This window comes from Streptomyces sp. YJ-C3 (assembly GCF_053891275.1).
The window spans coordinates 8,948,770-9,005,273 of the sequence record NZ_CM132685.1; the positions used below are offsets into that span (position 1 = coordinate 8,948,770).

The window sequence follows — 56,504 nt, forward strand, 5'->3', positions numbered from 1 at the left end:
CCTCTTCGGCTTCGGCACGCAGTCGCTCAAGGGCCTGGCGAGCGACGCGCTGCACGGACACCGGGACGGCTGGTCACCGCTGTGGTCGCCGTACAGATTCTCGGACCATCCGCCGCAGCCGGGGCTGTGGGCGGTGGAGCCGCACCTCGGATTCCGCGGCACGGGCGCCAAGTTCGAGGAGCTCCTCGTGGTCACCGACTCCAAGGACCCCGAGGAGAGCGCCTTTTGGCTGGACGACGATCTGCCGCACGTGCGGCGCTGGGCGGAGGGCATCTGATGACGGACCTGACGAAGATCCACGGCGCGCGCGAGCGCTGGGTGCACACGGGCGGCATCGAGCTGTGCGTGGTCGAGCTGGGCGACGCGGCGCGGCCGACCGTCGTCCTCGTGCACGGCTACCCCGACTCCAAGGAGGTCTGGTCGGAGGTCGCCACCCGCCTAGCGGACCGCTTCCACGTGGTCCTCTACGACGTGCGCGGACACGGCCGTTCCACGGCGCCGGCCCCGCTGCGCGGCGGCTTCACCCTGGAGAAGCTGACCGACGACTTCGTGGCCGTCATCGACGCGGTGAGCCCGGACCGGCCCGTCCACCTGGTGGGGCACGACTGGGGTTCGGTGCAGTCGTGGGAGTTCGCCACGGTCGAGCGCACCGAGGGCCGCATCGCGTCCTTCACCTCGATGTCGGGTCCGTCGCTCGACCACTTCGGGCACTGGATCAAGCAGCGCATGAAGCGGCCCACGCCCCGCAAGGTGGGGCAGCTGCTGGGGCAGGGCGCCAAGTCCTGGTACGTGTACATGCTGCACACGCCCGTCCTCCCGGAGCTGGCCTGGCGCGGGCCGCTCGGCAAGCGCTGGCCGGGCATCCTGGAGCGCGTGGAGCGGGTCCCGGCGGGCGACTACCCGACGGCGTCGCTCCCCTCGGACGCGGCGCACGGCGCCTGGCTGTACCGGGACAACGTACGGGCGAGACTGCGCCGCCCGCGCGAGGACGCGTACGCGCACACGCCCGTGCAGCTCATCACGCCCCTCGGGGACGCCTTCCTGTCGCCGAAGCTCTACGACCAACTGGAGCAGTGGGCGCCCCAGTTGACCCGCCGCACGCTGCCCGCCAAGCACTGGGTGCCGCGCACCCGGCCGGACCAGCTCACGGCGTGGATCGGCGAGTTCGTCACCGCGAACGAGCAGCGGGAGGCGGGCGTGCCCGCACAGCGCAGGACGGCCGACGGCAAGCACGCGGACCGGTTCGGCGGCCAGCTCGTCCTCGTCACCGGCGCCGGCAGCGGCATCGGGCGGGCCACCGCGTTCGCGTTCGCCGAGGCCGGCGCGCGCGTGGTCGCCGTGGACCGCGACGCCGAGAGCGCGGCCCGTACCGCCGAGATGGCCCAGCTCATAGGCGCCCCCGAGGCATGGGCGGAGACCGTCGACGTCTCCGACGAGCAGGCCATGGAGAAGCTCGCCGAGAAGGTCGCCGCCGAGTACGGCACCGTCGACGTCCTGGTGAACAACGCGGGGATCGGTCTGTCGGGGTCCTTCTTCGACACGACCCCGGAGGACTGGAAGAAGGTCCTCGACGTGAACCTGTGGGGCGTCATCCACGGCTGCCGGCTGTTCGGCAGGCAGATGGCCGAGCGCGGACAGGGCGGCCACATCGTCAACACCGCGTCCGCGGCGGCGTATCAGCCCTCGAAGGCGCTGCCCGCCTACTCCACCTCCAAGGCCGCCGTCCTCATGCTCAGCGAGTGCCTGCGCGCCGAACTGGCCGGGCAGGGCATCGGGGTCTCCGCGATCTGCCCCGGCCTGGTCAACACGAACATCACGTCGACGGCCCGCTTCGCCGGGGTCGACGCGGACGAGGAGAAGCGCCGCCAGAAGAAGTCCTCGCGCCTGTACGGCCTGCGCAACTACCCGCCGGAGAAGGTCGCCGAGGCGATCCTGCGCGCCGTGGTCGACAACAAGGCGGTGGTCCCGGTCACCCCGGAGGCCCGCGGCGCCCATCTCATGTCCCGCTTCACGCCCAGGGCGCTGCGCGCGATCGCACGGATGGAGCCGCCGTTGTGAGCACCGCGGACCGTACGTACGGCCCCGAGGAGTCTTCGGGGCAGCACACGATCGCTGCGCGCCGCGTCTCCTTCGACTGGGAGTCGACGCCGCTGCACTGGATACCGGACGAGCCGACCGCCACCCACGTCATCAACGTGCTGCATCTGCTGCTGCCCGCGGGGGAGCGGTGGTTCGTGAAGGTGTTCAAGGAGGCGCTGCCGCTGGTCGACGATCCCGAACTCCTCAAGGACGTGAAGGGGTTCATGGGTCAGGAGGCCACGCACAGCGTGCAGCACGCGTACGTCCTCGACCACCTGGCCGTCCAGCGGCTGCAGACCGCCGACTACACGAAGTACGTCGACTTCCTCTTCGAGAAGCTGCTCGGTGGGACACCTCCTCCGGGGATGCCGATACCGGCGCAGGAGTGGCTGCGCCTCCGCCTGTCGGTGATCGCGGCGATCGAGCAGTTCACGGCGGTGCTCGGCGACTGGGTGCTGTCTGCCGACGCCCTCGACCGGGCGGACTGCGACGCGGTCATGCTCGACCTGCTGCGCTGGCACGGTGCGGAGGAGGTCGAGCACCGCGCGGTCGCCTTCGACATGTACCAGCACTGCGGCGGCCGGGGGCTGCGCCGCTACGCCCGCCGGACAGCGGGTATGGCGGTCACCGCGCCCGTGATGCTGTACCTGTGGGCGTGGGGCGCGGCCTATCTCGTCCGGCACGACCCGCAGCTCGCCGGGCGGCTGCGCTACTCACTGGCCGAGCACAACAAGGCCGTGCGCAAGGGGCTGCTGCCGAGCTGGCGGGAGCTGGGTGCGGCCGTACCCCGTTATCTGCGCCGGTCGTACCATCCCTCGCAGGAGGGTTCGCTGCGCAAGGCCGTCGAGTATCTGGCGGCCTCGCCCGCGGCCCGGGCCGCGGCCGGTGCGATCGGCCGCTCGGCCGTGGCGTGACCGGCCGGTGCACGACCGGACCGGCCCGTCCGCAGGGACGTACGACCGAAGGGCGTGGGGTGTGACGGAGCAGTCGGTCGCCGAGTACCGGATCGAGGACCTGGCCCACCACAGCGGAGCCACGGTCCGCACGATCCGTGCCTACCAGGACCGTGGGCTGCTGCCCCGGCCCGAGCGCCGCGGCCGGGCCAATGTGTACACGGCCGCGCACCTGTCCCGGCTGCGCCAGATCGCCGACCTGCTCGACCGCGGCTACACCCTGGCCTCCATCAAGGAGCTCCTGGAGGCCTGGGACGCGGGCCGGGGCCTCGGCGGGGTGCTCGGCCTGGTCGCCGAGGTGGACGGACCGTGGACGGACGAGCGGGCGGGCCGTATCACGCGGGCGGAGCTGGACGAGCGGTTCGGTGGCCGTCCCGACGAGGCCGCCGTGCAGGACGCGATCGAGCTCGGTGTGCTGGAGCGGGTTCCGGGACGGGACGACGAGTTCCTCGTACCCAGCCCCCAAGAGCTCGCTGTGGCCGTGGAGTTGTACGCGGCGGGCGTTCCGCTGTCCGCGATCTCGGGCCATCTGCGGGAGTTGAGGGGACAGATCGAGCATATTGCGGCTCGTTTCCTGGAGTTCACCACCGAGCACGTCTTCGCGCGCTACCTCGGCCCTTATCCGCCGACCGACGCGGAAGCCGCCGAAGCCGCCTCGCTCGTGCGCCGTCTGCGCCCGCTCGCCCAGCAGTCGGTCGATGCCGAACTGGCGCGCGCCATGCGTCTGTTCGCCACCAAGCACCTCCACCGGCACCTCGCGGAGGGTCCGGTCGCATCACCGGCGGACGAACCGCAATCCGTCTCCCTGCCCGCCGGGACAATGCGCGCCGTACGCGGGCTTGTTGGGCCTGAGGGCGTGTCCGCCTTCATCGCCGCGGCGGCTGAACGAGAGGTACAAGCAAGGACATTGGACGCACTGACGTCAAAACACCGCAAGTAGAACTTTGTTGATCAAAAGCCTCCTTTCGCGCGGGAGTTGTCCACAGAATCGCCAATTCCCCTGTGGATAAATGGACTTGGCTGTGGATCAAACATGCGAGCGCAAACTCGTGGAAGAAATCCGCGTGCACGGCGGACAGGCCCCCGGGCACCCTGACGCCATGAAGGAACGCATGAATGAACAGCGGACCGTGAAGGTCTCGAAGTACCTCTCGAAGCATCTGCGACATCAACCGGACCGCATCGGGCTGACGCTCGACGAGGCAGGCTGGGTGGAGATCGACACGCTGCTCGCCGCGGCCGCCGCGCACGGCTTCCGGGTCAGCCGGGCCGAACTGGACCAGGCGGTCGCGGAGAACGACAAGCGGCGCTTCACCGTCGACGGCACCCGCATCCGCGCCAACCAGGGCCACACGATCGACGTCGACCTGGGGCTGGCGCCGGAGCGGCCACCGGCGTACCTGTACCACGGCACCGTCGCCCGCTTCCTCGACGCGATCCGCGCCGAGGGCCTCCGCCCCATGAGCCGGCACGACGTGCACCTGTCCGCGGACCGCGAGACCGCCACCCGGGTGGGCGCCCGCCGCGGCCGTCCGATCGTGCTGTCGGTGGACGCGGGCGCGATGCACCGCGACGGCCACACGTTCCGGGTGAGTGCCAACGGCGTCTGGCTCACCACCGCCGTTCCCCCGGGCTACCTGCGCTTCCCCGGCTGAGACCGGCCGACCGGGCAGGACAGCACCGCCACGGCCCACGGGCCCGGTGGCGACACCGCACCTGCCGACCGCCCCGAGCACCGGCGGAGCCGCCCGCATACGCTCACTGACATGACCGACAAGGCCCGCACGCCCCAGCCCCCGCTCCGCCTGAGCACCGTGATCCTGCCCTACCGCCGCTGGCACGAGGGCGCCCGCGAGGCGTGGCTGCGCGCCGAGGAGCTGGGCTTCCACACCGCGTACACGTACGACCACCTGTCCTGGCGCGTGCCGTTCCGCGACGGGCCGTGGTTCGGCGCGATCCCCACGCTCACCGCCGCGGCGGGCGTCACCGAGCGGATGCGGCTGGGCACCCTGGTGACCTCACCGAACTTCCGGCACCCGGTCACCCTCGCCAAGGAACTGATCTCGCTCGACGACATCTCGGGCGGCCGGGTCACGCTCGGCATCGGCGCCGGCGGCACCGGCTTCGACGCGAGTGCCCTCGGCCGCGGCGACCAGGAGCCGTGGACGCCCCGGGAACGGGCCGACCGGTTCGCCGAGTTCGTCCCCCTGCTCGACCGGCTGCTCACCGAGGACACGGTCTCGTACGACGGCACCTTCTACTCGGCGGGCGGCGCGCAGAACATCCCGGGTTGTGTGCAGCGGCCCCGGCTGCCCTTCGCGGTGGCCGCGACCGGGCCGCGCGGCCTCAAGCTCGCCGCGCGCCACGGTCAGGCGTGGGTCACCACCGGCGACCCGAAGCTGTACGAGACGGGCACCCCGGAGGAGTCGATTCAAGCCATTCGCGGTCAGGTCGAGAAGCTGACCGCCGCATGCGCCGCCATCGGCCGCGACGTGGCCGAACTCGACAAGATCCTGCTCTCCGGATTCACCCCGGACCGCGGCCGTCCCCTGGAGTCCGTCGACGCCTTCGTGGACTTCGCGGGCAGGCACCGGGAGCTGGGCTTCACCGAGATCGTGGTGCACTGGCCGATCCCCGACACCGGCTTCGCGGCCGACCAGAAGGCCTTCGAGGCCATCGCCACGGAGGCCCTCGCCCAACTCGGCTGAAACACGTGGTGTGACAGCGGGCGCCAGGCGGGGCGCATGCGCCAGGACCGTACTCATCTGCGCGCCCCGCCGCACGCCCGTGCGCGCATATGCGCGACCATAGGGCGGTGACCTCACCGACCCCTGGGCCCTGGACCCCGGCCCCCTCCGCCCCCGCGCCCCGGCTGATCGCCACGGACCTCGACGGCACGCTGCTGCACGACGACAAGACCGTTTCCCCGCGGACGGTCGCCGCGCTGGCCGCGGCCGAGGAGGCCGGCATCGAGGTCTTCTTCGTGACGGGCCGCCCGGCCCGCTGGATGGACGTCGTCAGCGACCATCTGCACGGTCACGGCCTGGCGATCTGCGGCAACGGCGCCGCCGTCGTGGACCTGCACGGCGGCCCCGGCAACCACCGCTTCGTGAAGATCCGGGAGCTGGCCGTCCCGGCCGCGCTCGACGTCGTCGCCGTCCTGCGCGCGGCCGCCCCCGGCACGTCGTTCGCGGTCGAGCGGACCGGCGGCCTGCACCACGAGCCGACGTACCCGCCGCTGCACCTCGAACCCGGCGAGAGCGTGGCGGCCGCCGAGAAGCTGCTCACCGCGGACTTCGAGGGGTCCGTCGTCGCGGACCAGCCGGTCCTGAAGCTCCTCGCCTACCACCCGGAACTCGGCCCCGACGCGTTCCTGGCCCTGGCCCGGACCGCGGTCGGCGACCTCGCGGCCATCACCCGCTCCAGCCCGAGCGCCCTCCTGGAGATCAGCGGACGGGACGTCTCCAAGGCCAGCACGCTCGAACTGTGCTGCGCCGAGCGCGGCATCTCCCCCGCCGAGGTCGTCGCCTTCGGGGACATGCCCAACGACATGGAGATGCTCGCCTGGGCGGGCACTTCCTACGCGATGGGCAACGCGCACCCGGACCTGCTGACCGCGGCGACCGGCCGGACGGCGACCAACAACGAGGACGGTGTGGCCCGCGTCATCGAGGACATCCTGGCCGCCCGCTGAGCCCTACAGCCGCACGCCCCGCTCGGCGAACCACTTCACCGGGTCCACCCCGGACCCCAGATACGGCGTGAGCCGCACCTCGAAGTGCAGGTGCGGCCCCGTCGAGTTGCCGGTGGTCCCCGACTGCCCGAGCCACTGTCCCGCGCGCACCTTCTCGCCCTGGTCGACGGTGACGGCCGCGAGATGCGCGTACTGCGTGTAGTAGCCGCCCGGGTGCCGCACGACGACCTCGATGCCGAAGCCGCCGCCGCAGGACACGCTGACCACCCGCCCGGCGCCGGCCGCCCGCACGGGCGTGCCGATGTCGACGGCGAAGTCCTGTCCGGTGTGCCGGTGCGCCCAGCGCTCGCCCGCGCTGTCGAAGCCCGCGGACAGCGTGTACGTCTCCACGGGAGGCATCCACGCGCGCGTGGTGCGGAATTCCGGCTGTGCGAGGCGGACGGCGCCACGGCACTGCCCCGCCGTCACCGACCGGTCGGCCTCGCCCTGCAGCGCCCACTGCGCCTGTTCCAGCTTGCCCGCGATGCTCTTCTTCAGTTGTGCGAGGCGGACGTTGCGCGCCTGTAGGGAGTGCCATTGGGCGGCCGCCTCGCGCTGCCCCTCCGCGAGCTTCTTCTCGGCGCGGCGGCTCTTGTCCACGGCGTTGTTCAGGGCCAGGTCGGCCTGCCATACCGCCCGTTGACCGTGCATCAGCTCTTCGGGATTGGCGGAGAGCAGCATCTGGGCCGTGATCGGGATGTCGCCGCCGCTGCGGTACTGGGCGCGGGCGATGCGGCCGAGATCGTCGTGCAGCACGGCGATCTCACGCCGCTCCCGCACGAGCAGCCGCTCCATCTTCTGCGCCTTGCTCTTCTGTACGGCGGCGGCTCTGCGCCCCGCTTCGTAGTGCTGCGTCGCCGCTGACGCCTCCTCAAAGAGGCGCGCCACTTCGGTGCTTGCTTCCGGGCCGTCCGCCCCCTGGGACAGCGTGGGCGGGCCGCCGAGTGCGACAAGTGCGCACAGCAGCGCCGGGACGACGAGGGAACGGCGAGGTCGTTGGCGCATGTCTCGGATCGTTGCCCGCTGCGCGGCCGCCCTCCTGCGGGACTCGTACGGCCGGGGGAACGCTTGCCCCGTACGGCGCAGAAACGTACCGCCGAATCAGGTACGCCGGGCGCCGCCGGTCAGTACGGCGCCTGCCAGACCACCGTCGTGCCGCCCTCGTCGTCCCCGAGGCCGGGGCCGTACCAGCTGTCGCCGCCGAGCGACTCGGCCCGCCTCTTGAGGTTCTTCAGGCCGCTGCGCCGCCCGCCCTCCGGGATGCCCACGCCGTCGTCGGCGACCGTCAGACGGACGCCCTGCTGCCCGTCGGGCAGGATCACGGTCGCGTCCACGACGACATCGATCCTCGCGGCGTGCGCGTGCCGGAACGCGTTCGAGAGGGCCTCCCGCAGGGCCGCGATGAGGTTCTTGCCGGTGAGTTCGCCGACGACCGTGTCGACCGGCCCCAGGAAGCGGTGCGAGGGCTTGAAGCCGAGCGGCACGGCGGCCATGTTGATCTCCCGCAGCACGCGTGTGCGCAGGCCCGACGGTGCCTCCGTGGGCCCCTGCTGGAGCGCGAAGATGGCGGTGCGGATCTCCTGGATGGTGACGTCCAGCTCGTCGACGGACTTGCCGATGCCCGCCTGCACCTCGGGCACCACGGAGCGGCGCTGGGCGGTCTCCAGCATCATCCCGGTGGCGAAGAGCCGCTGGATGACGAGGTCGTGCAGGTCGCGCGCGATGCGGTCGCGGTCCTCGAAGACGGCCAGCCGCTCCCGGTCGCGCTGCGCCTCGGCCATCATCAGCGCGAGCGCGGCCTGCGACGCGAACTGCGTGGCGAGGGTCCGCTCCACCTCGGTGAAAGGACGCCCCCCTCGCGCGCGGGGCGTCACGAGCGTCCCCAGGACGCGTCCGTCGCTCTGGAGGGGCAGCATCATGGCCGGGCCGTAGCCGCGCGCGAGGTCGGTCATCACGCGCGGGTCGGTGGCCGCGTCCTCCACGAACACGACCTCGCCGCCCAGGAGATCGGAGATGATCTCGCTCTCCGGCGGAATGATCACGCCGAGTGCGGCGGAGGGCTCCTCCGAGGCGACGGCGACGATCTCCATACCGCCCTCCTGGGCCGGCAGCAGCACTATGCCGGCCGCCGATTCCGAGAGCTGGCGGGCCTGTTCGGCGACCACTTGGAGCGCGTCCTCGGCGTCGCCGCCCGAGAGCAGCGCGGTGGTCACGGCCACGGACCCGTCGATCCACCGCTCCCGCTGTTTGGCCGCTTCGTAGAGGCGCGCGTTGCCGATCGCGATGCCGGCCTCCGTGGCGAGCACCCGGACCATGTTCAGGTCGTAGTCGTTGAAGTCCCCACCGTCGTGCTTCTCCGTGAGATAGAGGTTTCCGAAGATCTCTCCCTGTACGCGGATGGGAACGCCGAGAAACGTCCGCATCGGGGGATGGTGCGCGGGAAAGCCGCACGAGCGCGGGTCGGCCGCGAGGTCCGCCAGGCGCACCGGCACGGGGTCCTGGATGAGCGCGCCGAGCAGCCCCTTGTGCCCGTCGGGCAGCCGTCCGATACGCCGCGCGGTCTCCTCGTCGACGCCGTAGTAGACGAAGTCCGAGAGCCCCTCGCCGTCCTCGGTGATCACCCCGATCGCCGCGTACTTGGCGTCGGCGAGCTCGGCGGCGGTCTCGCAGATCCGGTCGAGCGTGGAGTGCAGCTCCAGGCCGGTGCCCACGGAGCGCATCGCTTCCAGGAGCTGCGGCACCCGCGCGGTCAGCTCGGTCGACAGCCCCTGGAGGCTGCGGGTGGCCTGGGTCGCCGCCTCCACGGCGTTCTGGGTGGGCTCGGCCGGGGAGGAAGCGGCGGGATCCGTGGGTGCTGCCATGCCCTTGAGACTAGTTAGTCCTATTTAGCGAGGAAAGTCGGGGTTCTCGCTGCCGGGCGCCGGAGATCACCGGGGCGCCCCCGATCCGATCAGCAGCTCCGCAGCGCCCTCCCGGTCCCGCAGTTCCCGCAGCGGCCCGTCGACAGCGGTCAGCTCGGCGTACGAGCCGCGCTGCGCGACCCGCCCGCCGTCGAGCACGATCACCTCGTCGACGGCGTCCAGACCGGCGAGCCGGTGCGTGATCAGCACCGTCGTCCGCCCCTGGGTCGCGTCCAGCAGATCCGCGGTGAGCGCGTCGGCCGTCTCCAGGTCGAGGTGCTCGGCGGGCTCGTCCAGGACCAGGACGGGGAAGTCGGCGAGCAGCGCGCGGGCCAGCGCGAGCCGCTGCCGCTGACCGCCGGACAGCCGCGCGGCGTGCTCGCCCACCAGGGTGTCGAGCCCGCCGGGCAGCGCGTCCGCCCACTCCAGGAGACGTACGCGGCCGAGCGCGGCCCGCAGTTCGTCCTCGGTGGCGTCCTTCTTCGCGAGCAGCAGGTTCTCCCGGACGGTGCTGTCGAAGAGGTGCGCGTCCTGGGCGCACAGCCCGACCATGCGCCGTACGGCGTCGCCGTCGAGGGCACACGCGTCGGTCCCGCCGAGCGTGTACGTCCCCGCGTCCGCGTCGAGGAAGCGCAGCAGCACCTGGGCGAGCGTGGTCTTGCCCGACCCCGAGGGGCCGACGACGGCGATCCTGCGGCCGCGCTCCAGGGTCAGGCCGACGCCGGCGAGCGCGTCCCGCGCCTGGCCCTCGTACCGGGCGGTGAGGCCCCGGACGACGAGCGGGAAGGGGGTCTGCGGCGCCTGCGCGGGCCGCTCGGGCTCCCGTACGGGTTCGGGGGCGTCCAGGACCTCGTACACGCGCTCGGCGCTCTTGTGGACCCGTTGCCGGTACTGAACGGCGAGCGGCAGACCGAGCACCGCCTCGAACGCGGCGAGCGGCGTCAGCACGACCACCGCGAGCGCGACCCCGTCGAGCTGCCCGGCGCGTACGCCCTGCACGCCGACGAGCGCGGCGGCGGCCACGGTCAGGCCGGTGATCAGCGCGCTGAGCCCGTCGCCGAGCGCGGTCGCGGTGGCGGCGCGCGACGCGATCCGGGTCAGCACGGAGTCGGCGTCCTTCGCCTCCTTCGTGCGCCGGGGAAGCGCGCCGGCGACGGTCAGTTCCGCGGTCCCGGTGAGCAGCTCGGCCACCCGGGTCGCGAGCACCCCGCGCGCGGGAGCCAGTTTCCGTTCCGCGCGGCGGGCCACGGCCCCGGACAGCAGCGGCACCCCGACCCCGGCGAGCAGCAGGCCGACGGCGAGCACGGCGCCGGCCGCGGGCAACATCCACGCGGTGAACGCCACCGAACCCGCGCCCACGAGGCCCGCGACGGACGCGGGCAGCAGCCAGCGCAGCCAGTAGTCCTGGAGGGCGTCCACGTCGGCGACGAGCCGGGAGAGGAGGTCGCCGCGCCTTGTCGTGCGCAGCCCGGCGGGCGCCAGCCGCTCCAGGCGCCGGTAGACGGCGACCCGGGTGTCGGCCAGCATCCGCAGCACGGCGTCGTGCGAGACGAGCCGCTCCGCGTAGCGGAAGCAGGCCCGGCCGATGCCGAACGCGCGCGTGGCCGTCACCGCGACCATCAGGTACAGCACCGGCGGCTGCTGCGAGGCCCGCGAGATCAGCCAGCCGCTGGTCGCCATCAGGCCGACGGAGCTGCCGAGCGCGAGCGCCCCGAGCAGCAGCGCGAGCGCGAGCCGCGAGCGGCGCGGACGGGCGGCCGCGCGCAGCCGGGTCAGCACGTGGCGCCGGTCCTCGGGGGCCGCCTGAGCAGCCCGGGCCGGCTCGGCCGAGGCGGCTCCGGCCTGCGCCGGGACGGGGAGGGACGCGGCGGCACGTGCCCGCCCCGGCTGTCCCGCCCGCGGCACGTCGATCCGCACCACCCGGTCGGCCAGGGCCAACAGCGCCGGGCGGTGCACGACCAGCAGCACGGTCCGGCCCACGGCGAGCCTGCGCACCGCTTCGACGATGCCCGCCTCGGTCTCACCGTCGAGCGCGGCCGTCGGTTCGTCGAGCAGCACGACGGGCCGGTCCGCGAGGAACGCCCGCGCCAGCGCGAGGCGCTGCCGCTGCCCGGCCGAGAGCCCGGCCCCGTCCTCGCCCAGCGCGGTGCGCACGCCGCCGGGCAGCGCCTCGACGAACTCCAGGGCCCCGGCCTCCCGCAGCGCGGCCAGCACCGCCGCGTCGTCGGCGTCCGGCCGGGCGAGCCGTACGTTGTCCGCGATCGACCCGGCGTACAGCTGCGGCCGCTGCGGAACCCACGCCACGCGCGCGTGCCAGGCCTCCCGCGACATCTCGGCGAGATCGGCGCCACCGACCAGAACCCGGCCACTACAGGGACGTACGAAACCCAACAGGGCACTGAGCAGCGTCGACTTGCCCGCGCCGCTCGGCCCCACGAGGGCCACGGTCTCCCCTTCGGCGACTTCGAAGGAGACATCGGAGACCGCGTTGTCGACGCGCTCTTCGTAGCGGACACACACGCCGTCGAACCTGATACCGCCGTCGGAAGGGACCGTCCCCGTGCCGGACGGGGGCAGCGGCGTCTCCAGGACGTCGAAGATCTCCTCCGCGGCGGCGAGTCCCTCGGCCGCCGCGTGGAACTGCGCCCCGACCTGCCGCAGCGGCAGATACGCCTCGGGCGCGAGCACGAGGATCACCAGACCCACGTACAGGTCCATGTCCCCGTGCACGAGCCGCATGCCGATGGTCACGGCGACCAGCGCGACCGACAGGGTCGCGAGCAGCTCCAGCGCGAACGACGACAGGAAGGCGATCCGCAGGGTGCGCATCGTCGCCCTGCGGTACTCGCCGGTGATCTTGCGGATGGAGTCGGCCTGCGCCTTGGCGCGGCCGAACACCTTCAGGGTCGGCAGGCCCGCGACCACGTCCAGGAAGTGCCCCGACAGCCGCGACAGCAGCCGCCACTGACGGTCCATCCGGGACTGGGTGGCCCAGCCGATGAGGATCATGAAGATCGGGATGAGGGGCAGCGTGCCGACGATGATCGCCGCCGACACCCAGTCCTCGGTGACGACGCGGGCGAGCACCGCCACCGGGACCACCACCGCGAGCCCCAACTGCGGCAGATAGCGCGAGAAGTAGTCGTCCAGCGCGTCCACGCCCCGCGTCGCGAGCGCCACCAGCGAACCGGTGCGCTGCCCGCTCAGCCAGCCCGGACCGAGCTGCGAGGCCCGCTCCAGAAGCCGCCCGCGCAGCTCCGACTTGACCGCCGCGCTCGCCCGGTGCGCGGCCAGTTCGGTCAGCCAGGACACCAGAGCGCGCCCGGCCGCGACCGCCGCCAGCAGCAGCAGCGGCGTCCGCAGCGAGGAGACCCCGAATCCGTGCTGGAAGGCGCCCACCACCACCTCGGCGATGAGCATCGCCTGAGCGATGACCAGGCCCGCCCCGGCGGCGCCGAGGACGACCACCGCGATCAGGAAGAGACGGGTGGCCCGGGCGTACCGGAGCAGACGCTGGTCGATCGGTTTCACGTGAAACACACCCTCGTGTAGGTGGGTTCGGGGTCAGTGCGCGGCGTCGGCGATGTGCTTGGTGCCGATCCGCTTGCGGAACACCCAGTAGGTCCACGACTGGTAGAGCAGCACGATCGGCGTCGCGATCCCGGCACACCACGTCATGATCTTCAGGGTGTAGGGGCTCGACGAGGCATTGGTGACCGTGAGGTTCCAGTCGGAGTTGAGCGACGACGGCATGACGTTCGGGAACAGCGTCAGGAAGAGCATCGCGACGGCCGCCGCGATCGTGACGCCGGACAGTGCGAACGACCAGCCCTCACGGCCGATCTGGTTGGCGCCGAGGGCACCGACCAGCGCGACCACGGCCACGATCATCGCGACGAGCGAACTGCCGTCGCCCTTGTCGACCTGGGTCCAGATCAGGAAGACGAGTGCCAGCACCGCGGTGATCAGCCCGAGCGTGCGCGCCAGCGTCCGTGCCCGCCCCCGGATGTCGCCCTCCGTCTTCAGTGCGGTGAACACCGCGCCGTGGAAGGTGAACAGCGTCAGGGTGACCAGGCCGCCCAGGATCGCGTACGGGTTGAGCAGGTCCCAGAAGTTGCCGACGTACTCGAAGTCCTTGTCGATCTTCACGCCGCGCACGATGTTGCCGAAGGCCACACCCCACAGCAGCGCCGGGATCAGCGAGGTCCAGAAGATCGCGTGCTCCCAGTTGGTCTGCCACTTCTCCTCGGGCCGCTTCGCCCGGTACTCGAAGGCCACACCGCGGACGATGAGGCAGACCAGGATGATCAGCAGCGGCAGGTAGAAGCCGGAGAACAGCGTCGCGTACCACTCGGGGAAGGCCGCGAAGGTCGCGCCGCCGGCGGTCAGCAGCCACACCTCGTTGCCGTCCCAGACGGGCCCGATCGTGTTGATCAGGACCCGCTTCTCGGTGCGGTCACGGGCCAGCAGCTTGGTGAGGATGCCGACCCCGAAGTCGAATCCCTCCAGGAAGAAGTAGCCGATCCAGAGGACCGCGATGAGTACGAACCAGACGTCGTGAAGTTCCATGACTCGTCAGCTCCCTGGGCCTCAGTAGGAGAAGGCCATCGGCTTGTCGGCGTCACGGTCTCCGCCGATCTTGGTGGGCGGGTTGAGGTCGTCCTCGGTCAGCTCCGGCGGGCCGGCCTTGATGTACTTCACGAGGAGCTTGACCTCGATGACGGCGAGGACGGCGTACAGCAGGGTGAAGACGATCATCGAGGTGAGGACCTCGCCCTGCGAGACACCGGGGGAGACCGCGTTGCGGGTCTGCAGGACGCCGTAGACGACCCACGGCTGACGGCCCATCTCGGTGAAGATCCAGCCCCAGGAGTTGGCGATCAGCGGGAACCCGAGGGTCCACAGGGCCACGATCCAGTAGAGCTTGGTGAACTTCGGGCTGAGGGCCTTGTTCTTGAAGAGGACGAGGTTCGGCACTTCGTCCTCACCCACCCTCATGGCCTGCGGCAGCATGAACTTCTTGCGGGTGAGCCAGAGTCCGACCAGGCCGATGGCGAAGGACGCCATCCCGAAGCCGATCATCCAGCGGAAGGCCCAGAAGGTGACGGGGATGATCGGGCGGTAGTCGCCGGGCCCGTACTTCTCCTGCTCGGCCTTGTTGGTGTCGTTGATGCCGGGGACGTACGAGTTGAAGTCGTCGTCGGCGAGGAACGACAGTATCCCGGGGATGGAGAGCTCGACGGTGTTGTGGCCCTTGCTCACGTCTCCGTAGGCGAAGATCGAGAACGGCGCCGAGTCCTGCCCGTCCCACAGCGCCTCGGCCGCCGCCATCTTCATGGGCTGCTGCTTGAACATGACCTTGCCGAGCAGGTCACCGCTGACCGCGGTGAGCAGACCGGCGATGACGACCGTGACCAGGCCGAGCCGCAGCGAGGTCTTCATCGTGGCGATGTGCTTCTTGCGCGCCAGGTGGAACGCCGCGATGCCGACCATGAACGCGCCGCCGGTCAGGAACGAGGCGGTCAGCGTGTGGAACGCCTGGGTGAGCGCCGTGTTCTGCGTCAGCACGGCCCAGAAGTCGGTGAGCTCGGCCCGCCCGTTCGCCTTGTTGTACTTGTAGCCGACCGGGTGCTGCATCCACGAGTTGGCCGCCAGGATGAAGTAGGCGGAGAGGATCGTGCCGATCGACACCATCCAGATGCAGGCCAGATGGATCTTCTTCGGCAGCTTGTCCCAGCCGAAGATCCACAGACCGATGAACGTGGACTCGAAGAAGAAGGCGATCAGCGCTTCGAAGGCCAGCGGCGCACCGAAGATGTCACCGACGAAGCGGGAGTAGTCCGACCAGTTCATGCCGAACTGGAACTCCTGCACGATGCCGGTGACGACACCCATCGCGATATTGATCAGGAAGAGCTTCCCCCAGAACTTCGTGGCCCTGAGGTACTTCTCGTTCTCCGTCCGCACCCAGGCGGTCTGCAGCCCGGCGGTCAGTGCCGCGAGCGAGATCGTCAGGGGGACGAACAGGAAGTGGTAGACGGTCGTGATGCCGAACTGCCATCGCGCCAGGGTCTCCGGCGCCAGAGCCAGGTCCACTGCGTCTCTCCTTACATCGCTGTGGTCACAGCGGCAGTTTGCCCCTTTAATCCCACAAATCCCGGGAGGAACCGGGACACGCTTGTGAACGCGTTCACATTCACAAGCATTATGTCGTACTGGCTGTCGGGATCCGAAGGGGGGTCCCCTTACTGCGAGCAACGCCACAGGGGTGGGCGGCGAGGGGTTCCGAAGTTCTTCAACATATTGTTGAATTCGCGGCATGCAGCCCACGCCCGAACAGCCTCGGACCCGCATCCGCATCTCCTGGCCGGCCGGACACATCACGGCGACGGTCGAGGACACCCCGACAACACAGGCCCTGCTCACGGCACTTCCGCTCGCCGCCACGGCGAACACCTGGGGCGAGGAGGTGTACTTCGACACGGGCGTCAGCGTCCCGCGCGAGGCCGACGCCCGACAGGTCGTGGAGCCGGGCACGGTCGCTTTCTGGACGGACGGCGACGCCCTCGCCCTCCCCTACGGCCCCACGCCGATCTCGCGCGGCGACGAGTGCCGCCTCGCGAGCCCGTGCAATCTGCTCGGCCGGCTCGACGGGGATCCGCGGACGCTGGCCACGGTGCGCGGCGGCGACCCGATCCGCGTCGAGCTGGTCTGATCAGCCTCCGTCAGAGCCGGTCGAGGCCGATCGGCGCAGAAGGCGTCACAGCTCCTTGCGGAACGCCTCCGCGGCCTGCAGGAAGATGTCGTTCGCCTCGGTCTCGCCGACCGTGACCCGCACGCCCTCACCGGCGAACGGCCGCACGACGACCCCGGCCCGCTCGCACGCGGCCGCGAAGTCGACGGTCCGGTCCCCCAGACGCAGCCACACGAAGTTGGCCTGCGTCTCGGGCACCGTCCAGCCCTGCGCCCGCAGCGTCCCGACGACCCGGGTGCGCTCGGAGACCAGCGAGCCGACACGGCCCAGCAGTTCGTCCTCCGCGCGCAGCGAGGCGACCGCCGCGTCCTGCGCGAGCTGGCTGACGCCGAACGGCACCGCCGTCTTGCGCAGCGCCGCCGCCACCGGCTCGTGGGCGATGGCGAAGCCGACCCGCAGCCCCGCGAGCCCGTAGGCCTTCGAGAAGGTCCGCAGCACCGCCACGTTCGGCCGGTCCCGGTAGATCTCCACGCCGTCCGGCACCTCGGCGTCACGGATGAACTCCCGGTACGCCTCGTCGAGCACCACCAGCACGTCGGAGGGCACCCGGTCGAGGAACCGTTCCAGCTCGGCCCGGCGGATGGCCTTGCCCGTGGGGTTGTTGGGGTTGCACACGAAGATGAGGCGCGTGCGCTCGGTGATCGCGTCGGCCATGGCGTCGAGGTCGTGGTCCTCGCCCGGCGTGAGCGGCACCTTCACGGACGTCGCGCCGCTGATCTGCGTGATGATCGGGTACGCCTCGAAGGACCGCCACGCGTAGATGACCTCGTCCCCCGGACCGCTGGTCGCCTGGAGCAGCTGCTGCGCGACGCCGACCGAGCCCGTGCCGGTGGCCAGGTGCTCGACCGGCACCCCGAAGCGGTCGGCCAGCTCGGCCATCAGGCCCGTGCACGCCATGTCCGGGTAGCGGTTGAAGGTCCCGGCCGCGGCGATCGCCTGCTCCATGACGCCGGGCAGCGGGGGATAGGGGTTCTCGTTGGAGGACAGCTTGTACGCCACCGGGCCCCCGGCAGCCGCCGGCCTGCCCGGCTTGTAGGTGGGGATCCCCGCCAGCTCCGCGCGCAGCTTGGGGTTCGTCTCGCTCACCGCAGTCCTCCTTGTGGCCACCGTTCCAATACTGCTCACCTTAAGAGGATTCGCCGCCCGCCCCAATGGGCCGGTCCCTTCCGTCCCGCACGAGGGCATCCGAAGGCGTACGGGGAGGGGGGAGCGCTCTGCAGCCTGGCGCGCGCCGGTGGCTCGCGCCGTGGCGCGCATCACCCGTGAAGGTGAGTTGAGACCTACTCGCAACATCGCCGACTTGGCAGGCCCATGCGCGCCGACAAGTGACGCATCCCTGTCGACACCCGCAACTCCCTTGTTTTCCAAGGTCGTTGAGCGCCTTTCGCCTTGCAGAAACGTGCCTGTCAACCCCGGCATATGCGCCCCCGCCATGCAACCGCATGAGCCCTACTATCGGCTCGCCATGACAGCAGCAGGGAAGCACCAGGTGAGCCGGGCGGAGACGACCCGCAGGGGCACCCGGCCGGGCCGGGCAGGCATCAGAGACGTTGCCGCCGCCGCCGGGGTCTCGATCACGACTGTCTCCGATGCGCTCAACGGCAAGGGCCGGCTCCCGGACGCCACCCGACGCCATGTCCGCGAGGTCGCCGATCGGTTGGGCTATCGCCCTTCCGCGGCCGCCCGCACGCTCCGTACCGGCAAGTCGGGCCTGATCGGCCTGACAGTGACGACCTACGGGGATGAACCTTTCACCTTCACAGAATTCGCGTACTTCGCGGAGATGGCGAGAGCCGCGACGTCCGCGGCGCTCGCCCGCGGCTACGCCCTCGTCATCCTGCCCGCCACCTCACGCCACGACGTGTGGTCGAACGTCGCCCTCGACGGCACCGTCGTCATCGACCCCTCCGACCACGACCCGGTCGTCAGCGAGCTGGTCCGCCAGGGCCTGCCCGTCGTCTCGGACGGACGTCCCGCGGGCACCCTGCCCGTGACCGCCTGGGTCGACAACGACCACGAGGCCGCCGTCCTCGGCATCCTCGACCACCTCGCGGAAGCCGGCGCGCGTCGCATCGGCCTCCTCACCGGCACCACCACGGACACCTACACCCACCTCTCCACCTCCGCCTATCTGCGCTGGTGCGAGCGGATCGGGCAGGAGCCGGTCTACGAGTCCTATCCCGCGCACGACCCGTGCGCGGGGGCCGTCGCCGCCGACCGCCTGCTCGCCCGGCCCGACCGCCCCGACGCGGTCTACGGGCTGTTCGACCCCAATGGCACGGACCTGCTCGCCGCAGCCCGTCGCTACGGCCTACGCGTCCCGGACGACCTGCTGCTCGTGTGCTGCAGCGAGTCGAACGTCTACGCCAACACCGAGCCGCCCATCACGACCCTCTCGCTCAAACCGCGCCGCATCGGCACGGCCGTCGTCCAGCTCCTCATCGATGCCATCGAAGGGGTCGATTCGGATCAGCCGGTCGAGCAGGTGATACCGACCGAACTGATCGTGCGGACCTCCTCGCAGCGCCGCCCGCAGCGCACCACGGTCAGCCCGCCCCGTTCCCCGGGGCAGGGCTGACCGGCCCTCGCCACCCACAGCAGCCCCGCAGACGAGAGGAAAAGTACGCACCAATTCGGGAGAAAAGCGTGGGGAACAGCCGCCCGTCACCGATTCACCACCCCTGGTGCATCACACAGCGCGAGCCGCATTCCTATGATGGGCGCACGACACCGCGGGCCGCTGCGACCAGGCAGTCCGATCCGGTGCACAGGCGGCGCAATGGTGGAGGGGTCGATGACTCAGGGGGCCGGTCAGGGACCCGCAGCGCGCACGGAGACGCTGCGTGATTTCCGCGTTCCCGCGTACGTCCATGACGTACCGGCGAACGTGGTACCGGCCGACCCGGTCCCGGGCTCCCCCGACCCAGCCCCGTTCCCCGACGGCTACACCCCGACGGAGCGCGACCTGCCGGTCATCAACCGAGGGGACACCGTGCAGGTCGAGGTCCCGCAGGCCGCGCCCCGGGCGAGCGACGAGATGGGCCCGCTGTACGTCGTCGGCGACGTGCACGGCTACATCGACGAGCTGCTCGCGGCGCTCCGCGAGAAGGGCCTGGTCGACGCGGCGGGCAACTGGGCGGCGGGCAACGCGCGCCTCTGGTTCCTCGGCGACTTCACCGACCGCGGGCCCGACGGCATCGGCGTCATCGACCTCGTGATGCGCCTCAGCGCCGAGGCGGCCGCGGCGGGCGGCTACTGCAAGGCGCTCATGGGCAACCACGAGCTGCTGCTGCTCGGCGCGAAGCGCTTCGGCGACACCCCGGTCAACTCCGGCGCCGGCACCGCCACCTTCCAGGCGGCCTGGTTGCTCAACGGCGGCCAGAAGTCCGACATGGACCGCCTCCAGGACGTACATCTGCAGTGGATGTCCCGGCTCGACGCGATCGAGATCGAGGACGACCACCTCCTCATGCACTCCGACACCACCGCCTACCTCGACTACGGCGACTCCATCGAGGCGGTCAACGACACGGTCCGCGAGACGCTCACCCGCAACGACGCGGACGAGTGCTGGGACCTGTTCCGCAAGTTCACCAAGCGCTTCGCGTTCCGGGACGACGAATCGGGTCCCGGTGCCGTCCGCGAACTCCTCGGCACCTACGGCGGCTCGCGCGTCGTGCACGGCCACAGCCCGATCCCGTACCTCCTGGGCGAGGTCGGCACCGAGGACGCCGACGGCGAGGACAGCGGGCCCGTCGTCGAGGGGCCGCATGTGTACGCGGGCGGTCTGGCCATCGCCATGGACGGCGGCGTGACCATGGCCGGAAAGCTGCTGGTCCAGCAACTCCCCATGGATATCTGAGGGTTGATCGGGCAGACGCGGTAAACGGAGGCTTCGGCTGACAGAGGGGCAATTTCCGGAAACCCCCTGTCACCGCGTGCCGTGACCGCTCTACCATCGGCTTATCCGTAGCAGGCTCCCCTCCGTTTCTGCCCGACGGCTCGTAACCATGCGGGCCACCAAGCCCTACGGAGCATCGGGGGATGCACATGAACAGCGCTCCGCATTTGCTGAACGAGGACCGCCCCGAGTTCGAGCGGATCCTCGATGAGGCGCTGCGTACCGCACCGAATCGGCCTGATCTCGCCGCAGTGGGCCAGCGGCTCAACCCCGAACAGCTGCGCACCATGGCGCTCAACGCCGCCGCATTGATCAGCACGGCGGCCGTCGCCGAGTACCAGCATTACGTCAAGGTCCGCGAGGAACTGCGTACGGCCCCGCGGCCCGTCCGTCCGCTACGTGAAGGAGGCACCTCCAGCACGGCCGAGTCCGGCGGCGGCAGCTCGATGGGCTTCGCCGCCACCGTGGGCGAGGTCGCGGAGACCACGGGACCCGGTGTCGCCGCGGTCGCCGTCGTGCTCGCACCGGTCCTCGCCGGGACCGCCGCAGCGATCTTCCTGCTGGTCGGCTACATCCTGAAAATGCTCAACCCGCCGCCGGACTTCGCCGACACCTTGCTGTCGGTCGGCTGGGTCTTCGGCGCGCTCACCGCGGCGGGCATCCTCGTCGCGGCCGTGTGCCTGCTCCTGACGGCTCTGCGCAACGGGTCGACCTCGCTCCAGGCGAGCGCCCACGGCGAGGCCAACGAGGAGGTGGCACGAGCCAGGGAAGCCTGGGGCAAGGCGCTCCTCGAGCGCGGCATCCTGCCGTTCCTGCGGGACGCCCTGACGGACCCCCCGACGGGCGGCAGCGCGCCGCTCGGGGGCCGCGGCGGCTCGGCGAGCCGGATGCCCCAGCTCGGCTACAACAGGCCGGGGTTCAGCAGCCCCGATGGCGGCGGCACCGCCACGGGACAGCGCGCCGGCTTCTCCAGCCCGGACTTCTCGAGCCCGGACTTCGGCGGTCCCGAGCACCAGCCCGACTGACCCTCGGTCGGACCACGGGGCCATGACCTCGGCTCGGGGCGGACTGCGCGCACCCCGAGCCCGCGGTCAGGCGCGCGCCCGGCGGGACCGGGCGCGCGGCCCCACCGGGCTGTGGCGGTCGTGACCGGCTGCCGGCGTCAGTCCGCCAGCGGCAGGTACACCCGGTTGCCCGCCTGCGCGAACTCCTTCGACTTCTGCTCCATGCCCGCCTCGACCTCCGCCTTGGTCGAGCCGTGCTCGCGGCGGATGTCCTGGGAGATCTTCATCGAGCAGAACTTCGGACCGCACATCGAGCAGAAGTGCGCGGTCTTCGCCGGCTCCGCGGGCAGCGTCTCGTCGTGGAACTCCCGTGCCGTGTCCGGGTCGAGGGCCAGGTTGAACTGGTCCTCCCAGCGGAACTCGAAGCGGGCGTCGGACAGCGCGTCGTCCCACTCCTGCGCGCCGGGGTGCCCCTTGGCGAGGTCCGCCGCGTGCGCCGCGATCTTGTACGTGATGACGCCGGTCTTCACGTCGTCCCTGTTCGGCAGGCCCAGGTGCTCCTTGGGCGTGACGTAGCAGAGCATCGCCGTGCCCCACCAGGCGATCATCGCGGCGCCGATCCCGGACGTGATGTGGTCGTACGCCGGGGCGACGTCGGTGGTCAGCGGGCCGAGCGTGTAGAACGGCGCCTCCTCGCAGATCTCCTGCTGGAGGTCGATGTTCTCCTTGATCTTGTGCATCGGGACGTGCCCGGGACCCTCGATCATCGTCTGCACGTTGTGCCGCTTGGCGATCGAGTTCAGTTCGCCGAGCGTCCTCAGCTCCGCGAACTGGGCCTCGTCGTTGGCGTCCGCGATCGAGCCGGGGCGCAGGCCGTCGCCGAGCGAGTACGTGACGTCGTACGCCGCGAGGATCTCGCACAGCTCCTCGAAGTGCTCGTAGAGGAAGCTCTCCTTGTGGTGCGCGAGGCACCAGGCGGCCATGATCGAGCCGCCGCGCGAGACGATGCCGGTCTTGCGGTTGGCGGTCAGCGGGACGTACGGGAGGCGGACGCCGGCGTGGACCGTCATGTAGTCCACGCCCTGCTCGGCCTGCTCGACGACCGTGTCCTTGTAGATCTCCCAGGTCAGTTCCTCCGCCTTGCCGTCGACCTTTTCGAGGGCCTGGTAGAGCGGCACCGTGCCGATCGGGACGGGGGAGTTGCGCAGCACCCACTCGCGCGTGGTGTGGATGTTGCGGCCGGTGGAGAGGTCCATGACGGTGTCGGCACCCCAGCGGGTCGCCCATGTCATCTTCTCCACCTCCTCCTCGATGGAGGACGTGACGGCGGAATTGCCGATGTTGGCGTTGACCTTCACCAGGAACCGCTTGCCGATGATCATCGGCTCGATCTCCGGGTGGTTCACGTTGGCCGGCAGGACCGCCCGGCCGGCCGCGATCTCGTCGCGGACGACCTCGGGCGCCACGTTCTCCCGGATGGCCACGTACTCCATCTCCGGGGTGATCTCGCCCCGCCTGGCGTACGCGAGTTGGGTCACGGCCTGCCCGTCCCTGCCGCGGCGCGGCTGGCGCGGGCGGCCCGGGAAGACCGCGTCGAGGTTGCGCAGTCCACCGCGCGGCGAGGTGTGCTTAATGCCGTCGTCCTCGGGTCGGACGGGGCGTCCCGCGTACTCCTCGGTGTCGCCGCGGGCGATGATCCAGTTCTCACGGAGGGGCGCGAGGCCCCGGCGGACATCGGTGTCGACGGTCGGATCGGTGTACGGGCCTGAGGTGTCGTACAGGGTGACCGACTGCCCGTTGGTGAGGTGCACCTGGCGGACCGGCACGTGGAGGTCGGGGCGCGAGCCCTCGATGTACCCCTTGTGCCAGCCGATGGACTTCCCGGCCTCGTTCAGGTTCTCGCCCTGGCTGGAGGCAGGCGTGCGTGCGTCCGTTGTGGTCATGAGACCTACTCCCTACGCCGGCATTACCCGGTAACAGGTTCGGCGGTCGACGCAGCGGTGTCCGTCCCACGGTGTTCCACGCCGTTTCACGTGAAACACGCTTCGGTACGGAGGTCAGCGCCCTCTCAGCCCGGTGCTCCGAGCTCCCGCGTGTGCAAAGGTGCCTCCACGCTAGCGTCATGTCGGACGCGTTGAACAGAGGGCCCCTGCCGTTCTTGCGATGATCGGGCGGTGACCACCACGCAGCAGTCCCCGCCTCCGCCGCCCCGACCGCCGCACGGATCGGGCCCGTCCGGGGCAGGACACGGCCCCGGTGGCCACGGCCACTCGCACAGCCACGGCCCCGCCGCACCCGTCTCCAAGCACCTGCGCAAGGTGATCGCGGCGATCCTGGTGCCGTTCTCCGTCGCGGTCGTCGTGGGTCTGGCGGTGCTGTGGCCGGGCGGCGCACCGGCGCACGAGCGCACCGGTGTCGGCTTCGACCGGCAGACGCAACAGGCCACGGTCACCAAGGTCGAGAAGGTCGACTGCAAGTCCGTGAACGCCTCGGGCGACACCCCCACCGGCGACACCTCCACGGCCGAGGGCTCCGCCGCCCAGCAACAGGCCACGGGCATCTGCGGGAACGCCACGATCCGGATCGACACCGGCAAGGACACGGGCCGTACGTTCACCGAGGTCGTCCAGCCGGACTCACCACGGCAGTTGCACGAGGGCCAGAAGGTGATCGTCGCCTACGCGCCCGACGCTCCGGACAATCTGCAGTACTCGGTCACCGACGTGAACCGCAAGATCCCCATGGCCCTGCTGGCCGGGATCTTCGCCGTGGCCGTGGTCGTGGTGGGCCGCCTGCGGGGTGTGATGGCGCTGGTCGCGCTCGCGGTCAGCTTCATGGTGCTGACCTTCTTCATCCTCCCGGCGATCCTGCAGGGCTCGAATCCCCTGGTGGTGGCGGTCGTCGGGGCGAGCGCGATCATGCTGATCGCGCTCTACATGTGCCACGGCCTGTCGGCCCGGACCTCGGTCGCCGTGCTCGGCACGCTCGTATCGCTGCTGCTGATCGGCCTGTTGGGCTCGCTGTTCATCGGCTGGGCGGCGCTGACGGGCAACACCGACGACAACACCGGCCTGATCCACGGCCTGTACCCGCACATCGACATGAGCGGTCTGCTGCTCGCCGGCGTCATCATCGGTTCGCTCGGCGTCCTGGACGACGTGACGGTGACGCAGACCTCGGCGGTGTGGGAGCTGCACGAGGCCAATCCGACGATGGGCTGGCGCGGCCTGTACCGGGCGGGGATCCGGATCGGCCGCGACCACATCGCGTCCGTCGTCAACACGCTGGTGCTCGCGTACGCGGGCGCGGCGCTGCCGCTGCTGCTGCTCTTCTCGATCGCGCAGAGCAGCGTGGTCGACGTGGCCAACAGCGAACTGGTGGCCGAGGAGATCGTGCGCACGCTGGTCGGCTCGATCGGCCTGGTGGCCTCCGTGCCGGTGACCACCGCGCTGGCCGCCCTGGTGGTCTCCGCCGACCGCCCGGGATCCCACGGGCCCGAGGAGGCCGCTCCGGTGCGCGGTGGCAGGGGCCGACGACGTAAGCGCTGAGCGACGCGGAACTGCTCGGGCGCACCGCGGCTGCTGAAGCGTTACGTCAATGGATGCACCGGGCTGGTAAAAAGATCAGCCCGCGCTCTGCTCCTCGGCGAGGATCCGGTCGAGGACCTCGTCGAGGTCGGCGCCGAAGTCGGCCAGCGCCTGCTCCTGACCGAGCGGGACGAGCTTGTCCGTGCGGTCGAGGAACGCGATGAGGGGCGCGACCCCGGCCCGGAACAGCGCCTGATCGCTGCCCACTTGGAGCCGGATGTGCACCTCGCCCGGCAGCTCGCCGGTCCCGCCGCCACCCGCGCACTCCACGGGGGAGATCCGCACATCGCCGTCACCCGTGGCCCCGTTGACCCCGTCGACGAGGAGCTCCCGGCCGAACGCCCAGGTCACGGGCGCGTCCCCGGGGAGATGGAAGGTCAGCCGCACCGCGTACGGATCCCCGGCCTCGTACCGGAGCTCCACCGGGATGCGGAACGAGAGCTCCTCGGAGACGAGGAAGCTCATCATGACCTCTGCCTGAACTGCTTGTACCGACTCGCGCATCGCCTACCCCGTCAACTTGCCGTCGATTGGCCAGGAATGACCTCTCTGACACTGCTGGCATCTTGCTTAAAGTACACAGGAGATTACAAGGAGTGAGTTTTCAGATGCTGATAGAGAAGGCGAGTGTCCCTACGAGCTTTCCGATCTCGTCCTGCAACTGCCGGACCGCGGGCAGCAGTTTCCCGGCCTGATGGGAAGGGAGAGAAATGGCCAGAGCCGCCGCCGTCGAGCCGATGGTGATCGGGAACGCGGCGCAGGCCGTGCCGAGCGCGTACTCCTGACGCTCGATGACGGGTTCCATCCGCCCCACGGACCTCAACTTGCGCAGCAGTGACCGGTTGTCGCGTACCGAGTACGGCGTGATGGAGCGGGCCGGATAGCGGTCGAGGTGGTCCCGCCTGGCCTCCTCGTCGAGCTGGGAGAGCAGGCACTGGCCGATCGCGTGGGCGTGGCCGGTCTCGCGGAAGTCCGCCCATTCCTCGACGGCCGGGGCGGCCGGAGTGTCGGCGACGGCGACGATCTCGATCTCACCCTCGCGGTAGATCGCGAAGTAGACGGGAACGCCCAGGGTGTCCCGCCAGTGGCGCAGCGCGTCGGTGGTCATACCGCGACGGTTCTGCTGCGCCCCGCTGCTGCTCAGCCGCTCGGCCGCGGCCCCGAACATGAAGACGCCCTTGTCCTTGCGGAGATAGCCCTCGTGGGCGAGCGTGCGCAGCAGGTGGTAGGCCGTGGGAAGGGCGACTCCGGCCTCTCTGGCGAGTTGCTTGGCGGGAGCCCCTTCGTCGTGCGCAGCGACCGCCTCCAGCAGCCGCATGGCCCGCTGGACGGAGCCGATGAGCGTCTGCGGGGCTGCGGGTGCGGGGTCAGCCGTGGCCAAGTTCACTCCCGATGCGCGTGGGTCCCCCGCGTCCCCGGGACTCACGGGGGGTGAAGCCGTCGGATTCCGGACTTTAACCCTTGGCCACCGCTTGGTGCGGGCCCGGAACGGAAACTTCCCCCGGTCGTGCGAACGGTCGCACCGCGCAACGACCGGAGCCCTCCGCCGCGTCCGTGCCGCGGCTCACCAGTCGCTGCGCGAGGACGATCCCGCCATGAACTTCCGTACGACGTAGATGAGTCCACCGACGAGCGCGGCGAACACCAGTACCTTGAAGAGCAGGTCGATCACGAAGCCGACGACGCTGAGGATCAGCCCGCCGAACACGACCAGGGCGATGACCGGCACCGCGACCCACTTCACCCACCACGGCATGCCCGCGAATATCTCTCGCACTGCCATCGCTCCCTTCGCTTCCGGAGCCCTTGCCGGACCCCACTGACTTCCTGCATCGATGCTGACACGCCGGGGAGCCGTGCGGGGCCCCGCGATCCCTTGTCCTCCCCTGACCCGACCCTTAGGGAACCCCGGGGTCCGGGGTCAGCTCTCCGGGGGAGAGAAGACGACCAGGACCCGCAGGTCCTCGCTGATGTGGTGGAACTTGTGGGCGACACCGGCCGGCACGTACACCACGCTGCCGCGGCCGACCTGGGTGGTCTCCATGCCGACGGTGATCGAGGCGCGGCCGCTGACCACGAGGTAGACCTCGTCCTGGTGGTGCGGCTGCTGCGGGTCGTGCTCCCCCGCGTCCAGCGCGTACAGCCCGACCGACATGTTCCGCTCACGCAGGAACTGCAGGTACGCGCCGTCGTTGGCGACGCGCTCCGCCTCCAGTTCGTCCAGCCGGAATGCCTTCATCGCCCTCGTCGTCCTCGCCGTCCGCACTTGTCACCGGCCATGTCACCGGTCTCGTCTGCCACGATCAGACACATGAAGAATTTCGTAGTCAAGACGCTCGCCAACGCGGGGGCCCTGGCCGTCGCGGTCTGGGTGCTCGACAAGATCACGCTGACCGGGGACAGCACCGGCAAGAAGGTCGGCACCCTGATCCTGGTGGCGCTGATCTTCGGCCTGGTCAACTTCTTGGTGAAGCCGGTCGTGAAGGTCCTCACCTTCCCGCTGTTCATCCTCACGCTGGGCCTGATCACGCTGATCGTGAACGCCCTGATGCTGTTGCTGACCTCCTGGCTGGCCGACAAGCTGGACCTGAGTTTCCACGTCGACGGGTTCTGGACCGCCGTCGTCGGCGGCCTGATCATCTCGATCGTCTCCTGGGCGCTGAACGTCGTCCTGCCCGACAACGACTGAGCCGCCGCCATGACTGCCACCCCGTTCCGCGTCTGTTTCGTCTGCACCGGCAACATCTGCCGCTCGCCCATGGCCGAGCACGTGTTCCGCGCCCGCGTCGAGGAGGCCGGCCTGTCCGGCGCCGTCGAGGTCGACAGCGCCGGCACCGACGGCTGGCACGAGGGCGACGGCGCCGATCCGCGCACCGTCCACGTCCTCCGAGAGGGCGGCTACTCCAGCGCGCACACGGCCCGCCGGTTCCACCGGGACTGGTTCGACCGTCTCGACCTGGTCGTCGCCCTCGACGCGGGCCATCTGCGGACGCTGCGCCGCCTGGCACCGACGCCGCAGGACGCCGAGAAGATCCGTCTCCTGCGTTCCTACGACCCCGCGGCCGACACCTCGGCGCTGGACGTCCCCGACCCGTACTACGGCGACCTGGACGGCTTCGAGGAGTGCCTGAGGATGGTCGAGGCGGCGAGCGACGGTCTGCTCGACGCCGTGCGCGACGCGGTGGAGGGGCGGGCGGCATGACCGGAGCGGGCGGGGTCGGCGACGGCACACGGGCCGTGCGAGCGGGGCTTCCCGAGCCGGTCAAGAACGAACCGACCCTGCCCGGGCCGGTGTTCGCCGCCCACTTCCATCTCCCCGGAGAGGTGTCGGGGCCCTACAGGTACGGCCGTGACGAGAACCCGACCTGGACCCATCTGGAGCGGGCCGTCAGCGCGTTGGAGGCCCCTGGCCGCGAGGACGTCGAGACGCTGGTCTTCGCCTCCGGCATGGCGGCGGTCTCGGCCGTCCTGTTCTCGCAGCTGCGCGCGGGGGACGCGGTCGTCCTGCCGTCCGACGGCTACCAGGCCCTCCCTCTCGTACGCGAGCAGCTGACGGCGTACGGCATCGAGGTGCGCACGGCGCCGACCGGCGGTGACGCGCAGCTCGAACTCCTCGACGGGGCCCGGCTGCTGTGGCTGGAGACGCCGTCCAATCCCGGGCTCGACGTGTGCGACATCCGGCGCCTCGCCGACGCCGCCCACGCGCGCGGGGCGCTGGTCGCGGTCGACAACACCCTCGCGACGCCGCTCGGACAGCGCCCGCTGGAGCTCGGCGCGGACTTCTCCGTGGCCAGCGCCACCAAGCAGCTCACCGGGCACGGCGATCTCCTGCTCGGCTACGTGACCTGCGCCGCCGCCGAGCCGGCGGCTTCGGTGCGGCGCTGGCGCAAGATCGTCGGGGCCGTTCCCGGCCCCATGGAGGCCTGGCTGGCCCATCGCTCACTGGCGACGCTGGAGCTGCGGGCCGAGCGGCAGAACGCCAACGCGCTGGCCGTGGCGCAGGCGCTGCGGGGACGGGTCGGCGGGGTGCGTCATCCGGGGCTGCCCGACGACCCGTCCCACGCCGTCGCCGCGCGCCAGATGCGCCGCTTCGGCTGTGTCGTCTCCTTCGAACTGCCCTCGCGCGAGCGGGCCGAGCGCTTCCTCGGCGCCCTGACGCTGGTGGACGACGCGACGAGCTTCGGCGGCGTACGGTCCACTGCCGAGCGGCGGGGACGCTGGGGCGGAGACGCCGTCCCGGACGGCTTCATCCGCTTCTCGGCCGGCGCCGAGAACACCGAGGATCTGGTGGCGGACGTACTGCGGGCGCTGGATGATACGGCCGACGGGGCCGCCCCGCGGTGATTTCACCGACCACCTAGTACCGGGCTACGCACAACAGACGGCCCGAGCCTCCCCCCTCGTGGCTCGGACCGTCACGGTTCTGCGCGCGAAGAACCGCGCAAACAAGGCTAGTTGACTCTGTGTCAGTGTCCAATCACGGTAGCGACAGGAACCTATCGACATATTTATAGTTGGGCGCGACGCGGATGCCGGACGGGAGGGACGTGGCCATGGATCTCGCCCTGCTGCGCACCTTTGTGACGGTCCATCGCGCCGGGTCCTTCACGCGCGCCGCCACGCTGCTCGGACTCTCGCAGCCCGCGGTGACCTCCCAGATCCGCACACTGGAACGGCAGTTGGGCAGACCGCTGTTCCTGCGCCAGGCGCGCGGCGTGACCCCCACGACCACCGGTGACGAGCTGGCGCACAAAGCGGCCCCGCATCTCGACGCCCTCGTGGAGATCACCGAGGCCGGGCTCGACGAGGAGTCGGCCGTCCGCACCCTGCATCTCACGGGGCCCCCGGAATTCACCGCGGAACGGGCCCTACCCGCTCTCACGGCGCTGACCAGGGACGACGGCTGGAGCGTCGCCTTACGCGCCTCCTTCGGCACGGCCGAGGAGTCCCTGGAAGGGCTGGCCGCCGGACATCAGGATCTGGCCATCACGACGGCCCGTCCACGCGGCTCCCTGCTCACGGCGACTCCGCTCTGCGACGAGGAGCACGTCCTGGTCTCCGCCCCCCGCTGGGCCGCCCGGATCGGCTCCGGCAAGCTGCACCGGGACGCGGCGCCCTCCCTGGAGAAGTTCCCGGTGGTCGAGGTCCATGAATCGCTGCCGCTGGTCTCCCGCTACTGGGCCTCGGTCTTCGATCACCGCCCTGCCGTCTCCGGCACGGTCGTCGTACCCGACCTCCGCGCGGTGCTGGCGTGCGTGATCACGGGCGCGGGCCTCGCCGTCCTGCCGCGCTACCTATGCGCACCCGCCCTGGAGCGCGGCGAGGTCGTGGCCCTGCTCGACCCGCCCGTGCCGCCACTGCGTACGTATTTCCTGGTGGTCCGCACCGGCACACTCGCTCTGCCGCACATCGCGCGGGCGCACGAGTGGCTGCTGCGCGCTGCTGTCGACTGGTCGTGAGCGGGGGTCTGCGCGATGCGGAATGTTTCACGTGGAACCGGCCGGGCCACATTTCTCCCATGACCGTCCGACCCGTGGTCAAGCGCACCGCACGCGCCGTTCTGCTCGATGGCGACGACCTGATCCTGATCAAGCGGACCAAGCCCGGCGTCGATCCGTACTGGCTGACTCCCGGTGGCGGAGTCGAGCCGGAGGACACGACCGTCGTGGACGCCCTCCATCGCGAAGTGCACGAGGAACTCGGCGCCAAGATCGTCGATGTGGTGCCCTGTTTCGTGGACACCGTCGAGCACATCGGCGAGGACGGCGGCGCGACCGGCGTCAAAGTCCAGCACTTCTTCGTCTGCCGACTGGAGTCGATGGACCTCGACCAGCGGCACGGCCCCGAGATCGAGGAGCCGTGCGGCGAGTACGAGGTGGTGCGCGTGCCCTTCACGCGTGTCGGCATCGCCTCGGTCCACCTGGTGCCGCTGTCCCTGCGCCATTACCTGGACGGCAACATCGAGGGCGTACGGGCGATGCACGCGCCGGACCTGGGCTGATCCTCGCCCCTGCGGCACGTCCGGCCCGCGCGGCTCAGTCCCCGGCCCCGACCAGTTCCTCCACGGAGTCGTGGCGGATGCGGTCGCCCGGGATGCCGATGGAGCGCAGGGCGTCGACACCGCTGCGGATCATGCCGGGCGGTCCCGAGAGATAGGCGTCGTACTCGTTCCAGGGGCCGTACTCGCGCACGGCGTCCGGCAGCTGCAGATGAGCCAGCTGGTCCACGATCGGCCGCACCGAGAGCCACGGGTGGCTCTGCTGGAGGCGCAGCATCGTGTCGATGTCGTACAGGTCGTGATCGGTGCGGGCGCCGTAGAACACCTCGACCGGCCGCCGCTCCCCGTGCTCGGCGACGTCCTCGACGAGCGCCTTGATGGGCGCGATGCCGGTGCCGCCGCCCAGACAGAGCAGGCCGCTGTCGGTGCTGTGGTCGACGGTCATGGAGCCGGCGGGCGGGCCGAGCCGCAGCACGTCGCCGGGGCGGGCGCGGTGCACCAGGGCGTTGGAGACCCAGCCGGCCGGGACCGCCTTCACGTGGAACGAGAGCAGCCCGTCGGAGCGGGGCGCCCCCGCGAAGGAGTAGTGCCGCCAGATCCGCGGCCACCACGGCGTCTCCAGCGTCGTGTACTGGCCGGCCAGGAACGGGTACGGCTGGTCGGGCCGGACCGTCACGACAGCGATGTCGGGCGTGCGCAGATCGTGCGCGACGACCTCCGCGAGCCACCAGGCCGGGGACTTGAGCTCGTCCTCGGCCGCCGCGTCGATCATGACCTGGGAGATGGTCGTGTACGTACGCACCCAGGCGGCCTCGGTCTCCGCGTCCCAGGTGGTCGTGGCGTATCTGGTGAGCGCCGCGATGAGGCACTCGCCGACGGCCGGGTAGTGGTCGGCCTGCGTGCCGTACTTGCGGTGCCCCCGGCCCAGGTTCTTCAGGTACGGGACCAGGACGAGCTTGTTGTCGACGTGCTCCGCGGCGGTCAGCAGCGCCTTGAGCAGCCGGTCGCGCTGGGTGTCCATCGCGGCGGGGAACAGCGGGCGCAGCTCGGGGTGGCGGACGAAGAGCAGCGCGTAGAAGTACGAGGTGACCTTGTCGGCGACGGGGCCGACTTCCTCCATGGTGCGGCGGACGAGGATCGCGTCGGGGGAGGCGTTCGCCCGGACGGGGTGAATCCGACGGGGCTCTGCGACGGGGCCCGCCGGGGCGGTGGGCTGCTGGGCGGGCGGGGCGCCAGGGGACTGCCGCGGGTCGGGCTCCGGCTCACGGCGCGTGCGCGGCTGGGGTATTCGGCCCTCGTCCGGCTCGTCCTCGGCCGGTGCCGCCGCGGGCCGGCCGACGGGACGGATCGGGGTCACCCGGCGGTCGTCGCCGGACTCCCGGTCGGGTCCGGAGGGGGTCGGATGCGGTGCCGGGGTGGTGCGCGGCGTGAACCAGCCGCCCCCGCCGCCCGAACCGGAATCGGCCGACGTAGTGGTCGGAGCGTCCATGCTGTGCCTCGCCTCGAACATCTTTCGGTCGGTCTACGTACTTCCGTGCTCTGCCACGGTCTTCCGCTGCGCGGAAGCTGTGCGCTTTCCCCCGTTTGCCTCGACAGCCAATGCGGCCCACATTGAACCCTGCATTCCTGCCCGCTACGGACAAGTAAGGCAAGAATGTGACATTGTCCGCAGTCCTCTCACCACAGCGTGCCACCACGTGTCATTGCGCAGAACGCAAAGCGGAAAGTGCGGGTCTTCGATCTCTTCGTCCGGTTAGGCTGCGTCGGCCTGCGTGCGCGCCACCCCAGTCCCCCCAGCCTCCTCAAGGTTCCGTGCGTGAACCGGAGTCGACCATACCGGCAGCCGCCAGTGGTACAAGCCCTTCCCGCCTTAACCGCCGATTAAGCGATCCTCAGGATCCCTGCTAATTCCTCAATTACCGGTCGCGCGGCACCAATTCGTCCCCCTCCAGCAGATCACGACCCGCATAGGGACGCGGTGCGAGTCCTGCACCGTACCGGTCCGCATTGACCGCGATCGATACCGTCCCGGTCCCGAAGAGTTCCACGTGCGACCGGACCGGCAGCGCCGCGTCCAGGTCGCTGCGATGCCGCCCCGGCCCGGCGTGTACGCCGAGGCCAGTACGCGGGATTACTCCCGCCGTCAGACGCCCTGGGGAGCCGATGCCGGGACGGTGTTTCACGTGAAACTTCAACGCCGCCCTCGACGGGCACTCCTCGTCGTCCACGTCGCCGCCTCCGGCTGCTGGCTCGGTGTCACGCTCGGGCTGGTGGCACTCGCGGTCACGGAGACGTCCACCGGTGCCGGTCCGGCCGTGGAGGCCTCGGCCCGTGCCATGAAGCTCTTCGCGGACTGGCTGGTGATCCCGCTCGCCCTGCTGACCCTGCTGAGCGGTCTGGCACTCTCGCTCGGTACCCCGTGGGGCCTGGCCAGGCACCGGTGGGTCTACGTCAAGTTCTGGCTGACCCTCGCCACGACCGCCGCCTCGGTTCTCGCCCTGCGGCCGGGCGTCGACGAGGCGGTGAGGACGCTGTCGGCCGGCGGGTCGTCGACCCGCCCGATCGATCTGCTGGCCGGCCCGGTCGTCTCACTGGTCGCGTACGTCTTCATGACGGCGATCTCGGTGCTCAAGCCCTGGGGACCGACCCGACGTGGCCGAAAGCACCGGGTCACTGCACCCAAAGCGGTGGACGCCACCGGGCTCCGTCCGACAGCCTGACCTGCGTGTCGACACCTTCCCTCTCCGACCTGCCCATCCGCCGCCTCAGCCGGGGTGACGTGCGCGCGTGCGCCGACCTCTCCGAGAACCGGGGCTGGCCCCGCGAGGAACACAAGTGGGGCCTGCTGCTCGCTGCCGGTACCGGCTACGGCATCGACGCTCCTGACGGCGGGCTCCTCACCGCCTGCGTCGTGACCGCGTACGGGCCCGGCGACCGGCCCGAACTCGGCGCGATCGGCATGGTCCTGGTCGCCGAGCGGTACGCGCGCCAGGGGGTCGGCCGACGCCTGATGCGGTACGTCGTCGAGCAGGCGGGGACGACACCGCTGACGCTGCACGCGACGCCGTACGGGCGACCGCTCTACGAGGAGCTGGGCTTCAAGGTCACCGGGCAGGCCGAGATGGTGCGCGGCCGCTTCGTCGCCGACGGCACGGCGCCCGCAGTCGCCACGCGTCCGGCCACCGCCGAGGACCTGTCGGCGATCCTGCGCCTGGACGCCGAGGTGTTCGGCCCCGACCGCACGCACATCATCACGCGCCTTCCGGCCTTCGCGGACCAGCTGCGCGTCGCCGAGGACGGCGGCGAGCTCATCGGCTACGCCGCGGCCTGGCCCAATATGGACACCCACGTCGTCGGCCCGCTGATCGCCCGTGACACCGAGACCGCGAAGGCCCTGGTCGCCTCGCTGGCGGCGGGCACGGACCGGCCGCTGCGGACCGACATCGACGTACGTCACGAGGAGCTGCGCGCCTGGCTCAAGGAGCGCGGTCTGGAGGGCATCAGCATGAACGCGGTGATGAACCTCGGCGCCCCGGACCTGCCCGGCGACTGGACGCGCCGCTTCGCCCCGCTGACGGTCGCGGCCGGCTGACGAACGCGACGGGCCCGCCCCCTAGTGCCGCGGTGATGCGGCTGCTCGGGGGCGGGCCCGTGTCGGTACGGGGCGCTGCTAGGCGAGCGACTCCACGGCCGTCGTGGCGAAACCGTGGTCCTGCTCGGGGGCACCGCCGCCGACCCCGATGGCGCCGATGAGACGGCCGTCGCGGTGGACCGGCAGACCACCGGCGATGAACAGCAGCGGCCGGTCGAGGGCGGTGGGCAGGCTGTGGAAGGGACCGTCGGGCTTGACCAGGTCGACGAGGTCGGCGGTCGGCGCGTTCAGCTGCAGCGCGGTGTACGCCTTGCGGGTGCTGGTCTCACCGGAGATCAGGACGGCGCGGTCGTCGCGGCGGAAGGCGAGGAGATGACCCCCGGCGTCGAGAACGGTGACGCTGACGGTGACTCCGGCGGCCTCGGCGGCGCGACCGGCGGCGGCGACGAGAGCATCGGCGTCCTGCGTGGTCAGCGGGGCGACGGCGGTGGTGGTGCTCATGGGGTGCTCCTTGCGGGGTGGTGCGTGGTGCTCTTGGCGAGGGGTTCTTGGGGCAGAGGCCCGAGGGACCGAGGGAAGAGGCCCGGATCAGTGGTGGACCGGCTCGGCGTGCCGCTGCTCGGCGCCTGCGCCGGCGACGACCAGGCCGGGCGCGGGTTCACGGCGCTCCAGGGCGGCCGACACGACGGCCAGGACGAGGGCGCTTGCGGCGAGCACGGCGCCGACCCAGTTCGGGGCGGTGTAGCCGAGGCCCGCGGAGATCACCATGCCGCCGAGCCAGGCGGACAGGGCGTTGCCGAGGTTGAAGGCGCCGATGTTGACGGCCGAGGCGAGCGTGGGCGCGCCGGAGGCCTGGTCGAGGACCCGCTTCTGCAACGGCGGCACGGTCGCGAAGCCGAGGGCGCCGATCAGGGCGATGGTGATCGCGGCCAGGATCTTGTTGTGCGCGGTCACCGTGAACAGGCCGAGCACGACGGCCAGAGCGCCCAGGGAGACGTACAGCATGGGCATCAGGGCGCGGTCGGCGAACTTGCCGCCGACGAGGTTGCCGCCGACCATGCCGAGTCCGAAGAGGACGAGCAGCCAGGTCACGGAGCCGTCGGCGAAGCCGGCGACGTGCGTCATCATCGGCGCGATGTAGGTGATGGCCGCGAAGACACCGCCGAAGCCGAGCACGGTCATCGCCATGGCGAGCAGGACCTGCACGTTCTTGAACGCGGCCAGTTCGTGGCGCAGGTGCACGCCCTCGGGCTTGGGCAGGTCCGGGACGAGCTTGGCGATGCCGGCGAGGCCGACGACACCGAGCGCGGCGACGATCGTGAACGTGACACGCCAGCCGGCCGACTGGCCGACGAGGGTACCGAGCGGGACGCCGACGACGTTGGCCACGGTCAGGCCGGTGAACATCATGGCGATCGCGCCGGCCTTCTTCTCCGGGGCCACCAGTTCGGCCGCGACGACCGAGCCGATGCCGAAGAAGGCACCGTGGGCGAGCGAGGCGACCACACGGCCGATCAGCATCACGGCGAAGACGGGAGCGACGGCGGAGAGCAGGTTGCCGACGATGAAGAGGCCCATCAGCAGCATCAGCATGCGCTTGCGGGAGACGCGGGTGCCCAGGGCGGTCATGAGCGGGGCGCCGAGCATGACGCCGAGGGCGTAGCCGGTCACCAGGAATCCGGCCGTGGGGATGGAGACTCCGAAGTCACCCGCGACCTCTGGGAGCAATCCCATGATCACGAATTCGGTGGTTCCGATCCCGAAGGCCCCGATCGCGAGGGCGAGAAGCGCCAGAGGCATGGGGTTCACCTTCCAGACTGTTGCGGGTGCGCTTTACGAGACCTCACAATAATTGCAGACGCTGGCTAATAGCAAGCGCGGGCAATTTCGCGCATCGACTACCCTGGTGTGCAGCCGCTCCGGGACGGAGGATCCACGAGCCATGACAGCGACAGACCCCGCACTCACCGCCCTTTCCCAGGGCTGGTGCGCGCTCTCCCTGCTCCACGGGAGGATCGAGGCGCACATCGAGCGCGCCCTGCAGGCCGAGCACGATCTCAGCGTGCGCGAGTACTCCCTGCTCGACGTCCTCAGCCGACAGCACGACGGGGAGGGCGGCCATCTGCAGATGAAGCAGGTCGCCGACGCCGTCGTGCTCAGCCAGAGCGCCACCACCCGTCTGGTGACCCGCCTCGAGGACCGCGGCCTGCTCCTGCGCTACCTGTGCCCCACCGACCGGCGCGGCATCTACACGAACGTCTCCGAGGCCGGCCTCAAGCTCCTCGAGGAAGCCCGCCCCACGAACGAGACGGCCCTGCGCGAGGCCTTGGACACCGCGGCGGAGAATCCCGAGCTCGCCCCGCTCGTGCGGGCCGTCGAGGGGCTGCGCGTCCCTGTGTGACCCGGGCCGGTCGGTCCCGCCCGGGGTGATCCACGCCCCGGGACAGCCGTCGGGGACGTCCCGCCTAGGCTGCGGCCATGGGAGATCTTGAGATCAGACCGGCCGTGGCCGAGGACGTCCCCGCGATCGTCGCGATGCTGGCCGACGATCCGCTGGGAGCCCGGCGCGAGTCGCCGGAGGACCTCACGCCGTACCTCGCCGCCCAGGCACGGCTGTCCGCCGATCCGAACCAGCATCTCGTCGTCGCCGTACGCGAGGGCCGCGTCGTCGGCACCCTCCAGCTCACGGTCGTCCCCGGCCTCTCCCGGAAGGGGTCCACTCGCTCGATCATCGAGGGCGTACGCATTCACGCCGATGAGCGCGGCAGCGGCCTGGGGACGCACCTCATCACGTGGGCCGTCGAGGAATCGCGGCGCCAGGACTGCCAGTTGGTGCAGCTGACCTCCGACGCGACCCGCACCGACGCCCACCGCTTCTACGAGCGGCTCGGCTTCGTGGCATCACACGTGGGCTTCAAACTCCAGCTGTGACGGCCCGCTTCAGTGACAAGGCAGGGCCCCTCGCCCGCTTCAGTGACAAGACAAGGTTCCTCGCCTGTTTCACGTGAAACAGGCGAGGGGCCGTTTCACGTGAAACGGCCCCTCACGAGATGCCCTCGCCTACTGCGGAATCCCGCGCCACCCCTCCGGGTCCACCCCGCCCGGCACCGGCGCGTCCGAGGCGTAGGGCTCCCGCGCGAAGACGAACGACCCGAGGTCCAGGTGGCTCACCGTGCCGTCGGCCCGCCGCACCGCCTGGAGCAACTCCCCCGCGTAGTAGCCGTCGAGGCCGGTCCAGGTGCCGTCGCCGTTCGCCCGGAACCGGGAGCGCCGACCGCCACCGGTCGCCGGACCGAGGTCCACCCCGCCATCGGCCGTCAGACGCAGCGCCACGACCTGGGTTCCCCAGTACCAGGGCCCTGCCAACTCCAAGACGGCCGAGTCGACTTCGGTGAGCGGCCGCCACGGCGCGGGGATCCGCGGCTCCGCCTCGGCAACGATCTTCAGCAGGTCGGCGGCCACCGCGGAGACGGGCACCCCCGACGTGCAGTTGGCCAGAGCGACGGCAGCCAGCCCGTCCTCCTCGCTCAGCCACAGCCCCGCCACGAACCCGGGCAGCGACCCGCCGTGCCCCGCCAGCGTCCGCCCGTCCCGGCGCAGCACCTGCAGGCCGAGCCCGTACGAGGCCTCCCAGTCGCCGGGCAGGACCGGCGCCGCCGGCGTCCGCATCTCCCGTACCGAATCCGCGCTCAGCACGCGGTCGTCACCCCCGGCGAGGAAGGCCGCGAAGACGGTCAAGTCCCGCGTGGTGGACCACAGTTGACCCGCGGCCGCCATCAGGCCGAGATCCTCGCTGGGTTCGGGCAGCATCACATCGGCGTACGGGTGCACGGCCCAGCCCCCGGCGTGCGGCGCCTGGGGCTCGACGCTGGTGCGGCTCAGGCCCAACGGCTCGAGGATCTCGCCGCGCAGGGCCTCCTCCCAGGTGACGCCGCGCACCGCCTCGACCAGCGAGCCCAGAAGCGTATAGCCCGGGTTGGAGTAGTGGTGGCGGCGGCCGACCGGATGCCGGAACGGCTGCTCACCGAGGACGTCCGCAAGAGTCGGGCGGAGCGTGGCGGGCGAGCGCTCCCACCATGCGCCGGGCGTCTCGGCCGCCAACCCGGCGGTGTGCGCGAGGAGTTCGGCGATCGTGACCTCCCCCGCTCCGGTCCCGGGGAGGTGCTTCTCCAGCGGATCACCCAGGTCGATCAGCCCCTCGTCACGCAACCGCAGTACGAGCACGGCGGTGAAGGTCTTCGTGATCGAACCGATCCGGTACTGCACGTTCTCGTCCGGCCCGTGCCCGTCCACCGAGGTGCGCGAACCGGTCCACACGAGCTCCCCGTCGCGGGCGACCGCGGCAACGAGGGACGGTGCGCGCCCCTCGCTCTGCGCGACGGCGATGCGGTGCAGGAGGGCGCGACGTGTGGTGGGCAACAGCTCTGGAGATGTCGTCATGCGCCCAGTCCACCCCGGGCACCGGTCAGCGTCGAGCCGATTTCACCGGAGGCTGATCACCGGGCCGCTCGCCGTCCTCGAGGCGAGCCCCCGATCAGGTCTGCGCCATGTCCACGAAGCGCGAGTAGTGGCCCTGGAAGGCGACCGTGATCGTGGCCGTGGGACCGTTACGGTGCTTGCCGACGATGATGTCGGCCTCGCCCGCGCGCGGTGACTCCTTCTCGTAGGCGTCCTCGCGGTGGAGCAGGATGACCATGTCGGCGTCCTGCTCGATGGAGCCGGACTCACGCAGGTCGGACACCATCGGCTTCTTGTCCGTGCGCTGCTCGGGGCCACGGTTCAGCTGCGAGAGCGCGATCACCGGGACCTCCAGCTCCTTGGCCAGCAGCTTGAGGTTTCGGGACATGTCCGAGACCTCCTGCTGGCGGCTCTCGGAACGCTTCGACCCACCGGCCTGCATCAGCTGCAGGTAGTCGATGATGACGAGCTTGATGTCGTTGCGCTGCTTGAGCCGGCGGCACTTCGCGCGGATCTCCATCATCGACAGGTTCGGGGAGTCGTCGATGTAGAGCGGCGCGGCCGAGACCTCGGGCATCCGGCGCGCGAGCCGTGTCCAGTCCTCGTCCGTCATCGTTCCGGACCGCATGTGGTGCAGAGCCACCCGCGCCTCGGCCGACAGCAGACGCATCGCGATCTCGTTGCGCCCCATTTCGAGGGAGAAGATCACGCTGGGCAGGTTGTTCTTGATCGACGCCGCCCGCGCGAAGTCCAGCGCCAGCGTGGACTTACCCATGGCGGGACGGGCCGCGATGACGATCATCTGGCCCGGGTGCAGACCGTTGGTCAGCGAGTCGAAGTCGGTGAAGCCGGTCGGCACACCGGTCATCTCGCCGCTGCGCGAGCCGATCGCCTCGATCTCGTCGAGCGCGCCCTCCATGATGTCGCCGAGCGGGAGGTAGTCCTCACTGGTGCGCTGCTCGGTGACGGCGTAGATCTCGGCCTGCGCTCTGTTGACGATCTCGTCGACGTCGTCGTCTGCCGCGTATCCCATCTGCGTGATGCGCGTGCCCGCCTCGACGAGGCGCCGCAGCACCGCCCGCTCGTGGACGATCTCCGCGTAGTACTCCGCGTTCGCCGCGGTCGGGACCGTCTGGACGAGGGTGTGCAGATACGATGCGCCACCGACCTTGTTGATCTCGCCACGCTTGGTCAGCTCGGCGGCGATGGTGATCGGGTCGGCCGGCTCGCCCTTGGCGTAGACGTCGAGGATCGCCTGGAAGATCGTTTCGTGAGCGGGCTTGTAGAAGTCGGCGCCCTTGAGGACCTCGACGACGTCGGCGATCGCGTCCTTCGACAGCAGCATGCCGCCGAGAACCGACTGCTCGGCGTCCAGATCCTGCGGCGGTACGCGCTCGAAGGTGGCCGGACCGTCGTCCCAGCCCCCGTCGTCCCGGCCGCGCTCGTGCTGATCGCCCTTGCCGCGGCCGCCGTTGCGGTTCTGCCGGGAAGGGGGCAGACGGTCACTGGGACCGCTGTCGGCCCAGGGGTCGTCCAAGGGCTCGGAGATACTCACCGGGCCACCTCCTCCCGTCCGCCGAGCGGACCTCGCCGTGCCTCTCATTCCTACGACACGACACTGACAAATCAGCGGCCCGATTCCGGTTCTGACGCGTCGGTTTCACAAGGTTTCCGAGGCCGGAGGACACGGTGGGCGCCGCACCACGTTAGGCCTGCGGGCACCGTCAGCCAATCTGGTTATCCACAGGCGCTGTGGACGACGGCCCTCTCGCTGTGGAGAACCGGGGAAAACCTGTGCACGACCCGGTGGACAGGCCTGTGAACAAGCCCTCAGACACTTCCCCAGATACGCCCTGACCTGCGCATACCCCGTCCACCGGCTGTGCAGAAGAAAAACTTTCCCGGTCGGCCCAAGATCTCCACGAGCCCCGCCCGACGACACGCGGAAGCCCTCCGCAAGTAAGGGTCGCAAAGCAATTGCATCTCTTACCTGTGGAAGATTAGATTGGTGCTCATGACACAGGCTCCCGCGACGTCCAGAACCGCCCGGCGTCGACACGACCGAGAGATCGTCGCCCTCGCCGTCCCCGCCTTCGGCGCGCTCGTCGCAGAGCCTCTCTTCCTCATGGCCGACAGCGCCATCGTCGGTCATCTCGGCACGTCCCAACTCGCCGGACTCGCCGTCGCCTCGGCCCTCCTCACGACCGCGGTCAGCATCTTCGTCTTCCTCGCCTACGCGACCACGGCCGCCGTCGCCCGCCGCGTCGGCTCGGGCGATCTGCGGGCCGCGATCCAGCAGGGCATGGACGGCATCTGGCTCGCCGTCCTCCTGGGCGCCGCCGTCATCGCGATCGTCCTGCCCACGGCCCCGGTCCTGGTCGGACTCTTCGGAGCCTCGGACACAGCCGCACCGTACGCGGTCACGTATCTGCGCATCTCCGCACTCGGCATCCCCGCCATGCTCGTGGTGCTGGCCGCCACCGGCGTGCTGCGCGGCCTCCAGAACACGAAGACCCCGCTGTACGTGGCCATCGCCGGCTTCGTCGCCAACGCCGCGCTCAACCTCGGACTCGTCTACGGCGCCGACCTCGGCATCGCCGGTTCCGCCTGGGGCACCGTCATCGCCCAGCTGGGCATGGCCGCCGTCTATCTGATCGTGGTCGTCCGGGGAGCCCGACGCCACGGTGCGTCCCTGCGTCCGGACGCCGCCGGTATCCGGGCCTGCGCCCAGGCCGGCGTGCCCCTGCTCGTCCGTACGCTCTCGCTGCGCGCGGTCCTGATGATCGCCACGGCGGTCGCGGCCAGGCTCGGCGACGCGGACGTGGCCGCGCACCAGATCATCCTGTCGCTGTGGAGCCTGCTGGCCTTCGCGCTCGACGCCATCGCCATCGCCGGGCAGGCCATCATCGGCCGTTACCTCGGCGCCGACGACGCCGAGGGCGCGCGCGACGTCTGCCGGCGCATGGTGCAGTGGGGTATCGCCGCGGGAGTGGTTCTCGGTGTCCTGGTCGTCGCCGCGCGCCCGCTGTTCGTCCCCCTGTTCACGAGCGACTCCGTCGTCCAGGACGCGGCCCTGCCCGCGCTGATCGTCGTGGCGCTGGCCCAGCCCATCTGCGGCATCGTGTACGTACTCGACGGCGTCCTCATGGGCGCGGGCGACGGGCCCTACCTGGCCTGGGCCATGCTGATCACCCTGGCGATCTTCACCCCGGCGGCGCTGTTGGTACCGGCCCTCGGCGGCGGGCTCACCGCTCTGTGGGGAGCGATGACGCTGATGATGGCGGTACGCATGGCAACACTCTGGGTCCGCTATCGCTCCGGCCGCTGGGCCGTCACCGGCGCGACGCGCTGACCGAGGAGCGCCGTTTCACGTGAAACCGTGACACGGCGCAGCCGTGGAACACGACCACAAGCGTGTGGGGCCGCACCCCGAAGGGTGCGGCCCCACATGTGCTTCAAGCTCTGCTCAAGGGCAGTGCTCAGGCAGCGACGACCTCGACGTTGACCTTGGCGGCAACCTCGGGGTGCAGACGCACGGACGTCTCGTGGGCGCCCAGCGTCTTGATCGGCGAGCCCAGCTCGACGCGGCGCTTGTCGATCTTCGGACCACCGGCAGCCTCGATCGCCGAAGCGACGTCGGCCGGGGTGACGGAACCGAAGAGACGACCGGCGTCGCCGGAGCGGACGGCCAGACGGACCTTCACGGCCTCGAGCTTGGCCTTGATCTCGTTGGCCTGCTCGATCGTGGCGATCTCGTGGATCTTGCGGGCGCGGCGGATCTGCGCCACGTCCTGCTCGCCACCCTTGGTCCAGCGGATCGCGAAACCACGCGGGACCAGGTAGTTGCGGGCGTACCCGTCCTTGACGTCGACGACGTCGCCGGCGGTGCCGAGGCCAGAGACCTCGTGGGTCAGGATGATCTTCATTGTTCGGTCACCCTTCCCTTATCGCGCGGTGGACGTGTAGGGCAGCAGCGCCATCTCACGGCTGTTCTTCACGGCCGTGGCGACGTCACGCTGGTGCTGCGTGCAGTTGCCGGTCACGCGGCGGGCACGGATCTTGCCGCGGTCGGAAATGAACTTCCGCAGCATGTTCGTGTCCTTGTAGTCCACGTACGTGACCTTGTCCTTGCAGAAAGCGCAGACCTTCTTCTTCGGCTTGCGCACAGGCGGCTTCGCCATGGTGTATCTCCTGTGTGATCAAGAAGTGGGGGTACGGCCCACCTTCGGCCCGAGGGCTTAGAAGGGGGGCTCGTCCGAGTAGCCGCCGCCGGAGCCGCCGGAGCTTCCGCCCCAGCCGCCACCGCCGCCGCCCTGCTGCTGGCCGCCGCCGGCCGGCGCACCGGTCGCCCAGGGGTCGTCGGCGGGAGCACCGCCGCCACCCTGCTGCTGACCGCCGCCGGAGCCACCGCCCCAGCCGCCGCCCTGCTGGCCGCCACCGCCGCCACCGAAGCCACCGCCCTGGCCACCGCGACCGCTGGTCTTGGTGACCTTGGCCGTGGCACTGCGCAGGCTGGCGCCGACTTCCTCGACGTCCAGCTCGTAGACCGTGCGCTTGACGCCCTCACGGTCCTCGTAGGACCGCTGCTTCAGCCGGCCCTGCACGATGACGCGCATGCCTCGCTGGAGCGACTCCGCGACGTTCTCCGCCGCCTGACGCCAGACCGAGCAGGTCAGGAACAGGCTCTCGCCGTCCTTCCACTCATTGGTCTGCCGGTCGAAGGTGCGGGGAGTGGACGCGACACGGAACTTCGCGACCGCCGCACCGGAGGGGGTGAAGCGCAGCTCGGGGTCGTCGACAAGATTGCCGACGACCGTGATGACGGTCTCGCCTGCCATGGGGTACCTCTCGGCGGGTTTGCTGCGGACTGCTTGCTGCTACTCGAATCCCGATGACTGCTGAACTAGGAAGTTCAGTGGGTCTCGGGACGGAGGACCTTGGTCCGGAGGACCGACTCGTTCAGGTTCATCTGGCGGTCGAGCTCCTTGACGACCGCAGGCTCGGCCTGCAGGTCGATGACCGAGTAGATGCCCTCAGGCTTCTTCTTGATCTCGTACGAGAGACGACGACGGCCCCAGGTGTCGACCTTCTCGACCTTTCCGTTGCCCTCACGGACGACGGAGAGGAAGTTCTCGATCAGCGGGGAGACAGCACGCTCCTCGAGATCGGGGTCGAGGATGACCATCACCTCGTAGTGACGCATGTGGAACCCACCTCCTTTGGACTCAGCGGCCACGGTCGTTCCGTGGCAGGAGGGTTGTTATGCGTGAGCAACGGTATCGGCCGCCACTGACAATCGGGCCCCACGAAGGAGCGCCGGGTGGATCAGCGGGTACCAGTCCCTCGTCGGGACATGGGCAGACACCAATGCAGACGGTACAGACTACCCGCACCCCGGCTTCCGGTTGAAATCCGACAGCGGACCACCGCAATCTGTACACATCGGGTGTGTATGGCGCTACGATGCGCCGTCTTCCGCAGGAGGTGCCTCATGGCACAAGCAATGCGACCGAACAGCACGACGGCCGGCTCTCTCTTGGCCTCGGACGGAAAGTCCCATCCCCTTCCCGACACCCTGCTCGCGGTGACCGCGGTACTGGGCGCGATCGCGATCATCTCCTCCCTCTGGACGGGCCTTCATCTCCTCAGCTCGTGGACGGGCCTCGTCGGCATCCTGACCGGGGCCTACGGCCAGTTCGTCTCGGAGACGACCCGGGAGCGCTTCGGCCTGATCCTCGGCCTGGGAGCCTCGGCCGTCGGCTTCTTCATCGGCATGGCCCACGGAGGTCTCTTCGGCGGCGTCATCGGCTGAGGTCAGCACCTCCGCGGCGGCCGACTCCGGTACGGCCAGTCGGGGCGCTCACAGGGCGCAGTAGGCTTCGCGCGAGAGCCGGAGCCCCTGTACCCATGGGGACACACCAGCCCGAGGAGCGCCCCGAATGAGCCTGACCCTGAGGACCATCAGCCGAGAGCAGCATCTGGCATACATCCAGAGCCTGCCCTCGGCGAGCCACATGCAGGTCCCGGCCTGGGCTGATGTGAAGGCGGAGTGGCGCTCCGAGAACATGGGCTGGTTCGACGACCGCACCGGCGAGATGGTCGGCGCGGGCCTCGTGCTGTACCGCCAGCTGCCCAAGATCAAGCGGTATCTCGCGTACCTCCCCGAGGGCCCGGTCATCAACTGGTACGCGCCCAACCTCGACGACTGGCTGCGTCCGATGCTCGCGCACCTGAAGCAGCAGGGCGCCTTCTCCGTGAAGATGGGCCCGCCGGTCATCATCCGGCGCTGGGAAGCCGCTTCGATCAAGAAGGGCATCCAGGACCCGGACGTGAAGCGCCTGCGCGACATCGAGGCGGACTTCATCGAGCCGCGCGCCTTCGAGGTGGCCGACAAGCTGCGCCGCATGGGCTGGCAGCAGGGCGAGGACGGCGGCGCCGGCTTCGGCGACGTACAGCCGCGCTACGTCTTCCAGGTGCCGCTCGCGAACCGCTCCCTGGAAGAGGTCCACAAGAACTTCAACCAGCTGTGGCGCCGCAACATCAAGAAGGCCGAGAAGGCCGGCGTCGAGGTCGTCCAGGGCGGCTACCAGGACCTCGCCGAGTGGCAGCGCCTGTACGAGATCACGGCCGTGCGCGACCACTTCCGCCCGCGCCCGCTCTCGTACTTCCAGCGCATGTGGACGGCCCTCAACTCCGAGGACCCCAACCGCATGCGGCTGTACTTCGCCCGCCACAACGGTGTGAACCTCTCGGCGGCGACGATGCTCGTCGTCGGCGGGCACGTCTGGTACTCCTACGGCGCCTCCGACAACATCGGCCGCGAGGTCCGGCCCTCGAACGCGATGCAGTGGCGGATGCTGCGTGACTCCTACGCGCTCGGCGCCACCGTCTACGACCTGCGCGGCATCAGCGACTCGCTGGACGAGACCGACCACCTCTTCGGCCTGATCCAGTTCAAGGTCGGCACGGGTGGCGAGGCCGCCGAGTACCTCGGCGAGTGGGACTTCCCGCTCAACAAGCTGCTCCACAAGGCGCTCGACATCTACATGTCCAGGCGCTGACCGGGAACCGGGCACGGAGCCCCCAGGGGCCCGTCCCGGCACACCCTGCTCCGCTTTCTCCGCGGACCCGGCACAATTCACGTAGCTCCAAAGTTTCTCCATACCTCTGATACACCGCAGCCACGAGAAAGGTTCCGGGACCGGCCATGGCGCTCACGCTCTACGTCGACACCGCGCGCTGGCGGGCACACCACAAGCACGTGCTCGAGCAGTTTCCGGGGCTCGTCCCCGTCTGCAAGGGCAACGGTTACGGCTTCGGTCACGAACGGCTCGCGGAGGAGGCCACCCGCCTCGGCTCCGACATCCTCGCCGTCGGGACCACGTACGAAGCCGCCCGGATCAAGGACTGGTTCAGCGGTGATCTGCTGGTCCTGACCCCGTTCCGGCGCGGCGAAGAACCGGTTCCGCTGCCCGACCGTGTGATCCGCTCCGTCTCCTCCGTCGACGGCGTGCACGGCCTCGTCGGCGCCCGCGTCGTCATCGAGGTCATGTCCTCGATGAAGCGGCACGGGGTGACCGAGCAGGACCTGCCCCAGCTCTCGCACGCCATCCAGGACGTCCGTCTGGAGGGCTTCGCGATCCACCTGCCGCTCGACCGCACCGACGGCTCGGACGCCGTCGAGGAGGTCATCGGCTGGATGGACCGGCTGCGCGCGGCCCGGCTGCCGCTGCACACCATGTTCGTGAGCCACCTCAAGGCCGAGGAACTGGCGCGCCTGCAGCAGCAGTTCCCGCAGACCCGCTTCCGCGCGCGCATCGGCACGCGCCTGTGGCTGGGCGACCACGAGGCCACCGAGTACCGCGGTTCCGTCCTGGACGTCACGCGCGTCGCGAAGGGCGACCGCTTCGGCTACCGCCAGCAGAAGGCGGCCTCGGACGGCTGGCTGGTGGTCGTGGCGGGCGGTACGTCGCACGGCGTGGGCCTGGAGGCCCCGAAGGCGCTGCACGGCGTCATGCCGCGCGCCAAGGGCGTCGCCCGCGCCGGCCTCGCGACGGTGAACCGGAACCTCGCGCCCTACGTCTGGTCGGGCAAGCAGCGCTGGTTCGCCGAGCCGCCGCACATGCAGGTGTCGATCCTCTTCGTGCCCTCGGACGCCGCCGAGCCGAAGGTCGGCGAGGAACTGGTGGCCCACCTGCGGCACACCACCACGCAGTTCGACCGGCTCGTGGACCGCTAGCCGGCATCTGTCGACGTCGTACGAAGACGAGGCCGGGCACCGTCAAGGTGCCCGGCCTCGTTCTTGTTCCCTTCACTCCGTTCGCTCAGAGTGAACTTCCCTGATCCTTGCCCCAGTTCACCGGGGGCGGCTGTTCGCCGGGGTGGACCGCGTGCCGCGGGGGATGGGCCGCGTAACCGAGCACGAAGACGTCCTCCGCGCCGTCCAGCACGCCGCCTGACGGGTCGTCCTCACCGGAGCGGCGCACCACGTCCCGCTCGGGCATCCAGATGTCGCGCAGGATGACGGCACACAGGTACAGCGTGCCCACGAGGTGGGCCCCGATGGCCAGTTGATAGCCGTCGGTCGGCAGCCCCTGATGCTTGTCACCGCTGGTCGTGTACGCGAGGTACAGCCAGATCCCCAGGAAGTACGCGACCTCGCACGCCTGCCAGATCAGGAAGTCCCGCCACTTCGGCCGCGCCAGAGCGGCGAGCGGGATGAGCCACAGGACGTACTGCGGCGAGTAGACCTTGTTGGTGAGGATGAAGGCGGCGACCACCAGGAAGGCCAGCTGCGCGAAGCGCGGCCGCCGCGGTGCGGTCATCGTGAGGGCCGCGACACCGAGGCAGGCCAGCACCATCAGGGCCGTGGCCAGGGTGTTGACGACGTCGGTGTTGAGCGGCGTGTCCATGTGCTGGGAGATGATCAGCCAGAAGGAGCCGAAGTCGACGCCGCGTTCCTGGCTGAACGTGTAGAACTTCGACCAGCCCTCGGGCGCCAGGATCATCACCGGCAGGTTCACGACGAGCCACGAGCCGGCCGCGCCGAGCGCGGCGACACCGAAGTCCCGCCACTTCCCGGCCCGCCAGCACAGCACGAACAACGGGCCGAGCAGCAGCACGGGATAGAGCTTGGCGGCGGTCGCGAGCCCGAGCAGCACGCCGAAGGCGAGAGCGCGGCCGCGGGACCACATCAGCATCGCGGCCGCTGTGAGGGCCACTGCGAAGAGATCCCAGTTGATGGTGGCCGTCAGCGCGAACGCGGGCGCCAGAGCCACCAGGAGGCCGTCCCAGGGCCGCCTGCGGTGAGTGCGGGTGACGCAGGCGGCGATGACCACCGCGCAGATCATCAGCATCCCGGCGTTGACCATCCAGTACACCTGCTCCTGGTGCTGGATGGTGCCGCTGCCCGGCGTCAGCCACGCGGCGACCTCCATGAACACACCGGTGAGGACCGGGTATTCGAGGTAGTCCATGTCGCCGGGGAGCTTGTCGAAGTACGGCACGAGGCCGTCGGCGAAACCACGCCCCTGGTACAGGTGCGGAATGTCCGAGTAGCACGCGTGCGTGTACTGGGAGCTCGCTCCGTAGAACCACGCGCCGTCGTAGCAGGGGAACTTCTGCACCATGCCGAGCGCGAACATACCGATCATCACGAGCGCGATGACACGGACCGGGGTCCACCAGGAGCGGCCGAGCAGCGCCCGTCGCCCGAGGGGGCCGCCGATGAGCTCGCTGCCTGCTGCCGCGACCTCGTCCTCCCTGGTCGGCGGTACCGGCTCCGGCTCCGGTCGGCTCACATGCGTCGTCTCTGCACTGGGCATGCCGCACATCCTGCCGTACCCGGCTGAGAACGGGGCGAGGGCCGCCGCACCCGATCGGTGCGGCGGCCCTCGTCGGCCGTGGAACACGCAGTGTTTCACGTGAAACACGCTGCGTGGCTGTGGCGTCTGTCAGCCACCGCCTCCCAGGAACCCGCCGTTCTGATTGCCTCTGGTGGTCCCCTCCGACGGATCCGACGACGCTCCGCCATCGGTTGTCCCGCCGTCCGTCGTACCGCCGTCAGCGGTACCACCATCGGTCGTTCCGCCGTCAGTCGTGCCACCGTCGGTGCCGCACGTCCAGTCCTCCCACTTGTTGCAGGTCTCGCTGGTCGACGGCGACGGATCGGGCGAGGACTCGCTCGGCGACGGGCTGGCCGGAGCGGACGAGGACGGAGGCGTCGAGATCGACGGCGTCGGCGTGGGGCTCGGCGTCGCGCCGACGACCTTGCCGATGGGCTCGGGGGTCGGGAACGGCTCGTTCGGCTGACCCGCCATGGCCTTGGACATGTAGTCGTGCCAGATCTCCGACGGGAACGAGGCGCCGTGGATCTTCTCCTGGCCACCCGTTCCGTACATCTCCAGGAACTTGCGGTCCTTGGCCTTCTCGTCGTCGTCCATCCGGTACATGGTGATCGCCGTGGACAGCTGCTTGGTGTAGCCCACGAACCAGGCGGACTTGTTGCCGTCGGTGGTACCGGTCTTGCCGGCCACGTCGCGGCCCGGCAGCTTGGCCGCCGTACCGGTGCCCTTGTCGACGACGGTCTTGAGGACGTCGGTGACGTTGTCGGCCACCTCGGAGTCGAAGGCCCGCGTGGGCTTTGTCTTGTGCGTCCAGGCGTTCGTGCCCTCGTGCTCGACGGACTTCACCGAGTACGGGTCGTTCTGCTGACCGCTGCTCGCGAAGGTCCCGTAGGCGCCGGCCATGCGGATCGCGCTGGGGGAGGAGGTACCGAGGGAGAACGACGGGTAGTTGGCGCTGGCGAAGCTGGTGTCCAGGATGCCGGCCTTCTGCGCGGCTTCCTTCACCTTGTTCAGGCCCACGTCCATGCCCAGCTGCACATAAGCCGAGTTCACGGATTCGCGCATCGCCTCGCGCAGGTCGATCTGGTAGCTGGGCGGGTTGTACGACTGCTTACCGTCGTTCGTCTGGTTCCACTGCTTGCCCTTCTCGTTCATCCAGATGTCGCCGTTGTACTGCTTGATCTTGAGCCCGTTCTTGCCGCTGTAGAGGCTCTTCGGCGAGACGATGGTGCGCTGGGAATCGTCCTGCTCCTCCGGCCCGTCGGGGTCCTTGACGCCCCACTGGAAGGCCGCGGCCAGGACGAAGGGCTTGAAGGTGGAGCCGACCTGGGCACCGGTCACGTCGGCGTTGTTGGTGAAGTGCTTGGTCGCGTCCTCACCGCCGTAGATGGCCTCGATGGCGCCGTCCTTGGGGCTCACGGAAGCACCGCCGAACTGGACGTACTTGTCGACGTACTTCCCGTTGACCTTGCGCTTCTCGTTGAGGTTCTCCTTGCGGACCTTCTTGACCGCGGCTTCGAGCTGGTTCACCTTCTTCTGGTCGAAGGTGGTGTGGATCTCGTAGCCGCCCCGCTGCAGGTCGTTGGCGGTGATCTTCCCGTCGCTGTTGTTGATCACGTACGCCTTGGCGAGGTCGACGAGATAGCCGATCTGGCCACCGAGCTGGGCGTTGGAGCGCGGGTTCTGCAGCTTCGGGAACTCGGTGTACCCCTTCCGCTCCGCGGCGGGCAGACGGCCGTCCTTGACCTCTTCGTCCAGGATCCAGTTCCAGCGCGCCGTGGCCCGCTCGGTGTTCTTCTCCTTGGTGGCGTTCACCGGGTCGATCTCGGGGGAGCCGGCCGGGTCGTAGTACGTGGCGCCCTTCAGCACGGCCGCGAGGACAGCGGTCTGGTTCGGTTCGAGCTCCGAGGCGTCCTTGCCGAAGTAGGCACGGGCGGCGGCCTGGATGCCGTAGGCGCCTCGTCCGTAGTACGCCGAGTTCAGGTACCCGGCCATGACGTCGTCCTTGTTGACCGTGCGGCCGACCTTTATGGAGACGAGGAGTTCCTTGAACTTTCGGGAGACCGTCTGCGACTGGTCGTCCAGCATCGCGTTCTTCACGTACTGCTGAGTGATCGTCGAGCCGCCCTGGGTCTGGCCGCCCTTCGCCATGTTGAACACGGCACGGGCGATGCCCATCGGGTCGACGCCCTTGTCGGTCTCGAACGTCTTGTTCTCCGCCGACATGACGGCGTAGCGCATGGACTTCGGGATGTCCGCGTACTTGATGATCTGCCGGTTGGTCTCGCCACCGGTGGCGATCATCTGCTTGCCGTTGGACCAGTAGTAGACGTTGTTCTGTGCCGTGGCCGTGTCGGCCGTCTTGGGCACGCCCACCATCGCGTAGGCGATGCCCGCCGCCAGCATCATGCTGCCGATGAGCCCGACGCCCGCGCCGGTCACGAGCCGCCAGGAGGGCACCCAGCGGCGCCAGCCGTACTTGTTGGCGCGCGGGTAGTCGATCGCCCGCTTCTTCTCCGGGCCGCGGCCCCTGCCGCGTCCGGGCCCGTTCGGCCCGCCCGGCCCGCCGCCACCGCGGCGGCCGCCTCCGCCGGCGCCGCCGCGTCCGGCGCCACCGCCGTCGGGCGCTCTGCGCCTTCCTCCGCTGCCGCGCTGGGCCGCGCGGCGGGCTTCCGCCCGGCCGCCCCAGGGACGGTCCTCTTCCTGCCCGCCGTACGAGCCCGAGGAACTCGGGGGGTCGTAGGAACCGGAGGGCGACCCGGTGCTGCCGCGCGGTGCCGCACGGCGGCCCGACGGTGCTCCTGACGCTCCGCGACGGGCCGCGGCGCGCCCGCCGCCCTGCGGCTGCGGCGGTTTGCGACGGTGCTCGCTCATCGAACGACTACTCCTCGGGCAGGCGCGGCCTCGCGCGCCTGGAAACGGCGTCGGTTTTCCGGTCCCCCCGAAGTACGGACACGCCCCTGACGGGACTCACCCGTACTGCACCCGGGACGACGACGCCCCCAGGCGTCACTTGGTTCCCGGTGGTCTGCATGGCGGACAGACTACGCACCGTCAAAACCCACCGAGGGCCGAAGTTCACCCCAAATCAGGCAAGTTGCTTCCTACGAATCGGTGATGTGACGCCGTTCACCGTGATCCCTCTTGTCGCAGTCGCAGGGTCGTTCTATCGTGCTGATGTATCGAGTCGATACATCAGCACGACATAAAGAGTCGATACATGGGCCCGCGACAGTGAGGAGGCGACGATGAGCCGGCGCTCCGGCATCCTCGAGTTCGCCGTACTCGGACTGCTCCGCGAGTCCCCGATGCACGGCTATGAGCTGCGCAAACGACTCAATACGTCGCTGGGGGTCTTCCGCGCCTTCAGCTACGGAACGCTGTACCCCTGCCTCAAGACGCTGGTCGCGAGCGGCTGGTTGATCGAGGAATCGGGTGCTGGTTCCGCCGATGCCTCTGCTCCACTCGCAGGGCGTCGCGCCAAGATCGTCTATCGGTTGACGGCGGAAGGTAAGGAGCACTTCGAGGATCTGCTCTCGCAGACCGGCCCCGATGCCTACGAGGACGAGCACTTCGCCGCGCGTTTCGCCTTTTTCGGGCAGACGTCGCGCGACGTGCGCATGCGCGTCCTCGAAGGGCGTCGCAGCCGGCTGGAGGAGCGACTCGAAAAGATGCGCCTCTCCTTCGCCCGCACCCGGGAGCGCCTGGACGACTACACGCTCGAGCTGCAGCGACACGGCATGGAGTCCGTGGAGCGCGAAGTGCGCTGGCTGAACGAGCTCATCGAGAGCGAGCGCGCGGGCCGCGACCAGCGACGGTCCGGCCCGGGGGACGCAGCTCAGCAGGACACATCTGGAGAGACGGGCGGCCTGCCCCGGCACCGGGACAGCACCCGGCCGGATCCGTCCGACGACACCGCCACGTGAAGTCCGCTCAGGACTTCACCAGTACACACAGGGAGCAACCGGAATGGGTTCGGTTCGCGTAGCCATCGTCGGCGTGGGCAACTGCGCCGCCTCGCTGGTGCAGGGCGTCGAGTTCTACAAGGACGCTGACCCGGAGACCAAGGTCCCCGGCCTCATGCACGTCCAGTTCGGCGACTACCACGTCGGCGACGTCGAGTTCGTCGCGGCGTTCGACGTCGACGCGAAGAAGGTCGGCCTCGACCTCGCGGACGCCATCGGCGCCTCGGAGAACAACACCATCAAGATCTGCGACGTCCCGAACTCGGGCGTCCAGGTCCAGCGTGGCCACACGCTCGACGGTCTGGGCAAGTACTACCGCGAGACGATCGAGGAGTCCGACGAGGCCCCGGTCGACGTCGTCCAGATCCTCAAGGACAAGCAGGTCGACGTCCTCGTCTGCTACCTGCCCGTCGGTTCCGAGGACGCGGCGAAGTTCTACGCCCAGTGCGCCATCGACGCCAAGGTCGCCTTCGTCAACGCCCTTCCGGTCTTCATCGCCGGCACCAAGGAGTGGGCGGACAAGTTCACCGAGGCGGGCGTCCCGATCGTCGGCGACGACATCAAGTCGCAGGTCGGCGCGACCATCACGCACCGCGTGATGGCGAAGCTGTTCGAGGACCGCGGTGTCCGTCTTGAGCGCACCATGCAGCTCAACGTCGGCGGCAACATGGACTTCAAGAACATGCTGGAGCGCGACCGCCTCGAGTCGAAGAAGATCTCGAAGACGCAGGCCGTCACCTCGCAGATCCGCGACCGTGAGCTGGGCGAGAAGAACGTCCACATCGGCCCGTCCGACTACGTCGCGTGGCTCGACGACCGCAAGTGGGCGTACGTCCGCCTCGAGGGCCGCGCCTTCGGTGAGGTTCCGCTGAACCTCGAGTACAAGCTCGAGGTCTGGGACTCCCCGAACTCCGCGGGTGTCATCATCGACGCCCTGCGCGCCGCGAAGATCGCCAAGGACCGCGGCATCGGCGGCCCGATCCTCTCCGCCTCCTCGTACTTCATGAAGTCCCCGCCGGTGCAGTACTTCGACGACGAGGCCTACGAGAACGTCGAGAAGTTCATCAAGGGCGAGGTCGAGCGCTGACCTTCCCCATGAGGGTGTGTTTCACGTGAAACACCCCCCTCCTGTGGGCTGCTGAGGCCCCCGGATCGCACAGGCCGTGCGACCGGGGGCCTCCCGCATATGTGAAGGTGTGCCCCATGGCTGTCGTCCGTGACCTGCGCGTCCTGCTGCGCCTTCGCGACTTCCGGCGCCTGCTCGCGCTCCGCCTCCTCTCCCAGGGCGCGGACGGCGTGTACCAGGTCGCGCTCGCCACGTACGTCGTCTTCTCCCCCGAGAAGCAGACATCGCCCGCCGCGATCGCCTCGGCGATGGCCGTTCTGCTGCTGCCGTACTCCCTGGTGGGCCCGTTCGCGGGCGTGCTGCTGGACCGCTGGAGCCGACGCCAGGTCTTCCTCTACGGCAACCTCCTGCGGGTGTTGCTGGCCTCCGCCACCGCCGCTCTCATGCTGAGCCGAGCACCGGACTGGCTCTTCTACGCATCCGCCCTCTGCGTCACCGCGGTGAACCGCTTCGTCCTCGCCGGGCTCTCGGCCGCGCTCCCGCGCGTCGTCGACGCCGACCGCCTCGTGATGGCCAACGCGCTCTCACCGACGGCCGGAACACTCGCCGCCACCCTGGGCGGCGGTCTCGCCTTCGCCGTGCGGCTGGTCGCCTCACATACGGACGCGGCCGTCGTCCTGCTCGCGGCGCTTCTCTATCTCTGCGCCGCGCTGGCCTCTCTCCGCATGGACGTACGACTTCTCGGGCCGGACAAGGAGTTGGTGCCACCGCGACTCGGAGCCGCCCTGGCCGGCACCGCTCGGGATCTCCTGGCCGGAGTACGCCACCTCACGTCCCGACGCCGCGCAGCACGCGCTCTGGCCGCCATCACGGTGATGCGGTTCTGCTACGGCGCCCTGCTCGTCATGGTGCTCATGCTGTGCCGGTACGCATGGTCGTCCACGGAGTCCGACGGCCTGGCCCTGCTGGGGCTCGCGATGGGCGTCTCGGGGGCGGGGTTCTTCGTCGCGGCCGTCATCACGCCGGCCGCCGCGGGCCGCTTCGGAGCAGGCGGCTGGATCGCGGTCTGCGCCGGTGCGGCTGCCGTCCTGGAACTCGCCCTGGGGCTCCCCTTCGAACCCGGCCCCACGATGGTCGCCGCCTTCGTCCTGGGGCTCACCACGCAGGGCGCGAAGATCGCCACGGACACGATCGTGCAGTCCTCGGTGGACGACGGATTCCGCGGCCGGATCTTCTCCGTCTACGACGTGCTGTTCAACATGTCGTTCGTCGGCGCGGCCGGAGTTGCGGCTCTGATGCTGCCGCCCGACGGCCGTTCCATCCCCCTGGTGGTGCTTGTCGCGGTGCTCTACGGCGCGGTCGCGCTCGTCATCACCCGCTTCCGTACGCGGGTGAAGGGCATGGCCTGACCCGGACACTCATCACGGCTGCGTTGTTTCACGTGAAACAACGCACCGTCCCGGACATGTCGCGGGGCTCTGTTTCACGTGAAACAGAGCCCCGCGGCGTTGCCGACGTCTCAGTCCTGAGAGCGCCCGGCCCACCATTCCTTGAGGGCGGCCACCGCCGCGTCATGCTCCATCGGCCCGTTCTCCAGACGCAGCTCCAGCAGGAACTTGTACGCCTGGCCGATCACCGGGCCCGGCCCCACACCCAGGATCTCCATGATCTGGTTACCGTCGAGGGACGGCCGGATCGAGTCCAGCTCTTCCTGCTCCTGAAGCCGTGCGATGCGCTCCTCGAGGCCGTCGTAGGCGCGCGACAGGGAGTTCGCCTTGCGCTTGTTGCGCGTCGTGCAGTCGGAGCGGGTCAGCTTGTGCAGCCGCTCCAGGAGCGGGCCCGCGTCCCGCACGTAGCGACGTACGGCCGAGTCCGTCCACTCCCCGGTGCCGTACCCGTGGAAGCGCAGGTGCAGCTCGACGAGGCGCGAGACGTCCTTCACCAGCTCGTTGGAGTACTTGAGAGCGGTCATGCGCTTCTTCGTCATCTTCGCGCCGACCACTTCATGGTGGTGGAAGGAGACACGGCCGTCATCCTCGAAGCGGCGGGTGCGCGGCTTGCCGATGTCGTGCAGCAGCGCCGCGAGGCGCAGCGTCAGGTCCGGGCCGTCGGTCTCCAGCGCCATCGCCTGCTCGAGGACGATCAGCGTGTGGTCGTAGACGTCCTTGTGCCGGTGGTGCTCGTCCCGCTCCAGACGCAGCGCGGGCAGCTCGGGCAGGACATGGTCGGCCAGGCCCGTGTCGACGAGCAGGGTGAGACCCTTGCGCGGGTGTGCCGAGAGGATCAGCTTGTTCAGCTCGTCCCGGACGCGCTCGGCGGAGACGATCTCGATGCGGCCGGCCATGGCCTTCATCGCGGCGACGACCTCGGGTGCCACCTCGAAGTCGAGCTGAGCGGCGAACCGGGCGGCCCGCATCATCCGCAGCGGGTCGTCCGAGAAGGAGTCCTCGGGCGTGCCCGGCGTCCGCAGGACGCGCGCGGCCAGATCCTCCAGGCCACCGTGCGGATCGATGAACTCCTTCTCAGGGAGCGCCACGGCCATCGCGTTCACCGTGAAGTCGCGGCGGACGAGGTCCTCGCCGATGGAGCTGCCGTACGACACCTCGGGCTTGCGCGACGTGCGGTCGTACGCCTCCGAGCGGTACGTCGTGACCTCGACCTGGAAGCTC

Annotated in this window: 51 protein-coding genes (2 of these 51 only partly in view); 28 read left to right on the plus strand and 23 right to left on the minus strand. The window is 70.0% G+C overall.

Annotation, left to right across the window (positions count from 1 at the left end; genetic code table 11):
- The 7 genes from ACVHNB_RS40805 to ACVHNB_RS40835 all read left to right on the plus strand — a co-directional run.
- Positions 1-277, plus strand: the final stretch of a protein-coding gene (locus ACVHNB_RS40805) for a M24 family metallopeptidase (protein ID WP_428953632.1). It extends 566 nt beyond the left edge of the window; only the last 277 of its 843 coding nucleotides appear in the window; its start codon lies off the left edge, out of view; the stop codon is at positions 275-277.
- On the plus strand, positions 277-2,058 hold the full coding sequence (locus tag ACVHNB_RS40810) for an SDR family oxidoreductase (protein ID WP_428953631.1): 1,782 nt from the start codon (positions 277-279) through the stop codon (positions 2,056-2,058). Before ACVHNB_RS40805 ends, ACVHNB_RS40810 begins: the two co-directional genes overlap by 1 nt.
- Positions 2,055-2,993: a metal-dependent hydrolase gene (locus ACVHNB_RS40815; protein WP_456227123.1), complete on the plus strand. Its 939-nt coding sequence runs from the start codon at positions 2,055-2,057 to the stop codon at positions 2,991-2,993. The genes ACVHNB_RS40810 and ACVHNB_RS40815 overlap by 4 nt, the downstream gene beginning before the upstream one ends.
- Positions 2,994-3,054: 61 nt before the next feature.
- Positions 3,055-3,972 (plus strand): MerR family transcriptional regulator, encoded by a 918-nt coding sequence (locus ACVHNB_RS40820; protein ID WP_456227124.1) that lies wholly within the window; start codon positions 3,055-3,057, stop codon positions 3,970-3,972.
- A 172-nt stretch (positions 3,973-4,144) separates the two neighbouring features.
- A complete protein-coding gene (locus ACVHNB_RS40825) occupies positions 4,145-4,687 on the plus strand; it encodes an RNA 2'-phosphotransferase (RefSeq protein WP_456229007.1) in 543 nt (180 codons plus the stop codon).
- A gap of 111 nt (positions 4,688-4,798) precedes the next feature.
- Positions 4,799-5,740, plus strand: a complete 942-nt coding sequence (locus ACVHNB_RS40830) for an LLM class flavin-dependent oxidoreductase (protein WP_428953628.1) — start codon at positions 4,799-4,801, stop codon at positions 5,738-5,740.
- An 89-nt stretch (positions 5,741-5,829) separates the two neighbouring features.
- Positions 5,830-6,726: an HAD-IIB family hydrolase gene (locus ACVHNB_RS40835; RefSeq protein WP_428953627.1), complete on the plus strand. Its 897-nt coding sequence runs from the start codon at positions 5,830-5,832 to the stop codon at positions 6,724-6,726.
- A gap of 3 nt (positions 6,727-6,729) precedes the next feature.
- Here the strand turns inward: ACVHNB_RS40835 and ACVHNB_RS40840 are convergent, their stop codons facing one another.
- The 5 genes from ACVHNB_RS40840 to ACVHNB_RS40860 form a co-directional block, all read right to left on the minus strand.
- A complete protein-coding gene (locus ACVHNB_RS40840; protein WP_428953626.1) occupies positions 6,730-7,770 on the minus strand; it encodes a M23 family metallopeptidase in 1,041 nt (346 codons plus the stop codon).
- Positions 7,771-7,889: 119 nt separating this feature from the next.
- Positions 7,890-9,626, minus strand: coding sequence for a GAF domain-containing sensor histidine kinase (locus ACVHNB_RS40845; protein ID WP_428953625.1), 1,737 nt, complete (start codon positions 9,624-9,626; stop codon positions 7,890-7,892).
- 66 nt (positions 9,627-9,692) lie between these two features.
- Positions 9,693-13,196, minus strand: coding sequence for a thiol reductant ABC exporter subunit CydD (cydD, locus tag ACVHNB_RS40850; protein ID WP_456227125.1), 3,504 nt, complete (start codon positions 13,194-13,196; stop codon positions 9,693-9,695).
- A gap of 33 nt (positions 13,197-13,229) precedes the next feature.
- Positions 13,230-14,234: a cytochrome d ubiquinol oxidase subunit II gene (cydB, locus tag ACVHNB_RS40855; RefSeq protein WP_428953623.1), complete on the minus strand. Its 1,005-nt coding sequence runs from the start codon at positions 14,232-14,234 to the stop codon at positions 13,230-13,232.
- A 21-nt stretch (positions 14,235-14,255) separates the two neighbouring features.
- On the minus strand, positions 14,256-15,761 hold the full coding sequence (locus ACVHNB_RS40860; RefSeq protein ID WP_456227126.1) for a cytochrome ubiquinol oxidase subunit I: 1,506 nt from the start codon (positions 15,759-15,761) through the stop codon (positions 14,256-14,258).
- 223 nt (positions 15,762-15,984) lie between these two features.
- Between ACVHNB_RS40860 and ACVHNB_RS40865 the strand changes: the two genes are divergently transcribed.
- The gene (locus tag ACVHNB_RS40865; protein ID WP_456227127.1) at positions 15,985-16,380 is read left to right on the plus strand and encodes a cyclophilin-like fold protein; all 396 of its coding nucleotides are present in this window, start codon (positions 15,985-15,987) and stop codon (positions 16,378-16,380) included.
- Positions 16,381-16,425: 45 nt separating this feature from the next.
- On the opposite strand, the gene hisC is transcribed toward ACVHNB_RS40865, so the two are convergent.
- Positions 16,426-17,505 (minus strand): histidinol-phosphate transaminase, encoded by a 1,080-nt coding sequence (hisC, locus tag ACVHNB_RS40870; protein ID WP_456227128.1) that lies wholly within the window; start codon positions 17,503-17,505, stop codon positions 16,426-16,428.
- A gap of 379 nt (positions 17,506-17,884) precedes the next feature.
- Between hisC and ACVHNB_RS40875 the strand changes: the two genes are divergently transcribed.
- The 3 genes from ACVHNB_RS40875 to ACVHNB_RS40885 all read left to right on the plus strand — a co-directional run bounded on the left by ACVHNB_RS40875 (position 17,885) and on the right by ACVHNB_RS40885 (position 21,345).
- Complete coding sequence (locus ACVHNB_RS40875; RefSeq protein WP_428953619.1) at positions 17,885-18,997, plus strand: LacI family DNA-binding transcriptional regulator; 1,113 nt, start codon at positions 17,885-17,887, stop codon at positions 18,995-18,997.
- Between the two features lie 216 nt (positions 18,998-19,213).
- The gene (locus ACVHNB_RS40880) at positions 19,214-20,281 is read left to right on the plus strand and encodes a metallophosphoesterase (protein WP_428953618.1); all 1,068 of its coding nucleotides are present in this window, start codon (positions 19,214-19,216) and stop codon (positions 20,279-20,281) included.
- Positions 20,282-20,463: 182 nt separating this feature from the next.
- Complete coding sequence (locus ACVHNB_RS40885; protein WP_428953617.1) at positions 20,464-21,345, plus strand: hypothetical protein; 882 nt, start codon at positions 20,464-20,466, stop codon at positions 21,343-21,345.
- Positions 21,346-21,482: 137 nt separating this feature from the next.
- Here ACVHNB_RS40885 and thiC read toward each other — a convergent pair whose 3' ends face one another.
- A complete protein-coding gene (gene thiC, locus ACVHNB_RS40890; protein WP_456227129.1) occupies positions 21,483-23,267 on the minus strand; it encodes a phosphomethylpyrimidine synthase ThiC in 1,785 nt (594 codons plus the stop codon).
- A 231-nt stretch (positions 23,268-23,498) separates the two neighbouring features.
- Between thiC and ACVHNB_RS40895 the strand changes: the two genes are divergently transcribed.
- The gene (locus tag ACVHNB_RS40895) at positions 23,499-24,872 is read left to right on the plus strand and encodes a YibE/F family protein (protein ID WP_428953615.1); all 1,374 of its coding nucleotides are present in this window, start codon (positions 23,499-23,501) and stop codon (positions 24,870-24,872) included.
- Positions 24,873-24,947: 75 nt separating this feature from the next.
- Here ACVHNB_RS40895 and ACVHNB_RS40900 read toward each other — a convergent pair whose 3' ends face one another.
- The 4 genes from ACVHNB_RS40900 to ACVHNB_RS40915 all read right to left on the minus strand — a co-directional run bounded on the left by ACVHNB_RS40900 (position 24,948) and on the right by ACVHNB_RS40915 (position 27,150).
- Entirely contained in the window at positions 24,948-25,415 is a 468-nt protein-coding gene (locus ACVHNB_RS40900) for an SsgA family sporulation/cell division regulator (protein ID WP_428953614.1), read from the minus strand.
- A gap of 100 nt (positions 25,416-25,515) precedes the next feature.
- Positions 25,516-26,229, minus strand: a complete 714-nt coding sequence (locus ACVHNB_RS40905) for an IclR family transcriptional regulator (protein WP_456229008.1) — start codon at positions 26,227-26,229, stop codon at positions 25,516-25,518.
- A gap of 246 nt (positions 26,230-26,475) precedes the next feature.
- Positions 26,476-26,688 (minus strand): DUF5326 family protein, encoded by a 213-nt coding sequence (locus ACVHNB_RS40910; protein ID WP_428953612.1) that lies wholly within the window; start codon positions 26,686-26,688, stop codon positions 26,476-26,478.
- 144 nt (positions 26,689-26,832) lie between these two features.
- Positions 26,833-27,150 carry a cupin domain-containing protein gene (locus tag ACVHNB_RS40915; RefSeq protein ID WP_428953611.1) on the minus strand — a complete coding sequence of 106 codons (318 nt, stop codon included), beginning with the start codon at positions 27,148-27,150 and terminating at the stop codon, positions 26,833-26,835.
- A 72-nt stretch (positions 27,151-27,222) separates the two neighbouring features.
- Between ACVHNB_RS40915 and ACVHNB_RS40920 the strand changes: the two genes are divergently transcribed.
- The 5 genes from ACVHNB_RS40920 to ACVHNB_RS40940 all read left to right on the plus strand — a co-directional run bounded on the left by ACVHNB_RS40920 (position 27,223) and on the right by ACVHNB_RS40940 (position 30,912).
- The gene (locus tag ACVHNB_RS40920) at positions 27,223-27,600 is read left to right on the plus strand and encodes a phage holin family protein (RefSeq protein WP_456227130.1); all 378 of its coding nucleotides are present in this window, start codon (positions 27,223-27,225) and stop codon (positions 27,598-27,600) included.
- A gap of 9 nt (positions 27,601-27,609) precedes the next feature.
- Positions 27,610-28,113: a low molecular weight protein-tyrosine-phosphatase gene (locus ACVHNB_RS40925; RefSeq protein ID WP_428953609.1), complete on the plus strand. Its 504-nt coding sequence runs from the start codon at positions 27,610-27,612 to the stop codon at positions 28,111-28,113.
- Entirely contained in the window at positions 28,110-29,255 is a 1,146-nt protein-coding gene (locus tag ACVHNB_RS40930) for a cystathionine gamma-lyase (protein WP_456227131.1), read from the plus strand. Before ACVHNB_RS40925 ends, ACVHNB_RS40930 begins: the two co-directional genes overlap by 4 nt.
- A gap of 209 nt (positions 29,256-29,464) precedes the next feature.
- Positions 29,465-30,370: a LysR family transcriptional regulator gene (locus tag ACVHNB_RS40935; protein ID WP_428953607.1), complete on the plus strand. Its 906-nt coding sequence runs from the start codon at positions 29,465-29,467 to the stop codon at positions 30,368-30,370.
- A gap of 59 nt (positions 30,371-30,429) precedes the next feature.
- On the plus strand, positions 30,430-30,912 hold the full coding sequence (locus ACVHNB_RS40940) for an NUDIX domain-containing protein (RefSeq protein ID WP_428953606.1): 483 nt from the start codon (positions 30,430-30,432) through the stop codon (positions 30,910-30,912).
- A gap of 34 nt (positions 30,913-30,946) precedes the next feature.
- On the opposite strand, the gene ACVHNB_RS40945 is transcribed toward ACVHNB_RS40940, so the two are convergent.
- Positions 30,947-32,398 (minus strand): globin domain-containing protein, encoded by a 1,452-nt coding sequence (locus ACVHNB_RS40945; RefSeq protein ID WP_428953605.1) that lies wholly within the window; start codon positions 32,396-32,398, stop codon positions 30,947-30,949.
- 694 nt (positions 32,399-33,092) lie between these two features.
- Here ACVHNB_RS40945 and ACVHNB_RS40950 point away from each other — a divergent pair.
- Both ACVHNB_RS40950 and ACVHNB_RS40955 read left to right on the plus strand, forming a co-directional pair.
- A complete protein-coding gene (locus ACVHNB_RS40950; protein WP_456227132.1) occupies positions 33,093-33,629 on the plus strand; it encodes a DUF2269 domain-containing protein in 537 nt (178 codons plus the stop codon).
- Between the two features lie 5 nt (positions 33,630-33,634).
- Complete coding sequence (locus ACVHNB_RS40955) at positions 33,635-34,501, plus strand: GNAT family N-acetyltransferase (RefSeq protein ID WP_456227133.1); 867 nt, start codon at positions 33,635-33,637, stop codon at positions 34,499-34,501.
- Between the two features lie 78 nt (positions 34,502-34,579).
- Here the strand turns inward: ACVHNB_RS40955 and ACVHNB_RS40960 are convergent, their stop codons facing one another.
- Both ACVHNB_RS40960 and ACVHNB_RS40965 read right to left on the minus strand, forming a co-directional pair.
- Positions 34,580-35,002 (minus strand): GlcG/HbpS family heme-binding protein, encoded by a 423-nt coding sequence (locus tag ACVHNB_RS40960; RefSeq protein ID WP_428953602.1) that lies wholly within the window; start codon positions 35,000-35,002, stop codon positions 34,580-34,582.
- An 87-nt stretch (positions 35,003-35,089) separates the two neighbouring features.
- Entirely contained in the window at positions 35,090-36,301 is a 1,212-nt protein-coding gene (locus tag ACVHNB_RS40965) for an MFS transporter (protein WP_428953601.1), read from the minus strand.
- 142 nt (positions 36,302-36,443) lie between these two features.
- Between ACVHNB_RS40965 and ACVHNB_RS40970 the strand changes: the two genes are divergently transcribed.
- Together ACVHNB_RS40970 and ACVHNB_RS40975 are read left to right on the plus strand one after the other, a co-directional pair.
- Complete coding sequence (locus ACVHNB_RS40970) at positions 36,444-36,902, plus strand: MarR family winged helix-turn-helix transcriptional regulator (RefSeq protein WP_428953600.1); 459 nt, start codon at positions 36,444-36,446, stop codon at positions 36,900-36,902.
- A 77-nt stretch (positions 36,903-36,979) separates the two neighbouring features.
- Complete coding sequence (locus tag ACVHNB_RS40975; protein ID WP_428953599.1) at positions 36,980-37,432, plus strand: GNAT family N-acetyltransferase; 453 nt, start codon at positions 36,980-36,982, stop codon at positions 37,430-37,432.
- Between the two features lie 129 nt (positions 37,433-37,561).
- On the opposite strand, the gene ACVHNB_RS40980 is transcribed toward ACVHNB_RS40975, so the two are convergent.
- Together ACVHNB_RS40980 and dnaB are read right to left on the minus strand one after the other, a co-directional pair.
- The gene (locus tag ACVHNB_RS40980; protein ID WP_456227134.1) at positions 37,562-38,941 is read right to left on the minus strand and encodes a serine hydrolase domain-containing protein; all 1,380 of its coding nucleotides are present in this window, start codon (positions 38,939-38,941) and stop codon (positions 37,562-37,564) included.
- 94 nt (positions 38,942-39,035) lie between these two features.
- Entirely contained in the window at positions 39,036-40,514 is a 1,479-nt protein-coding gene (dnaB, locus tag ACVHNB_RS40985; protein WP_428953597.1) for a replicative DNA helicase, read from the minus strand.
- Positions 40,515-40,973: 459 nt separating this feature from the next.
- Here dnaB and ACVHNB_RS40990 point away from each other — a divergent pair, with 459 nt between their 5' ends.
- Positions 40,974-42,311, plus strand: coding sequence for an MATE family efflux transporter (locus ACVHNB_RS40990; RefSeq protein ID WP_456227135.1), 1,338 nt, complete (start codon positions 40,974-40,976; stop codon positions 42,309-42,311).
- Between the two features lie 127 nt (positions 42,312-42,438).
- On the opposite strand, the gene rplI is transcribed toward ACVHNB_RS40990, so the two are convergent.
- From rplI to rpsF, 4 genes are all read right to left on the minus strand, one after another.
- Positions 42,439-42,885 carry a 50S ribosomal protein L9 gene (gene rplI, locus ACVHNB_RS40995; RefSeq protein ID WP_428953595.1) on the minus strand — a complete coding sequence of 149 codons (447 nt, stop codon included), beginning with the start codon at positions 42,883-42,885 and terminating at the stop codon, positions 42,439-42,441.
- Positions 42,886-42,903: 18 nt separating this feature from the next.
- Positions 42,904-43,140 carry a 30S ribosomal protein S18 gene (gene rpsR / locus ACVHNB_RS41000; protein WP_003949403.1) on the minus strand — a complete coding sequence of 79 codons (237 nt, stop codon included), beginning with the start codon at positions 43,138-43,140 and terminating at the stop codon, positions 42,904-42,906.
- 57 nt (positions 43,141-43,197) lie between these two features.
- The gene (locus tag ACVHNB_RS41005; protein ID WP_428953594.1) at positions 43,198-43,797 is read right to left on the minus strand and encodes a single-stranded DNA-binding protein; all 600 of its coding nucleotides are present in this window, start codon (positions 43,795-43,797) and stop codon (positions 43,198-43,200) included.
- 74 nt (positions 43,798-43,871) lie between these two features.
- On the minus strand, positions 43,872-44,162 hold the full coding sequence (gene rpsF / locus ACVHNB_RS41010) for a 30S ribosomal protein S6 (RefSeq protein ID WP_006604399.1): 291 nt from the start codon (positions 44,160-44,162) through the stop codon (positions 43,872-43,874).
- A 288-nt stretch (positions 44,163-44,450) separates the two neighbouring features.
- Between rpsF and ACVHNB_RS41015 the strand changes: the two genes are divergently transcribed.
- The 3 genes from ACVHNB_RS41015 (at position 44,451) to ACVHNB_RS41025 (ending at position 47,198) form a co-directional block, all read left to right on the plus strand.
- Complete coding sequence (locus ACVHNB_RS41015) at positions 44,451-44,771, plus strand: hypothetical protein (protein ID WP_428953593.1); 321 nt, start codon at positions 44,451-44,453, stop codon at positions 44,769-44,771.
- Positions 44,772-44,898: 127 nt separating this feature from the next.
- Positions 44,899-46,020, plus strand: coding sequence for a peptidoglycan bridge formation glycyltransferase FemX (gene femX / locus ACVHNB_RS41020; protein ID WP_428953592.1), 1,122 nt, complete (start codon positions 44,899-44,901; stop codon positions 46,018-46,020).
- A 146-nt stretch (positions 46,021-46,166) separates the two neighbouring features.
- Positions 46,167-47,198: an alanine racemase gene (locus tag ACVHNB_RS41025; protein ID WP_428953591.1), complete on the plus strand. Its 1,032-nt coding sequence runs from the start codon at positions 46,167-46,169 to the stop codon at positions 47,196-47,198.
- 85 nt (positions 47,199-47,283) lie between these two features.
- Here the strand turns inward: ACVHNB_RS41025 and ACVHNB_RS41030 are convergent, their stop codons facing one another.
- Together ACVHNB_RS41030 and ACVHNB_RS41035 are read right to left on the minus strand one after the other, a co-directional pair.
- A complete protein-coding gene (locus ACVHNB_RS41030) occupies positions 47,284-48,783 on the minus strand; it encodes a glycosyltransferase family 87 protein (RefSeq protein WP_428953590.1) in 1,500 nt (499 codons plus the stop codon).
- A gap of 129 nt (positions 48,784-48,912) precedes the next feature.
- Positions 48,913-51,678: a transglycosylase domain-containing protein gene (locus ACVHNB_RS41035; RefSeq protein WP_428953589.1), complete on the minus strand. Its 2,766-nt coding sequence runs from the start codon at positions 51,676-51,678 to the stop codon at positions 48,913-48,915.
- A 374-nt stretch (positions 51,679-52,052) separates the two neighbouring features.
- On the opposite strand from ACVHNB_RS41035, the gene ACVHNB_RS41040 reads away from it, so the two are divergent.
- From ACVHNB_RS41040 to ACVHNB_RS41050, 3 genes are all read left to right on the plus strand, one after another.
- A complete protein-coding gene (locus ACVHNB_RS41040) occupies positions 52,053-52,730 on the plus strand; it encodes a PadR family transcriptional regulator (protein ID WP_428953588.1) in 678 nt (225 codons plus the stop codon).
- A 43-nt stretch (positions 52,731-52,773) separates the two neighbouring features.
- Positions 52,774-53,856, plus strand: coding sequence for an inositol-3-phosphate synthase (locus ACVHNB_RS41045; protein ID WP_428953587.1), 1,083 nt, complete (start codon positions 52,774-52,776; stop codon positions 53,854-53,856).
- 116 nt (positions 53,857-53,972) lie between these two features.
- Positions 53,973-55,244 (plus strand): MFS transporter, encoded by a 1,272-nt coding sequence (locus ACVHNB_RS41050; protein WP_428953586.1) that lies wholly within the window; start codon positions 53,973-53,975, stop codon positions 55,242-55,244.
- A 110-nt stretch (positions 55,245-55,354) separates the two neighbouring features.
- On the opposite strand, the gene ACVHNB_RS41055 is transcribed toward ACVHNB_RS41050, so the two are convergent.
- Positions 55,355-56,504, minus strand: partial view of a CCA tRNA nucleotidyltransferase gene (locus ACVHNB_RS41055; RefSeq protein WP_428953585.1) — the 3' portion only. It continues 323 nt past the right edge of the window; 1,150 of the gene's 1,473 nt are visible here — the last part of the coding sequence; the start codon falls outside the window, past its right edge — the gene reads right to left on this strand; it ends in the stop codon at positions 55,355-55,357.

Excerpts from the sequence above, each read along its gene's own strand:
- ACVHNB_RS40845 (WP_428953625.1), bottom strand. The coding sequence starts at position 9,626 with ATGGCAGCACCCACGGATCCCGCCGCTTCCTCCCCGGCCGAGCCCACC.
- ACVHNB_RS40930 (WP_456227131.1), top strand. The coding sequence starts at position 28,110 with ATGACCGGAGCGGGCGGGGTCGGCGACGGCACACGGGCCGTGCGAGCG.
- ACVHNB_RS40980 (WP_456227134.1), bottom strand. The coding sequence starts at position 38,941 with ATGACGACATCTCCAGAGCTGTTGCCCACCACACGTCGCGCCCTCCTG.
- ACVHNB_RS40940 (WP_428953606.1), top strand. The coding sequence starts at position 30,430 with ATGACCGTCCGACCCGTGGTCAAGCGCACCGCACGCGCCGTTCTGCTC.
- ACVHNB_RS41040 (WP_428953588.1), top strand. The coding sequence starts at position 52,053 with ATGAGCCGGCGCTCCGGCATCCTCGAGTTCGCCGTACTCGGACTGCTC.
- ACVHNB_RS40900 (WP_428953614.1), bottom strand. The coding sequence starts at position 25,415 with ATGCGCGAGTCGGTACAAGCAGTTCAGGCAGAGGTCATGATGAGCTTC.
- ACVHNB_RS40960 (WP_428953602.1), bottom strand. The coding sequence starts at position 35,002 with ATGAGCACCACCACCGCCGTCGCCCCGCTGACCACGCAGGACGCCGAT.
- ACVHNB_RS40915 (WP_428953611.1), bottom strand. The coding sequence starts at position 27,150 with ATGAAGGCATTCCGGCTGGACGAACTGGAGGCGGAGCGCGTCGCCAAC.
- ACVHNB_RS40875 (WP_428953619.1), top strand. The coding sequence starts at position 17,885 with ATGACAGCAGCAGGGAAGCACCAGGTGAGCCGGGCGGAGACGACCCGC.
- ACVHNB_RS40830 (WP_428953628.1), top strand. The coding sequence starts at position 4,799 with ATGACCGACAAGGCCCGCACGCCCCAGCCCCCGCTCCGCCTGAGCACC.
- ACVHNB_RS40865 (WP_456227127.1), top strand. The coding sequence starts at position 15,985 with ATGCAGCCCACGCCCGAACAGCCTCGGACCCGCATCCGCATCTCCTGG.
- ACVHNB_RS40935 (WP_428953607.1), top strand. The coding sequence starts at position 29,465 with ATGGATCTCGCCCTGCTGCGCACCTTTGTGACGGTCCATCGCGCCGGG.
- ACVHNB_RS41005 (WP_428953594.1), bottom strand. The coding sequence starts at position 43,797 with ATGGCAGGCGAGACCGTCATCACGGTCGTCGGCAATCTTGTCGACGAC.
- ACVHNB_RS40965 (WP_428953601.1), bottom strand. The coding sequence starts at position 36,301 with ATGCCTCTGGCGCTTCTCGCCCTCGCGATCGGGGCCTTCGGGATCGGA.
- ACVHNB_RS41035 (WP_428953589.1), bottom strand. The coding sequence starts at position 51,678 with ATGAGCGAGCACCGTCGCAAACCGCCGCAGCCGCAGGGCGGCGGGCGC.
- femX (WP_428953592.1), top strand. The coding sequence starts at position 44,899 with ATGAGCCTGACCCTGAGGACCATCAGCCGAGAGCAGCATCTGGCATAC.
- ACVHNB_RS40835 (WP_428953627.1), top strand. The coding sequence starts at position 5,830 with ATGCGCGACCATAGGGCGGTGACCTCACCGACCCCTGGGCCCTGGACC.
- ACVHNB_RS40840 (WP_428953626.1), bottom strand. The coding sequence starts at position 7,770 with ATGCGCCAACGACCTCGCCGTTCCCTCGTCGTCCCGGCGCTGCTGTGC.
- ACVHNB_RS40920 (WP_456227130.1), top strand. The coding sequence starts at position 27,223 with ATGAAGAATTTCGTAGTCAAGACGCTCGCCAACGCGGGGGCCCTGGCC.
- ACVHNB_RS40925 (WP_428953609.1), top strand. The coding sequence starts at position 27,610 with ATGACTGCCACCCCGTTCCGCGTCTGTTTCGTCTGCACCGGCAACATC.
- rplI (WP_428953595.1), bottom strand. The coding sequence starts at position 42,885 with ATGAAGATCATCCTGACCCACGAGGTCTCTGGCCTCGGCACCGCCGGC.
- cydB (WP_428953623.1), bottom strand. The coding sequence starts at position 14,234 with ATGGAACTTCACGACGTCTGGTTCGTACTCATCGCGGTCCTCTGGATC.
- ACVHNB_RS40975 (WP_428953599.1), top strand. The coding sequence starts at position 36,980 with ATGGGAGATCTTGAGATCAGACCGGCCGTGGCCGAGGACGTCCCCGCG.
- thiC (WP_456227129.1), bottom strand. The coding sequence starts at position 23,267 with ATGACCACAACGGACGCACGCACGCCTGCCTCCAGCCAGGGCGAGAAC.
- ACVHNB_RS40825 (WP_456229007.1), top strand. The coding sequence starts at position 4,145 with ATGAATGAACAGCGGACCGTGAAGGTCTCGAAGTACCTCTCGAAGCAT.
- ACVHNB_RS40970 (WP_428953600.1), top strand. The coding sequence starts at position 36,444 with ATGACAGCGACAGACCCCGCACTCACCGCCCTTTCCCAGGGCTGGTGC.
- ACVHNB_RS41050 (WP_428953586.1), top strand. The coding sequence starts at position 53,973 with ATGGCTGTCGTCCGTGACCTGCGCGTCCTGCTGCGCCTTCGCGACTTC.
- ACVHNB_RS40990 (WP_456227135.1), top strand. The coding sequence starts at position 40,974 with ATGACACAGGCTCCCGCGACGTCCAGAACCGCCCGGCGTCGACACGAC.
- ACVHNB_RS40945 (WP_428953605.1), bottom strand. The coding sequence starts at position 32,398 with ATGGACGCTCCGACCACTACGTCGGCCGATTCCGGTTCGGGCGGCGGG.
- ACVHNB_RS41015 (WP_428953593.1), top strand. The coding sequence starts at position 44,451 with ATGGCACAAGCAATGCGACCGAACAGCACGACGGCCGGCTCTCTCTTG.
- rpsF (WP_006604399.1), bottom strand. The coding sequence starts at position 44,162 with ATGCGTCACTACGAGGTGATGGTCATCCTCGACCCCGATCTCGAGGAG.
- ACVHNB_RS41045 (WP_428953587.1), top strand. The coding sequence starts at position 52,774 with ATGGGTTCGGTTCGCGTAGCCATCGTCGGCGTGGGCAACTGCGCCGCC.
- ACVHNB_RS40880 (WP_428953618.1), top strand. The coding sequence starts at position 19,214 with ATGACTCAGGGGGCCGGTCAGGGACCCGCAGCGCGCACGGAGACGCTG.
- ACVHNB_RS40810 (WP_428953631.1), top strand. The coding sequence starts at position 277 with ATGACGGACCTGACGAAGATCCACGGCGCGCGCGAGCGCTGGGTGCAC.
- ACVHNB_RS41025 (WP_428953591.1), top strand. The coding sequence starts at position 46,167 with ATGGCGCTCACGCTCTACGTCGACACCGCGCGCTGGCGGGCACACCAC.
- ACVHNB_RS40885 (WP_428953617.1), top strand. The coding sequence starts at position 20,464 with ATGCACATGAACAGCGCTCCGCATTTGCTGAACGAGGACCGCCCCGAG.
- rpsR (WP_003949403.1), bottom strand. The coding sequence starts at position 43,140 with ATGGCGAAGCCGCCTGTGCGCAAGCCGAAGAAGAAGGTCTGCGCTTTC.
- ACVHNB_RS40905 (WP_456229008.1), bottom strand. The coding sequence starts at position 26,229 with ATGCGGCTGCTGGAGGCGGTCGCTGCGCACGACGAAGGGGCTCCCGCC.
- ACVHNB_RS41030 (WP_428953590.1), bottom strand. The coding sequence starts at position 48,783 with ATGCCCAGTGCAGAGACGACGCATGTGAGCCGACCGGAGCCGGAGCCG.